The 56,935-nt window shown below is 72.1% G+C and carries 51 protein-coding genes and 4 pseudogenes (2 of these 55 cut by a window edge); 29 read left to right on the forward strand and 26 right to left on the reverse strand.

Features of this window, described 5'->3' with window-relative positions:
* The 7 genes from ppsA to OG514_RS28020 all read left to right on the forward strand — a co-directional run.
* On the forward strand, positions 1–1,977 hold the 3' portion of the coding sequence (ppsA, locus tag OG514_RS27990) for a phosphoenolpyruvate synthase (RefSeq protein ID WP_266899490.1). Its footprint begins 162 nt before the window's first position; the window shows 1,977 of its 2,139 coding nt (coding positions 163–2,139); its start codon lies beyond the left edge, outside the window; it ends in the stop codon at positions 1,975–1,977.
* Between the two features lie 243 nt (positions 1,978–2,220).
* Positions 2,221–2,634, forward strand: coding sequence for a CBS domain-containing protein (locus OG514_RS27995; RefSeq protein ID WP_266899492.1), 414 nt, complete (start codon positions 2,221–2,223; stop codon positions 2,632–2,634).
* 219 nt (positions 2,635–2,853) lie between these two features.
* Entirely contained in the window at positions 2,854–3,312 is a 459-nt protein-coding gene (locus OG514_RS28000; protein ID WP_266899494.1) for an Hsp20/alpha crystallin family protein, read from the forward strand.
* Positions 3,309–3,812: a flavodoxin domain-containing protein gene (locus tag OG514_RS28005; protein WP_266899496.1), complete on the forward strand. Its 504-nt coding sequence runs from the start codon at positions 3,309–3,311 to the stop codon at positions 3,810–3,812. Before OG514_RS28000 ends, OG514_RS28005 begins: the two co-directional genes overlap by 4 nt.
* A gap of 48 nt (positions 3,813–3,860) precedes the next feature.
* Positions 3,861–4,448, forward strand: a complete 588-nt coding sequence (locus OG514_RS28010) for a hypothetical protein (RefSeq protein WP_266899498.1) — start codon at positions 3,861–3,863, stop codon at positions 4,446–4,448.
* Entirely contained in the window at positions 4,441–5,184 is a 744-nt protein-coding gene (locus tag OG514_RS28015) for an HAD-IC family P-type ATPase (RefSeq protein ID WP_266899500.1), read from the forward strand. The genes OG514_RS28010 and OG514_RS28015 overlap by 8 nt, the downstream gene beginning before the upstream one ends.
* A complete protein-coding gene (locus tag OG514_RS28020; protein WP_323181623.1) occupies positions 5,090–7,153 on the forward strand; it encodes a cation-transporting P-type ATPase in 2,064 nt (687 codons plus the stop codon). The genes OG514_RS28015 and OG514_RS28020 overlap by 95 nt, the downstream gene beginning before the upstream one ends.
* Here OG514_RS28020 and OG514_RS28025 read toward each other — a convergent pair.
* The 6 genes from OG514_RS28025 to OG514_RS28050 all read right to left on the reverse strand — a co-directional run bounded on the left by OG514_RS28025 (position 7,123) and on the right by OG514_RS28050 (position 12,693).
* The gene (locus OG514_RS28025) at positions 7,123–7,374 is read right to left on the reverse strand and encodes a DUF4389 domain-containing protein (protein ID WP_323181624.1); all 252 of its coding nucleotides are present in this window, start codon (positions 7,372–7,374) and stop codon (positions 7,123–7,125) included. The genes OG514_RS28020 and OG514_RS28025 overlap by 31 nt on opposite strands.
* Before the next feature lie 97 nt (positions 7,375–7,471).
* Positions 7,472–8,077 carry a CBS domain-containing protein gene (locus OG514_RS28030; RefSeq protein WP_266899504.1) on the reverse strand — a complete coding sequence of 202 codons (606 nt, stop codon included), beginning with the start codon at positions 8,075–8,077 and terminating at the stop codon, positions 7,472–7,474.
* Positions 8,078–8,124: 47 nt separating this feature from the next.
* On the reverse strand, positions 8,125–9,036 hold the full coding sequence (locus OG514_RS28035) for a potassium channel family protein (protein ID WP_266899506.1): 912 nt from the start codon (positions 9,034–9,036) through the stop codon (positions 8,125–8,127).
* 114 nt (positions 9,037–9,150) lie between these two features.
* Positions 9,151–10,485 carry a nicotinate phosphoribosyltransferase gene (locus tag OG514_RS28040; protein WP_266899508.1) on the reverse strand — a complete coding sequence of 445 codons (1,335 nt, stop codon included), beginning with the start codon at positions 10,483–10,485 and terminating at the stop codon, positions 9,151–9,153.
* Positions 10,486–10,538: 53 nt separating this feature from the next.
* On the reverse strand, positions 10,539–11,192 hold the full coding sequence (locus tag OG514_RS28045) for a CBS domain-containing protein (protein WP_266899510.1): 654 nt from the start codon (positions 11,190–11,192) through the stop codon (positions 10,539–10,541).
* Positions 11,193–11,265: 73 nt separating this feature from the next.
* Positions 11,266–12,693: an MBL fold metallo-hydrolase RNA specificity domain-containing protein gene (locus OG514_RS28050; RefSeq protein WP_266899512.1), complete on the reverse strand. Its 1,428-nt coding sequence runs from the start codon at positions 12,691–12,693 to the stop codon at positions 11,266–11,268.
* A 175-nt stretch (positions 12,694–12,868) separates the two neighbouring features.
* Here OG514_RS28050 and OG514_RS28055 point away from each other — a divergent pair, with 175 nt between their 5' ends.
* The 3 genes and pseudogenes from OG514_RS28055 to OG514_RS28065 all read left to right on the forward strand — a co-directional run bounded on the left by OG514_RS28055 (position 12,869) and on the right by OG514_RS28065 (position 16,915).
* Entirely contained in the window at positions 12,869–13,948 is a 1,080-nt protein-coding gene (locus tag OG514_RS28055) for a zinc-dependent alcohol dehydrogenase family protein (protein WP_266899514.1), read from the forward strand.
* A 482-nt stretch (positions 13,949–14,430) separates the two neighbouring features.
* A pseudogene (locus tag OG514_RS28060) lies at positions 14,431–14,673 on the forward strand (HAD-IA family hydrolase); the annotation flags it as partial.
* Positions 14,670–16,915 (forward strand): annotated as a pseudogene (locus tag OG514_RS28065) (glycoside hydrolase family 65 protein). The pseudogenes OG514_RS28060 and OG514_RS28065, both read left to right, overlap by 4 nt.
* Positions 16,916–16,923: 8 nt before the next feature.
* Here OG514_RS28065 and OG514_RS28070 read toward each other — a convergent pair.
* Together OG514_RS28070 and OG514_RS28075 are read right to left on the reverse strand one after the other, a co-directional pair.
* Positions 16,924–17,913, reverse strand: coding sequence for a nitroreductase (locus tag OG514_RS28070; protein ID WP_266899516.1), 990 nt, complete (start codon positions 17,911–17,913; stop codon positions 16,924–16,926).
* A 22-nt stretch (positions 17,914–17,935) separates the two neighbouring features.
* Complete coding sequence (locus tag OG514_RS28075; RefSeq protein WP_266899518.1) at positions 17,936–18,559, reverse strand: CBS domain-containing protein; 624 nt, start codon at positions 18,557–18,559, stop codon at positions 17,936–17,938.
* A gap of 248 nt (positions 18,560–18,807) precedes the next feature.
* Here OG514_RS28075 and OG514_RS28080 point away from each other — a divergent pair, with 248 nt between their 5' ends.
* From OG514_RS28080 to OG514_RS28090, 3 genes are read left to right on the forward strand one after another with little or no spacing between them, the layout of a single operon-like run.
* The gene (locus OG514_RS28080; protein ID WP_266899520.1) at positions 18,808–19,770 is read left to right on the forward strand and encodes a universal stress protein; all 963 of its coding nucleotides are present in this window, start codon (positions 18,808–18,810) and stop codon (positions 19,768–19,770) included.
* Complete coding sequence (locus OG514_RS28085; protein ID WP_266899521.1) at positions 19,728–20,321, forward strand: universal stress protein; 594 nt, start codon at positions 19,728–19,730, stop codon at positions 20,319–20,321. The genes OG514_RS28080 and OG514_RS28085 overlap by 43 nt, the downstream gene beginning before the upstream one ends.
* Positions 20,227–21,900: a GAF domain-containing sensor histidine kinase gene (locus OG514_RS28090; protein ID WP_266900988.1), complete on the forward strand. Its 1,674-nt coding sequence runs from the start codon at positions 20,227–20,229 to the stop codon at positions 21,898–21,900. The genes OG514_RS28085 and OG514_RS28090 overlap by 95 nt, the downstream gene beginning before the upstream one ends.
* A gap of 6 nt (positions 21,901–21,906) precedes the next feature.
* Here OG514_RS28090 and OG514_RS28095 read toward each other — a convergent pair whose 3' ends face one another.
* The 7 genes and pseudogenes from OG514_RS28095 to OG514_RS28125 form a co-directional block, all read right to left on the reverse strand.
* Complete coding sequence (locus tag OG514_RS28095; RefSeq protein ID WP_266899523.1) at positions 21,907–22,593, reverse strand: response regulator transcription factor; 687 nt, start codon at positions 22,591–22,593, stop codon at positions 21,907–21,909.
* Between the two features lie 51 nt (positions 22,594–22,644).
* Positions 22,645–23,283, reverse strand: coding sequence for a CBS domain-containing protein (locus OG514_RS28100; protein WP_266899525.1), 639 nt, complete (start codon positions 23,281–23,283; stop codon positions 22,645–22,647).
* A 27-nt stretch (positions 23,284–23,310) separates the two neighbouring features.
* Positions 23,311–23,769 (reverse strand): Crp/Fnr family transcriptional regulator, encoded by a 459-nt coding sequence (locus OG514_RS28105; RefSeq protein ID WP_266899527.1) that lies wholly within the window; start codon positions 23,767–23,769, stop codon positions 23,311–23,313.
* Positions 23,770–24,186: 417 nt separating this feature from the next.
* Positions 24,187–24,627, reverse strand: coding sequence for a cyclic nucleotide-binding/CBS domain-containing protein (locus OG514_RS28110; protein WP_266899529.1), 441 nt, complete (start codon positions 24,625–24,627; stop codon positions 24,187–24,189).
* A gap of 121 nt (positions 24,628–24,748) precedes the next feature.
* The gene (locus OG514_RS28115) at positions 24,749–26,335 is read right to left on the reverse strand and encodes a bifunctional aminoglycoside phosphotransferase/ATP-binding protein (protein ID WP_266899531.1); all 1,587 of its coding nucleotides are present in this window, start codon (positions 26,333–26,335) and stop codon (positions 24,749–24,751) included.
* A gap of 37 nt (positions 26,336–26,372) precedes the next feature.
* Positions 26,373–26,528, reverse strand: a pseudogene (locus OG514_RS28120) (universal stress protein); the annotation flags it as partial.
* A 469-nt stretch (positions 26,529–26,997) separates the two neighbouring features.
* Entirely contained in the window at positions 26,998–27,831 is an 834-nt protein-coding gene (locus OG514_RS28125) for a slipin family protein (RefSeq protein WP_266899533.1), read from the reverse strand.
* Between the two features lie 994 nt (positions 27,832–28,825).
* On the opposite strand from OG514_RS28125, the gene panD reads away from it, so the two are divergent.
* The 3 genes and pseudogenes from panD (at position 28,826) to OG514_RS28140 (ending at position 31,597) form a co-directional block, all read left to right on the forward strand.
* Positions 28,826–29,269, forward strand: coding sequence for an aspartate 1-decarboxylase (gene panD / locus OG514_RS28130; RefSeq protein ID WP_266899535.1), 444 nt, complete (start codon positions 28,826–28,828; stop codon positions 29,267–29,269).
* Between the two features lie 25 nt (positions 29,270–29,294).
* Positions 29,295–29,642 (forward strand): annotated as a pseudogene (locus tag OG514_RS28135) (GNAT family N-acetyltransferase); the annotation flags it as partial.
* A 464-nt stretch (positions 29,643–30,106) separates the two neighbouring features.
* Positions 30,107–31,597, forward strand: coding sequence for a transglycosylase family protein (locus OG514_RS28140; protein WP_266899539.1), 1,491 nt, complete (start codon positions 30,107–30,109; stop codon positions 31,595–31,597).
* Here OG514_RS28140 and OG514_RS28145 read toward each other — a convergent pair.
* Positions 31,478–32,485, reverse strand: coding sequence for a DMT family transporter (locus tag OG514_RS28145; protein WP_266899541.1), 1,008 nt, complete (start codon positions 32,483–32,485; stop codon positions 31,478–31,480). The genes OG514_RS28140 and OG514_RS28145 overlap by 120 nt on opposite strands.
* Positions 32,486–32,729: 244 nt before the next feature.
* Here OG514_RS28145 and OG514_RS28150 point away from each other — a divergent pair, with 244 nt between their 5' ends.
* From OG514_RS28150 to OG514_RS28160, 3 genes are all read left to right on the forward strand, one after another.
* Complete coding sequence (locus OG514_RS28150) at positions 32,730–33,443, forward strand: (2Fe-2S)-binding protein (protein ID WP_266899543.1); 714 nt, start codon at positions 32,730–32,732, stop codon at positions 33,441–33,443.
* Positions 33,444–33,529: 86 nt separating this feature from the next.
* Positions 33,530–35,014, forward strand: a complete 1,485-nt coding sequence (locus OG514_RS28155) for an SDR family NAD(P)-dependent oxidoreductase (protein ID WP_266899545.1) — start codon at positions 33,530–33,532, stop codon at positions 35,012–35,014.
* A gap of 300 nt (positions 35,015–35,314) precedes the next feature.
* The gene (locus tag OG514_RS28160) at positions 35,315–35,485 is read left to right on the forward strand and encodes a hypothetical protein (RefSeq protein WP_266899547.1); all 171 of its coding nucleotides are present in this window, start codon (positions 35,315–35,317) and stop codon (positions 35,483–35,485) included.
* A 73-nt stretch (positions 35,486–35,558) separates the two neighbouring features.
* On the opposite strand, the gene OG514_RS28165 is transcribed toward OG514_RS28160, so the two are convergent.
* Genes OG514_RS28165 through OG514_RS28175 form a run of 3 tightly spaced genes read right to left on the reverse strand, consistent with a single transcriptional unit; the run spans position 35,559 to position 38,525 of the window.
* Entirely contained in the window at positions 35,559–36,986 is a 1,428-nt protein-coding gene (locus OG514_RS28165) for a lipase maturation factor family protein (RefSeq protein WP_266899549.1), read from the reverse strand.
* Between the two features lie 22 nt (positions 36,987–37,008).
* Positions 37,009–37,560, reverse strand: coding sequence for a DUF1990 family protein (locus OG514_RS28170; protein WP_266899551.1), 552 nt, complete (start codon positions 37,558–37,560; stop codon positions 37,009–37,011).
* Positions 37,557–38,525 carry a YndJ family protein gene (locus OG514_RS28175; RefSeq protein WP_266900989.1) on the reverse strand — a complete coding sequence of 323 codons (969 nt, stop codon included), beginning with the start codon at positions 38,523–38,525 and terminating at the stop codon, positions 37,557–37,559. The genes OG514_RS28170 and OG514_RS28175 overlap by 4 nt, the downstream gene beginning before the upstream one ends.
* 201 nt (positions 38,526–38,726) lie before the next feature.
* Between OG514_RS28175 and OG514_RS28180 the strand changes: the two genes are divergently transcribed.
* The 3 genes from OG514_RS28180 (at position 38,727) to OG514_RS28190 (ending at position 43,653) form a co-directional block, all read left to right on the forward strand.
* The gene (locus OG514_RS28180) at positions 38,727–39,962 is read left to right on the forward strand and encodes a DUF6777 domain-containing protein (protein WP_266899553.1); all 1,236 of its coding nucleotides are present in this window, start codon (positions 38,727–38,729) and stop codon (positions 39,960–39,962) included.
* 157 nt (positions 39,963–40,119) lie between these two features.
* A complete protein-coding gene (locus OG514_RS28185) occupies positions 40,120–42,099 on the forward strand; it encodes a SpoIIE family protein phosphatase (protein WP_266900990.1) in 1,980 nt (659 codons plus the stop codon).
* 180 nt (positions 42,100–42,279) lie between these two features.
* Positions 42,280–43,653, forward strand: a complete 1,374-nt coding sequence (locus tag OG514_RS28190) for a wax ester/triacylglycerol synthase family O-acyltransferase (RefSeq protein ID WP_266899555.1) — start codon at positions 42,280–42,282, stop codon at positions 43,651–43,653.
* 10 nt (positions 43,654–43,663) lie between these two features.
* Here OG514_RS28190 and OG514_RS28195 read toward each other — a convergent pair whose 3' ends face one another.
* The 3 genes from OG514_RS28195 to OG514_RS28205 form a co-directional block, all read right to left on the reverse strand.
* Positions 43,664–45,436, reverse strand: coding sequence for an alpha/beta hydrolase (locus OG514_RS28195; RefSeq protein ID WP_266899557.1), 1,773 nt, complete (start codon positions 45,434–45,436; stop codon positions 43,664–43,666).
* Positions 45,437–45,556: 120 nt separating this feature from the next.
* The gene (locus tag OG514_RS28200) at positions 45,557–46,918 is read right to left on the reverse strand and encodes a sensor histidine kinase KdpD (RefSeq protein WP_266899559.1); all 1,362 of its coding nucleotides are present in this window, start codon (positions 46,916–46,918) and stop codon (positions 45,557–45,559) included.
* A complete protein-coding gene (locus tag OG514_RS28205) occupies positions 46,915–47,586 on the reverse strand; it encodes a response regulator transcription factor (RefSeq protein ID WP_266899561.1) in 672 nt (223 codons plus the stop codon). The genes OG514_RS28200 and OG514_RS28205 overlap by 4 nt, the downstream gene beginning before the upstream one ends.
* Before the next feature lie 210 nt (positions 47,587–47,796).
* On the opposite strand from OG514_RS28205, the gene OG514_RS28210 reads away from it, so the two are divergent.
* The 5 genes from OG514_RS28210 to OG514_RS28230 all read left to right on the forward strand — a co-directional run bounded on the left by OG514_RS28210 (position 47,797) and on the right by OG514_RS28230 (position 53,083).
* Entirely contained in the window at positions 47,797–48,669 is an 873-nt protein-coding gene (locus tag OG514_RS28210; RefSeq protein ID WP_266899563.1) for an Fpg/Nei family DNA glycosylase, read from the forward strand.
* Positions 48,670–48,720: 51 nt separating this feature from the next.
* Positions 48,721–49,488 carry a LytTR family DNA-binding domain-containing protein gene (locus tag OG514_RS28215; protein ID WP_266899565.1) on the forward strand — a complete coding sequence of 256 codons (768 nt, stop codon included), beginning with the start codon at positions 48,721–48,723 and terminating at the stop codon, positions 49,486–49,488.
* Between the two features lie 101 nt (positions 49,489–49,589).
* Positions 49,590–50,003: a hypothetical protein gene (locus OG514_RS28220; RefSeq protein ID WP_266899567.1), complete on the forward strand. Its 414-nt coding sequence runs from the start codon at positions 49,590–49,592 to the stop codon at positions 50,001–50,003.
* A 96-nt stretch (positions 50,004–50,099) separates the two neighbouring features.
* Positions 50,100–51,878 (forward strand): cation acetate symporter, encoded by a 1,779-nt coding sequence (locus OG514_RS28225; protein WP_266899569.1) that lies wholly within the window; start codon positions 50,100–50,102, stop codon positions 51,876–51,878.
* Entirely contained in the window at positions 51,875–53,083 is a 1,209-nt protein-coding gene (locus tag OG514_RS28230) for a histidine kinase (RefSeq protein ID WP_266899571.1), read from the forward strand. The genes OG514_RS28225 and OG514_RS28230 overlap by 4 nt, the downstream gene beginning before the upstream one ends.
* 28 nt (positions 53,084–53,111) lie before the next feature.
* On the opposite strand, the gene OG514_RS28235 is transcribed toward OG514_RS28230, so the two are convergent.
* From OG514_RS28235 to OG514_RS28245, 3 genes are all read right to left on the reverse strand, one after another.
* Positions 53,112–53,615 (reverse strand): hypothetical protein, encoded by a 504-nt coding sequence (locus OG514_RS28235; RefSeq protein ID WP_266899573.1) that lies wholly within the window; start codon positions 53,613–53,615, stop codon positions 53,112–53,114.
* Positions 53,616–53,835: 220 nt separating this feature from the next.
* Entirely contained in the window at positions 53,836–54,249 is a 414-nt protein-coding gene (locus OG514_RS28240) for a PaaI family thioesterase (RefSeq protein ID WP_266899575.1), read from the reverse strand.
* Between the two features lie 4 nt (positions 54,250–54,253).
* Complete coding sequence (locus OG514_RS28245) at positions 54,254–54,826, reverse strand: sigma-70 family RNA polymerase sigma factor (protein WP_266899577.1); 573 nt, start codon at positions 54,824–54,826, stop codon at positions 54,254–54,256.
* Between the two features lie 270 nt (positions 54,827–55,096).
* Here OG514_RS28245 and OG514_RS28250 point away from each other — a divergent pair, with 270 nt between their 5' ends.
* Positions 55,097–56,314, forward strand: coding sequence for a CapA family protein (locus OG514_RS28250; protein WP_266899579.1), 1,218 nt, complete (start codon positions 55,097–55,099; stop codon positions 56,312–56,314).
* 24 nt (positions 56,315–56,338) lie between these two features.
* On the opposite strand, the gene OG514_RS28255 is transcribed toward OG514_RS28250, so the two are convergent.
* On the reverse strand, positions 56,339–56,800 hold the full coding sequence (locus tag OG514_RS28255) for a universal stress protein (RefSeq protein WP_266899581.1): 462 nt from the start codon (positions 56,798–56,800) through the stop codon (positions 56,339–56,341).
* Between the two features lie 105 nt (positions 56,801–56,905).
* Here OG514_RS28255 and OG514_RS28260 point away from each other — a divergent pair, with 105 nt between their 5' ends.
* Positions 56,906–56,935: the start of a polysaccharide deacetylase family protein gene (locus tag OG514_RS28260; protein WP_266899583.1), read on the forward strand. Its footprint extends 837 nt past the window's final position; only the first 30 of its 867 coding nucleotides appear in the window; the start codon lies at positions 56,906–56,908; its stop codon lies beyond the right edge, outside the window.

Here is a 56,935-nt window from a genome sequence, read left to right on the forward strand (position 1 = left end):
GAACTGCTCGGTTCCCGAGACCTCCGCCGTCGCGTGGAGGCGCAGATCGACAGACTGCATGAGGGTGCCCCCCTCGATGAGGTCGGCGCGGCCATCCGGTCCCTCTTCCTGGTGGAGCCGTTGCCCGTGCCTCTGCGGGATGCCGTGCTCGCGGCGTACGAGCAGCTGGCCGAGGAGATCGGCCGGGAGTCGCCCGAGATGGCGGTGCGCAGCAGCGCGACGGCGGAGGACCTGCCCGAAGCGAGGGGGGAGACCGTCGTCAGCGGCCAGGTCGATCCGGACGAGTACACGGTGTTCAAGCCGAGCATGAAGGACCCGGCGCTGGACCCCGTCATCGACGTGCGGATCGGAGCCAAGCGGCTGAAGGCCGTGTACGCGGACACCGGGCTGACCCGCACGGTCGACACGCCCGACGGTGAGCGGAACCAGCGGGTCCTCGACGACGCGGAGATCCGCACGCTCGCCGGCTGGGCGGCGGCCGTGGAGGAGCACTACGGCTGCCCCATGGACATCGAATGGGCCAAGGACGGCCTCACCGGCGAGCTCTGGATCGTCCAGGCCCGCCCCGAGACGGTGCAGTCGCGTCGGCGCACCACCACCCTGACCCGCCGCCGGCTCACCGCCAGTCCCGGCGAACCGCTCGTCGAAGGCATCGCCGTCGGCGAGGCCATCGGCCAGGGCCGTGTCGTGGCGCTCGACGCACCCGTCGACCTCGACCGCTTCCCCCAGGGCGGCGTCCTCGTCACCGGCGTCACCGACCCTGACTGGGAACCCGTGATGAAGAGGGCCTCGGCCATCGTCACCGACCACGGGGGGCGCACCTCACACGCCGCCATCGTCAGCCGCGAACTCGGCGTCCCGGCCGTCGTCGGAACCGGAAACGGGACACGGATCCTGCGTGACGGGGGTTCCGTCACGGTCTCCTGCGCCGAGGGAGGGAGCGGACGTGTCTACCAAGGGCTGCTCCCGTACGAGGAGACCCAGACCGACCTCGCGGAACTGCCCGCCACCCGAACCCGGGTGATGCTGAACCTGGCCGATCCATCAGCCGCGTTCCGCTGGTGGCGGCTCCCTGCGGACGGAGTGGGACTGGCGCGCCTGGAGTTCATCGTCGCCCTCCAGGTGAAGGTCCACCCCATGGCCCTGCTGCGTCCGGAGCGGCTCGACGCCCACGACCGGCATGTCATCGAGCGGCTCACCGAGGGCTACCTCGACCGAGGTGACTACTTCGTCGACCGAGTGGCCCACGGCATCGCCCGGATAGCAGCCTCGCGCTGGCCGGCGCCCGTCGTCGTGCGCACCAGCGACTTCAAGACCAACGAGTACGCCAAGCTCCTTGGCGGCCGACCCTTCGAACCGAACGAGGCCAACCCCATGATCGGCTGGCGCGGTGCGAGCCGGTACTACAGCGACGGCTACCGCGAGGGCTTCGCCCTCGAATGCCGCGCGCTGCGCCGCGTGCGCGAGGGGATGGGGCTGACGAACGTGGTCGTCATGATCCCCTTCTGCCGCACCCTCGGCGAGGCCGATCAGGTGCTCGCGGTGATGGCGGACGAGGGACTGGTACGGGGCGAGAACGGGCTGCAGGTGTACGTCATGGCGGAGATACCGGCCAACATCATCCTGGCCAGGGAGTTCGCGGAACGCTTCGACGGATTCTCGATCGGCAGCAACGACCTCACTCAGCTCACCCTCGGCGTCGACCGCGACTCCGAGGCCCTCGCCCATGTCTTCGACGAGCGGGACGCCGCCGTCGTCCGCAGCATTCAGACCCTTGCCGCCCGCGCCCACGCGGCAGGCCGCCCTGTCGGACTGTGCGGGCAGCGGCCCAGCGACGATCCGGGTTTCACCGCGATCCTGGTCGACGCGGGCCTCGACTCGATATCCGTGGCGCCGGACAGCTTCGCGGCGGTCAAACAGCACGTGGCCCACGCGGAGACGACGCTCAAGAACGGCACCGGGCGAAGGGAGGAGTGACCATGCCAAGGAAGGCACGACATCGAGTCGCTGCGGACACCGGGCTGCCGGCCCGGCGCGGTCTACGGGCGGCCACGGGAGACGCGCTGCCCGGTCGGCCCAGGAACCACCAGCTGCCCACGGAGGGAGCGATGGGACGTCCCTGGCGCCCGATTCACACGATCAAGGTGTCGACGTTCTTCCTCTGAACCGAGGGTTGATCGGCCGGACCGTGAGCAGGGGACCAGAAAGGAGGACGCGGCCATGACGACCGCAAGGGAAATCATGCACGCCGGTGCAAGCTGCGTGCAGGAGAACGAGAACCTCATGCACGCCGCACGCCGCATGAGCGAACTGGATGTCGGCGCGCTGCCCATCTGCGGGCCGGACGACCGGCTGCACGGCATCATCACCGACCGGGACATCGTGGTGAAGTGCCTCGCCAAAGGCAAGGACCCCCACCGGATGACGGCCGGAGACCTCGCCCAAGGCAAGCCGGTCACCGTGGACGCGGGCGCCGACAGCGAAGTGGTGCTCCGCACGATGCAGCACCACCGTGTCCGCCGCGTGCCAGTGATCGACGACCATCGCCTGGTCGGCATGATCAGTGAGGCGGACCTGGCGCGGCACCTGCCGGAGGAACGGGTGGGCCATTTCGTCGAGGAGATCTGCCGCTGACAGCACCAGCGCTGTGGCGCCATGGGCCGGTCGGTCCCCTCCTGGTGCGGCCCGTTCGGCCCCGTCGGACAGCCCCCTTGGACACTGCGCCACGCGACCTCGTGGGTGGAAGAGTGGGTTACGGAGTCGGACCGGGCTCCGCAACCCGATCCGCCGCCTGTCCGCACCTACTCGGGTCCACGGCGACCGTCCTGGGCCCCGTACATGAGGAGCAGAGCAATGGCCGGAAGCAAGGTGGAACGCAGGCACAGCCTCTTCCCCGACTTCAACGACTGGTTCAACCGGGAGTTCCCAGGGCTGCCCGGGTGGCGCCCCGCGACGGCTGCTCACTCCATTCCCGTGGAGGTGACCAGCGGTGACGGCGTGTACGTGCTGCGGGCCGAGCTGCCGGGGATGGACCCGGACGACGACATCGGCATCACCGTCGACGACAACCTCATCACGGTGAGTGCGGAGCACAGCGAGAGCACGGAGGACAAGGAGCATTCAGAGTTCCGCTACGGATCGTTCCGCAGGACCGTGCGCCTCCCGGCCACGATCCGCGCCGACGACGTCGAGGCGTCGTACGCGGACGGCATTCTCACCATTCGTGTCCCGATGCCCGACGAGGAGACCACGTCCGTTCGGACCGTTCCGGTGAAGCGGACCGACAAGCCGGCCGATGGCGCGGAGTCATGAACGCCAAACGCGTCCTGGTCGCATACGGCAGCAAGGCCGGCGCGACCGCCGGGATCGCCGAAGAGATCGGCAAGACGCTCCGGGACGACGGCTTCGACGCCGTCGTCCTGCCGGCCGACACCGTCACCGACGTCAGCGGCTACGCCGGAGTCGTTCTCGGCGGAGCCCTCTACGCCGGGCACTGGACCGGCAAGGCACGACGGTGCGCCCGGCGCAACGCCGAACAGCTCAGCCACCAACCTCTCTGGCTGTTCAGCAGCGGTCCCGTCGACAGTTCCGCGGAACAGCACGACATCCCGCCCGTACGAGGAGTCGCCCGGCGCATGAAGAAGCTCGGTGCGCGCGAGCACATGACCTTCGGTGGCGCCGTGACCGCCGAGACGTCGGACCCGGTCGCCCGGGCCATGGTGAAACGGGGCAAGGGCGGCGACTTCCGCAATCCGGAACGGATCCGGGCATGGGCCCACCACATCGGAACGGAACTCGGCGCCACCCCCTGAACCGGGCCGCCGACAGGTTGGCGAGGCCACCCCAACGGGAGGTGTGGCATGCTCCACCACGAGCCGGGGGGCGAGGCCACCTCGTCCAGGAGACCCGCACGGCGCGCCGCCCTGGTCTTCGTGCTGTTGATCGCTGTGATCTGCGGTGCTGTGGCGGCCGGGAGTCTGTGGTCGGCGGGAGCCAGGGCCGACCGTGAACTTGCCGCTCACCGGCATCAGGTGACCGCGACCACCACCGGGCCGGCGAAGGACCCGAACGTCGCCACCCGGTACGGCACGAAGCCGCAGGCCGTCGCACCGGCGGTGTGGGAACAGCCCGAGCACGTCCGCCGGTCCGGGAACATTCACGTCCCGACCCGGACGCCGGAGGGACGCGCCGTGACGATCTGGGTGGACGACGCAGGGTCCCCCGCCCGGCCTCCCGGCAGTGCTGCCGACCGCGCCCTGACCTCGATGTCGGGCGGAGTGGCGGCGGCAGGCGTCACAGGGGTGACGGGCGCCGCCTTGGTCCTCCTCGTACGACGGCGGACCGAAGGTCACCGGCTCGCGGCCTGGGAACGCGAGTGGGAGCAGGTGGAACCCGTATGGTCCGGCCGACTCCACCGGGACAGCGGTGCGGGGGACGACGATGACTGACCGTGCCGGCAGCCGTGCCGGCCCGGATCGGACCTCTTCCTCCACCCAGGCGCTGCCCTTCGACCCCAGTGAACCGCTGCCCCGGCTGCGTCGTGAACTCGCCACGGGCCCGGACGGTCTCTCGGCCCGCGAGGCCGCCCGGCGCCTCGCCGTCCACGGACCGAACGAGGTACGGCGAAGGGTGCGCTCCTCCTTCGTGCGCGAGCTGGTCGGACAGCTGGTCCATCCCCTGGCCCTGTTGTTGTGGGCTGCCGCCGTCCTCGCCTTCGTCGCGGACCTGGCGGTCCTCGGGTGGGCGATCCTCGCGGTCATCGCCGTCAACGCGGCTTTCGCCCTGCTCCAGGAACGTCAGGCGGAGCGGGCCGTGGAGACGCTCGCCCGCTATCTGCCCGAGCACGCCCTCGCCGTACGCGACGGGCAGCCGCGCGTCGTGGAGGCCCGTGACCTCGTACCGGGCGATCTGATCCTCCTGGAGGAGGGCGACAAGGTCCCCGCCGACGCGCACGTCACCGAGGGCGGGGTCGAGGTCGATCTGTCGATGCTCACGGGCGAGTCCGTGCCGGTGGAACGGATCGCCTCGGCCGGGATCCTCGGTGCCCCGCTGCTGGAGGAGCCGAACCTCGTCTTCAGCGGGACGACCTGTGCCGGGGGGGCAGGCGCGTGCCATCGTGTTCGCCACCGGAAACCACACCGAACTCGGTCGGATCGCCGCGCTCAGCCAGCGGACGCGGCGTGAGGCGAGCCCTCTGGAACGGCAGGTCAAGCGGGTCGCGTGGCTCATCGCCGGCGTCGCGACCGGCATGGGCGTGGTGTTTCTCGTCCTCGGGGTGGCGGTCGGACTTCCGGTCACCGACTCCCTGACGTTCGCCATCGGGCTCCTCGTCGCCAATGTCCCCGAGGGACTTCTTCCGACCATCACGCTGGCCCTAGCCGTCGGCGTCCGTGCCCTTGCCCGCCGGGGTGCCCTGGTCAAACGGCTCAGCGCCGTGGAGACCCTCGGTTCCACGAGCGTCATCTGCACGGACAAGACGGGCACGCTCACCCGCAACAGCATGCGTCTCAGGGCGCTGTGGACGGTCGACCACGGGTCGGAGCCGGGCCCCTGGGCAGAGGAGTTGGCGAGGGCGGGCGCCCTGTGCACCACCGTCACGCGAGAAGCCGACGGCGAACTGCACGGCGACCCCACCGAGGCCGCCCTTGTCGCAGGGGCCGCCGACCACGGGGCTCCGGTGGATCTGCGTCGGCGCGACGCGGGACGGCGGGCGCTGTTCCGCTTCGATCCGCGGCTGCGCCTGATGTCGGTCGTGCAGGACGGGGAGGCGAAGGGCTCCATGCGGATCGTGGTCAAGGGTGCGCCCGAGGCGGTGCTGGACCGCCTCCTGCCCGGAACCGCGGCGGACTCGGCCCGCGCCGCGGCCGAGGACCTGGCCCGGGGCGGCATGCGGGTCCTGGCCGTCGCCGTACGCGACGTGCCGAGTGGCGCGGAGCTGCCGTCACGCCGCCAGGACGTCGAGTCGGGGTTGGCCCTGCTCGGGCTCCTCGGGTTGTACGACCCGCCGCGCTCCGAGGTGGCGGAGGCCGTCCGCCGCTGCCACGAGGCTGGGATCCGGGTACACGTCGTCACGGGCGACAACGGCGCCACCGCCGCGGCCGTCGCCCGGGAGGTCGGCATCGGAGTACCTCGTCTGCACGTGGTCGCGGCGTCGGAGGCGCTGGGCGACGACGAGCTGGACCGCCTTCTCGTGGAAGGCGACGACGAGATCGTCTTCGCCCGCTCCTCGCCCGAGACGAAGCTCAAGGTGGCGGACACCCTGCGGGAGCACGGCCGGATCGTCGCCATGACGGGTGACGGCGTCAACGACGCCCCTGCACTGCACCGCGCGCACATCGGGGTGGCCATGGGGCTCTCGGGCACTGACGTGGCCCGGGAGGCCGCCACGATGGTGCTCACGGACGACGACTTCGCCACCATCGTGACCGCGGTCGAAGCCGGGCGCCGGGTCTACGACAACGTACGCAAGTTCATCGTCTACATCTTCGCCCACGCGACGCCGGAGATCGTGCCCTTCCTCGTCTTCGCGCTCTCCGCCGGCGCGATACCGCTTCCCCTGACCGTGCTGCAGATCCTCGCCATCGACCTCGGCACCGAGACCCTGCCGGCCCTCGCGCTCGGCAGGGAACGCTCCGAGCCCGGCATCATGCAGCGGCCTCCGCGGCCGCGGCACCAGGGCGTGATCTCCCGAGACATGCTCATACGGAGCTGGGGATACCTGGGGCTCACGTCTGCGATCCTCGTCATGGCGGGCTACTTCTACGTGCTGTGGCGCGCGGGCTGGCAGCCGGGCGACCCCACGGGGACCGGCAGCCCCATGCACCACGCCTACGTGACGGCCACCACGGCCACCTTCGCCGGCATCGTCACCTGCCAGGTCGGCACGGCGTTCGCGGCCCGCACCGACCACGCGGCGCTGCGCGACATCGGAGTGTTCACCAACCCGCTGCTGCTCGCCGGCATCGCCTTCGAGCTCGCGTTCACGGCCGCCCTCGTCTACGCGCCCCCGCTCCAGCATCTCTTCGGCACGGCCGCCCTTCCTCTGGACGTCGTCCTGCTCGTCGCGACGTTCCCGGTGCTGGTGTGGGGCACCGACGAGCTGCGGCGTGCCAGGCGGCGCCGTCAGCGGACGTCGGCCTTCCCCGGTTCGTGACCGCCCTGGTCGAGTCGGAAGGGCGGGTAGGCGTCCGTCATGAGGCTCGCGTAGGCGACGACGCGCAGGACCCAGCGGTTCAGTCCGACGGTCAGGGCGAACAGGTCACGCGGATACCGGTCGGTGAAGGCCACGGCGAAGCCCGCGATGAGCGCCAGCAGGGTGATCAGGCCGCTGCTCCACCATCCCGCGTGCACGCCGCTGGTGAAGAAGGCGATCACGAGGTACTGGGGGATGGCGAGCAGCCACCAGGCCGGCTGTCGAGTTCGGCGGATACCGCCACGGGACCATACGGGGCGCCAGGGGTGTCCACGATCGTCACTTCCTCGACAGGTCGTCGTCTTCGTAGGTGAGCCGGTCGACGACCCCCACGACGCCGTCGACGCTGTTGCAGAGCCTGAGGAGCACCGGCACGAGGCTGCGGCGGCGGACCGTGCCACTGAGGGTGACCTTGCCGTCCTCGACCTCCACCGAGAGGGCCGACGGGCTCAGCCCCAGGGTGTGGGTGACCACGTCTTCGACGATCTCCTCCTGGATCGCCCGGTCGCGGCGCAGGAAGAGCTGGACGAGGTCGCTGCGGCTGAGTACGCCTACGAGGCGCCCGCCGTCGTCGACCACGGGCAGGCGCTTGACCCTGGCCCGGTCCATCACACGGGCGGCCCGCACCACGCTCCACTCGGGTCGGGCGACGACGGCGGGGCTCGACATGAGCGCGCCCGCGGAGTCGAGCCCGGCCCCGGCGGCACGGCGGCGTATCAGGTCCGCTTCCGAGACCACGCCCAGTGGCCGGTTCGCCTCGTCCACCACGCACACCGCGGTGATGTCGAACTCGTTCAGGAGCCGTGCGATCTCCTTGAACGTCGTGCCCGGAACGACGCTGACGGCCGTGGGGGTCATCAGATCCGCGACGCTGCGGTGCCTCATCGCTCGTCACCTTCTCGCGCGTTCGACCGGTGGCCCCCTCCCATCTCTCAGGATCGCCCGCTTCCGCCGTCCTGGGGAGGGCCGTCCGGTCCCTGGGGTTGCCCGTGGGCGTCGTCGTAGGCCGCGAAGACCCGCTCGGGTCCCTCGCCTGTGCGCAGGAAGCGCTCGTCGAGCACGACGGCCAGGTCTTCCAGTGCCCTGCGCAGTACCGACGCGGAGAGCCGGACGTCCGGGTGATGCGCCCCGGTGGCTCGGTCCGCGAGGCCGACGGCGTAGCGGAGCTGCCGGGGCAGGGACGTGTTCTCGTCCCCGTCGTGGAAGTAGTACGACTCGGCGTACTGCAGGAAGTCGACCGTGATGGTGCAGAGGGCGGAGGCGAGTCCGTCGAGGAGCGCCGCGCCCCCGTCGGAGTCGAGCGCCTGGGCGGTGGCGCGGCTGCGGCGCACGTGCGACAGCCGCAGGGCCAGCGCTCTGCGGCGGGCCAGCGCCGGGTAGATACCGAGGATCCAGGCGACGGTCGCCGACAGCAGGACGAAGCCCACGAGGGCCTCCATGGGGGCGAGTACGCGCAGCCATCCGGAAGTCGGCGCGATGTCGCCGAGGCCGAGCGTAGCCAGGGTGACCAGGGAGATGTAGAGGGCGTCGAGCGGGCCCGCGTGTTCGGAGGGGACGAGCCCTGCCGCGTAGGAGAACTCTTCCGGCATGTGGGGCCAGTAGATGAGCCCCCATCCCACGGCCACGGTCAGTGCCCACGTGGCGACGACCGTCACCATGCCGAGCGGGCCCGAGAGCCCCGCCGACCGCCGGCGCTTGCCGAGGCGCGGGGACAGCCACCACAGCGACACCATCACGAGCCTGCTCAGACCTCCGTGGCGGGTCGGGTGCCAAAGGGTGTGGAACACGTCCCGGAGGATGAACAGCACCAGGACAGCGCCCGCGGGCGTCGCAAGCCAGGTCATCCAGGCAGCCTTCCCACGAGCGGCGATGGAGTCCCGCCCTCCGCCTTCGATCTCAGCCCCCTGGCGGCGCCCGCTCGCCCCATCGGGCGCAGCCTCCGCCGCGTGCCCCCGGTGCTACCGCCCGGCTCGCGTCCGCGCCTCGATCCGGTGTCGTACGACGGTCTTCAGAGCCGACAGCCGGGTCGACACGACGGGTACCGGTGGCACAGGGCCCTCGATGCGGCCCGCGGCCTCCGGCAGTGCGGCGACGTCGGCCTCGAAGCGGGCGCGGGCGGCGGCCAGAGTGTCGGGCCGTTCCGTGCGGAGCCCGCCGCTCATCACGGTCCGCAGCAGCGGCTCCGTGCCCTCGGGCGGCTCCTCGTTCGCCAGGCCGATGACGTCGCGGAGGCCGGGTCCGCGGAACACCTGCTTCGGGGCCGGAGCCGTCACCTTCGCCGACGAGAGCTTCATGACGGGCCGGCCGTCGTACTCGACCAGTTTGTACGCCGCGTCCAGATACGGGGCGTCGGCGGCCGTGCCGACCTTCGTCCCCACGGCGAAGACGTCGACGGGTGCCCCGTCCCGTACCAGCGTGGCGACGGCGTACTCGTCGAGGCCGCCGCTCGCGATGATCTGCACGTCTCTCAGCCCCGCCGCGTCGAGTGCGGTGCGGGCGCGTCGGGCGAGCGCTCCGAGGTCGCCGCTGTCGAGGCGGATTCCGCAGCCCGGGCCGAGTCCCAAGTCGCCGAGGACGCGCGCGGCCGTCGCGACCCCGCGGTCGGTGTCGTACGTGTCGACCAGGAAGGTCACAGGTCCCGGATGGGTTCGGGCGAAGGCGCGGAAGGCGTCCTCCTCCGAGGCGAAGGCCTCGATGTAGGAGTGGGCCATGGTGCCGGAGGCGGGAATGCCGTACCGGGTCGCGGCGGCGACGTTGCTGGTGCCCGCGAACCCGACCAGGGCGCAGAGCCGCGCCGCCTGCATGCCGGCCTCGGGTCCGTGGTTCCGGCGCAGGGAGAAGTCCACCAGGGGCCGCCCGGCGGCGGCGAGCACACACCGCGCCGCCTTGGAGGCGACCGCCGTCTGGTGGCAGACGAGGGACAGCAGGTACGTCTCCACGAGCTGTGCCTGCGGCAGGGGCGCGGTGACTTCCAGGAGCGGCTCACCTGCGAGGACGAGCCGCCCTTCGGGCACGGCGCGGACCTGGCCGTCGAACGACAGGCCGTGCAGCGGTTCCAGGTCCTCGATCGGCCGACGCAGCGCCTCGGCGAATTCCAGGACGTCGGAGCGGCCCACCCGGAACCGGGAAAGGTAGTCGAGGGCCGGCTCAAGCCCCGCCGCGACGAGGAATCCGCGGCCCGGGGGGAGGTCGCGGACGAAGAGGCTGAAGGTGGCAGGGGCCCGCATGTCCTCCCGCAGGTACGAGAGCACCATCGTGACCTCGTACAGGTCGGTGCTGGTCACCTGGGACATGCTTCGAGCATGTCGGGTGGCCTCGTGACCCGCACCGGAACGGCCGGACATGGCTACGTCCGGCCCTGGGCGGTGAGCTCGCACTGTACGTCCACCACGCCTTCGACAGCGCGGGTCAGGCGGGCTGCGAGCGGGATGAGCGCGCTGTCGCGGACCTCGCCCGACAGCGTCACCACGCCGGCGTCGACACGCACGTCGACCCGGCTCTGAGAGAGCGGGAAAAGGTGCTCGACCACGTCGCGGCGCACTTCGGCGGCGAGATCCTCGTCCGGGCGGAGGAAGACCTTGAGGAGGTCGGACCGGCTCACGATTCCCTGGATCGTTCCGTTCGTGCCGACGACCGGCAGCCGTTTGACGTGATGGGAGGCCATGAGGCGGGCGGCCCGGGGCAGGGACGCCTCGGGAGCAACGGAGACCGCGGGCGAGGTCATCAGGTCCTCGGCCCGGCGAGAACCGGCCTTGGCCGTGGCGTCCAGCCGTCGCATCTGTTCGACTAGACCGAGGCGGTGGTCGTGGAACTCCTCCTTGAGGAGCAGATCGGCCTCGGAAACCACCCCGACCACGCGGCCCTCGCCCTCGACGACCGGTACGGCCGTCACCTTCCACCGCTCCATGGCGGCGACGATCTCCTTGAACTCCGCGCCTGGCTGGACGGCGACGACCTTCTTGGTCATCACGTCGGCGACGGTGAACGGCTGAGGTGTCATCGCTCTTTCCTTACCTGAGGGATCGGCGCACCAGTGCTGCCGCAGGGCACAGCCGGGGACCGGTGGGACCGGGTCAGCGGACCAGGACGGCCTCCCCGGAGCGGGGCACGACGGCCGTCCAGCCCAGTTCGCGGTCGATGCGATCGCGCAGCGCCTCGGACGAGGCCGGTTCGCCGTGGACGAGGTAGGTGGTGTGCGGGGGAGGAGCGCCGCGGAGCCAGTCGATGATCTGGCCGGCGTCGGCATGGGCCGAGAAGTGGGGCACGTCGGCGATCTCGGCCCGTACGGGCACGTACTCGCCGAACATCTTGAGCGTCCGGGCTCCGTCCACCAGGTCCCGCGCCCGGGTGCCGGCCGCGGCGAAGCCGACCACGACCACGGCGTTGCGCGGGTCGGGCAGGAGCCGGTGGAGGTGGTGCAGGACCCGGCCTCCGGTGGCCATGCCGGCCGAGGAGACGATCACGGAGGGCCCGTGCGTCGTGTTGATGTCGATGGACTCCTGCACGGTGCGCGCCGCGAGGAACGGTTCCGGGCTCAGCGCGCCCTCGCCCCGTGCGAGGATCTCGGGTCGCAGCTCGGCGGAGTGCTCGCGTACGGCGTCCTGGTAGACGTCCAGCGCGGCGAGGGCCATGGGGCTGTCCACGTACACGGGGACCGAGCGGGGCAGGACGCCCGTGTCGCGCAGGCGGCCCAGTTCGTGCAGGACGACCTCGGTCCGGTCGATCGCGAAGGCTGGGATGACGACGGTGCCGTTCCGCGCGAGGGCGCGTGCGATGACGGCGGCGAACTCCGACCGGGCGGACTCCTGGTCGTGGTGGCGGTCGCCGTAGGTGGACTCCATGAGGAGTACGTCTGCACCCGTGAACGGCTCCGGCGGCAGCAGCAGCGGGTGCCCTGGGCGGCCCAGGTCCCCGGAGGTGGCCAGGGTGTGGCCGTCCTCCAGCGTGAGGTGGGCCCATGCAGAGCCGAGGATGTGTCCGCCGTGGTGGAGCGTGAGCCGGGTGCCTGCCGTGATCTCCACGTCCTCGCCGACGGTCACGGGGTCGAAGAACGCGAGGGTCTTCTCGACGTCCGAGTCGTCGTAGAGCGGCTTGGCCGGGCGGTGTTTGGACCAGCCGTGTTCGTTGGCGTGCCGGGCCGCCTCCATCTGGAGCCGGGCGCTGTCGCGCAGCACGATCCCGGCGAGCCGGGCGGTGTGGGCGCTGGTCAGGATCGGTCCCCGGAATCCCTGCCGTACCAGGCGGGGCAGATAGCCGCAGTGGTCCAGGTGGGCATGGGTGACGACCACGGCGTCCACATCCGCGGCGTCGCGGGCGAACCGCTCCCAGTTGCGGTGCCGCAGCTTCGCGAAACCCTGGAAGAGACCGCAGTCGAGGAGGATCCGAGCGTGGTCGCTCTCGACCAGGAACTTGCTGCCGGTGACCGTCCCCACTCCACCGAGGAAACTGAGCAGGGACGGCCGCAGGGGCGTGGGAGCGGGATTCGGGTCTGCCTCGGACATGGCCGTCCCTCCTTCGGAACGTGTACCGGCCTCCACCCTCGCATCCGGACCTGGACGCCCCGAGAGTCCGTACGGGCACATCGAGGGCCCGACCGGCCCATGCGCCGCCCGAGTCCCGGACGGAGCCTGATGGACGAGGACCGCGGCGAAGCACGACAGGAAGTGGGTGGGCGCCATGAAGGCACTCGTTTTCCAGGGCCCGGGACGAATCGCCTGGCAGGACGTACCCGACCCGGTCATCGAGGAGCCAGCCGACGCGATCGTGCGGGTCGATGCCGTCACCATCTGCGGTACAGACCTGCACATCCTGAAGGGCGACGTCCCCGAGGTGACGCCCGGCCGGGTCCTCGGACACGAGGCGGTCGGCACGGTGGTGGAGACCGGGGGCGACGTCCGCACGGTTCGGCCGGGGGACCGCGTCCTGGTCTCCTGCATCACGGCCTGCGGAAGGTGTCGCTTCTGCCGTGAGAGCCGTTACGGACAGTGCCGGGGCGGAGGCGGCTGGATTCTCGGCCACACCGTCGACGGCACACAGGCCGAATACGTCCGCGTGCCCTTCGCTGACCTGTCCGTCCACCCGCTGCCGGACTCGATCGACAGCGCCGATGCCGTCCTGCTCGCCGACATCTTCCCCACCTCCTACGAGGTGGGTGTCCTGAACGGCGCCGTGCGTCCCGCCGACACGGTGGTCGTGGTCGGCGCAGGCCCCATCGGCCTCGCCACCGTCATCACGGCGGGCCTGTACAGTCCCGGCCGTATCGTCGTCGTCGACCTCGCCGAGTCCCGGCTGGCTGCCGCCCGTGCCCTGGGCGCGGACGCCACAGTGAACGCAGGGGAAGGCCCCGAACAGCTCGTCGCGGATCTGACCGACGGCCTCGGCGCCGACGTCGTCATGGAGGCCGTCGGTGTCCCGGAGGCGTTCGAGATGTGCACGCGCATGGTCCGGCCAGGCGGCAGGGTCGCCAACATCGGAGTCCACGGCAAGCCGGCGACCCTTCACCTCGAAGACCTGTGGATCAAGGACGTCACGATCACCACCGGGCTGGTGGACACCTCGTCCACGCCCATGTTGCTGCGCATGATGGCCGCGGGGCGGCTGCCGTCGGCAGAACTGCTCACCCACCGGTTCGAGCTGGGGGAGATGGAGGAGGCCTACGACGTTTTCGGCCGCGCGGCCCAGACCGGCGCCATCAAAGTCGCGCTGGGCGGCCCGCAGCACACGGTCGTGAGCCTCCCCGACACGTCGGTGGCCTGATGAACGGCCGAGGCCCGGGCTCTCGGCCGCCGGAGAGCGTTGTCCTCGACACCGACGGTGTTCTGCTCGACTCCGCCGTTGTGCACGCGGCGGCATGGAAGATCGCCTTCGACGCCTGCCTCGACCGACTCGCGCCCGACAGCGGGACACAGCCACCTTCGACGCGGACGCCGAGTACCGCCGACTCGTCGACGGAAGGTCTCGGTACGACGGCGCCGTGGCCTTCCTCGCCGCCCGCGGCCTTCACCTCCCACCGGGAGAGCCCCACGACGCCCCCGGCTGCGGCACGATGTGGGGCGTCGCAGCACACGAGGAACAGGCGTTCGTCGATCTGCTTCGTACGGAAGGCGTCACGGCCTTCGCCGACGTAGGGCCCGCCCTCACGGCCCTGCGCACGGCGGAAGTGCCGTGCGCTGCCGTCTCCGCCTCCCGGCACGCCCGGACACTGATCCGCGCCGCCGGGCTCGCCGGTCGCCGGCAAGCCGGACCCCGCGCTCTTCCTGCGGGCGGCCGCCCTCCTGGGCAGCCGCCCCCAGGAGACCGCGGTCGCCGAGGACGCCCTCGCCGGAGTCGAGGCCGCGCGAAGCGGCGGCTTCGGTCTTGTCGTCGGTGTTGACCGCACACCGCTGGGGCGCGCAGCGGCCCTCCTGCGGGAGCAGGGTGCCGACCTGGTGGTTCCCGACCTGACAACGCTGGTCCGGAGCGTATGGGGTGAGCGCGGATGACCACCGGCTGGACGTGGCACTACGACCGGTACGACACGGAACGCGAGCCGCTGGTCGAAGCGCTCTGCACCCTGGGTAACGGCCGGTTCGCCACTCGGGGCTCTGCTCCCGAGTGCACTGCCGGGGGTGCGCACTACCCGGGCACTTATATGGCCGGCTGTTACGACCGGCTCACCTCGACTGTCGCAGGGCAGCAGGTCGAGAACGAGGATCTCGTCAACCTTCCGAACTGGACGCTGCTGCGCTACCGCTGCCTGCCGGACGACGGTCCGCCGGGCGACTGGCTCACCCCCGACGCCGGCGAACTGCGCCACTACGACGTGCAGCTCGACCTACGCGCGGGGGTTCTTACGCGACGTCTGTTCTTCGAGGACGCCCACAGGCGCGGCCTGCGCGTCAGCCACATCCGCCTCGTTCACATGGGGGAACCCGGACTGGCGGCCCAGTGCACGCTGTTCCGCGCCTACGGCTGGAGCGGTTCCGTCGAGGTGCAATCGGTTCTCGACGGCGCCGTCACCAACGCCGGAATCGAGCGCTATCGGCACCTGGACGGGCGCCATCTCACCGATCACCGGACCGGATTCGCGCCCGACGGCGTCGCCTGGATCTCTTGCCGTACCGTCGACCCAGGCATCCGGATCGCCATGGCCGTGCGTACGGTGACCCGCCCCGCGCGGTCCGCGCGGGAAGCGGCCACCTCCGCCGACACCGTGCAGACGTACCGCCTGCCAGTCGTTCCCCGCCGCTCGGCGATGGTTCTGAAGACTCTGGCGCTGCACACCTCGATGGACTGGCCCGCCGCCGACCCGCTCACGGCAGCCACCGCTGTGAGCGCTCGTGCTCCGGCCTTCCCCCAGCTGCTCGCCACACACAAGGCGGCTTGGCAGCGCGAATGGGAGCAGGGGGAGCTTCATGCGCCCGGGGAGGCGGGCCGCATCCTGAGGCTGCACGTGTTCCATCTGCTGCAGACGCTGTCCCCGCACACGGCGGACCTCGACGTGGGCGTGCCCGCTCGCGGACTGCACGGTGAGGCGTACCGGGGGCACGTCTTCTGGGACGAGCTCTTCGTCCTGCCCTACCTCGACCTCCACTTCCCCGAGGCGGCCCGGGCGCTGCTCATGTACCGGCACCGTCGGCTGCCGACCGCTCGCGAGGCCGCCCGCCTCGCCGGTCAGCAAGGAGCCATGTATCCCTGGCAGAGCGCGAGTTCGGGCCGGGAGGAGACACAGGCCCTGCACCTCAACCCGCGCTCAGGACTGTGGTTGGCCGACCACTCCCGTCTCCGGCGTCATGTGGGGTCAGCTGTCGCGTACAACGTCTGGAAGTACGCCCAGGCCACCGGCGACCGAGGATTCCTCCATTCCGCCGGCGCGGAGATCCTCCTTGAGGTGGCCCGCTTCTGGGCCGGGGCCGCCACGTTCGACCCGGCGCTCGGCCGCTACCGCATCCGTGGCGTCGTGGGACCGGACGAGTACCACGACGCCTATCCCGATGCCACGGCGCCCGGGATCGACGACAACGCCTACACCAACGCAACCGCCGCCTGGGTGCTCGCCCGTGGCCTCGACCTGCTTGGCTGGCGGAACTCGACTGGGATCTCTATCGGGCTCGTTACGGCGACATCCGCAGACTAGACCGGATCCTCGAGTACGAGGGCGACACGGTCAACCGCTACCAGGCGTCGAAGCAGGCCGACACCCTCATGCTCGGCTACCTCTTCCGGCCCGAGGAGCTGTACGGGCTGTTCGGCCGGCTCGGCTACGCGCTGGACGACGAGACGTGGCGTGCGACCGTCTCGTACCACCTGCGGCGCACCAGCCACGGCTCGACGCTGAGCAGTCTCGTCCACGGGTGGGTGCTGGCCCGGCAGAAGGGAGCCGACGCGTGGCGGTACTGCGAGGAGGCCCTGCTCGCCGATGTGGCCGACGTCCAGGGCGGAACGACCGGTGAGGGTATTCATCTCGGCGCGATGGCCGGCACGATCGACCTCGTCGAACGCGGGATCACCGGCCTGGAAACAGGACCGGAAGGGCTTCGAGTGGCTCCGGTGACGCTCGCGGAGATCCCACGGTTCACCTTCACTCTGTGCTGTGGCCGTCATCGAGGGGTGCGCCTGCGGATCCTCCCCGGACGGTTGGCCATCCGGGTTCCCGCCTCGCCCGAGGGCCCGCTCGCCGTCGTGCTCCCTGGCGGACGGCGGGTGACCGTCGTACCCGGCCAGGAGCGTTGGTTCCGTCTGTGAGGGGCGGTTCAGTCGAAGGTGAGCATCTCGGCGACGGGCCGGCGAGGCGTGGCCCGCCCCTGGGGGCCGTAGCCCAGGCGGATGATCATGTGGACGAAGCCCGTCGTGGAAGCCGGATCCCGCACGACGGACCGGAGTTCGGACCACTCCAGGGGCTGAGACATGAGGGAGGTCGACAGACCGTCGAGGGTGGCCCGGAGCAGGACCCGGTGCAGCGCCTGGCCTGCCATCAGCCACTGCTGCGGATTGTCCTCGACCGTGCCGAGGAGGGCGATCTGCGGCCGCTTCTCGAAGCGTGCCGAAGCACGGTCCGGGACGTGCCGGGGTGAGTCGAAGTCCCGGACCGGAGAGGTGACGTCGTACTGCCGAGGGCCGAAGGCGTACGAAGGGATGCCCTCGGTCTCGGAGCCCTCGCCGGACGCACCCGTGCGCGTCCATGCAGCGATCTCCGCGCGAACCGCCGCGTCAGCGGCCTCGAACCTTTCGGAGTCGTGGACGATCTCGAGGACGGCGTCGGTGTGCCAGTCGCCCGGCACGACCAGCCGGCAGCCCTCCAGGAGGGCCGCGGATCGCAGACCGTCGATGACCTCGGAGGGGATTCGCTCCTCGGTGAAGGGGAATCGGCTGGTGTGGCGCCGCGACAGGGCGGCGTGGAGCGCGACGAGACCGCGGTCGACGTCGTCCGCACCATGGAGTTCCACGTCGGCGAAGTGCCAGCGGTCCTCGGGGCGGGGCAGCAGCCGGACCGCGGCATGCGGGCCTCTGTACGCGGCGGCGACCCGCAGACCGAACAGGGCGGCGCCGCAGCCGAGGTGGAGGGCACGGTGGTCCGGGTCCTCCACCGGCATGCCGCGCAACGGATCGCCGTGCAGCTCGATGACGCCGGTACCCGTCCTGCAGACGAACTTCCACGGCTGTGCGTTGTGCATCGAGGGAGCCGTGACGGCGTCTTCGATCAGCGACGTCACGAGTGATCGGGTCAGAGCGGTGGTAGACACGGTTCGTCCTGTCTGCGCTGAGTCACAAAGAGATGTCGTACGGAGTCCGGGTGGAGGACGTGAGACGCATGTCGTCCTCGTGGAAGGACAGTCGGTCCACGACGGCGACGACGCCGTCGACGCTCTCGGCGAGTCCGACGAGCATGAGGGCCTGACTCCGCCGTCGGACGCGGCCCCCCAGCGTCACCACGCCGTCCAAGACGTGCACGTCCACCACGTCCGCGGGAAGATCCATGGCATCCGTGAGGACGTCCTCATGGATGCGGCGCCGTATCTCCGAGTCCGGGCGGAGGTAGACACAGAGCAGATCGCGGCGGGTCACGATGCCGACCAGTCGTTCCTCCTCGTCGACCACGGGCAGGCGCTCGACTCCGCGGCGCACCATCAGCCGTGCCGCGTCCGCCACCGTCTCCTCGGCGTGGATCGTGACGGCCGGGGTGTTCATGAGCTCCCGCGCGGTCAGTTCGTGGCGGGCCAGGAGATCGCTCTCGGAGACGACTCCGACGACATGGTCGTCCTCGTCCACGACGGGAACCCCGCTGATGTCGTGTTCGGCGAGCATCTTCGCCACCTCCCTGAACGACGCCGCAGGGACGGTGGAGACCACCTCGTCGGTCATCAGGCCCCCGACCTTCATGTGCTTCATCACCGCGCCTCCTGTTCGAGGGTCCGGCCGGTGTGCTGTCCCGTGACACCACCCTCCACCGCACGCTCGGGGCCGGCGAGGGCCGAATGGTCCACCCTCGGGCCCGAACGGGCTCGTCGCTGCCAGTCCGCGCTCTGCCCCGCCCGGGTAGGACCTTTGGTCCCGTCATTGGCCCCAGCGGCCCTCCGGCTGCCCGGGACCGGCTGCCAGGGTGGAAGGAAGTGCCCCGGACCGCGTGAGGAGGAGCAATGGACGGAGCCACAACCCGCCCCGGCCCCAGCAGGGTCGTCGTCGGCGTCGACGGATCACTGTCCGCACGCTCGGCGGTGATGTGGGCGGCAGCGGAGGCGGCGCTGCGGGGCAGCACTCTCTTCCTCGTCCATGCAGCTGACACGGACAGACAGGCCCAGTCTCTGTCCCAGGTGGAGATCGTCAGGAGTCGGCAGGCGGGAAGGGAACTACTCGACCGGACCGCCGAGGCGATCACGGCGCGCCACCCCGAGCTGACGGTCGTCACGGAACTCACCGATGGTGGGGCCCCCGACGGTCTGCGTCGCGCCGCCGCCCAGACCGGCACGATCGTCGTCGGACACCGGGGCCTCGGCGGGTTCACCTCACTGTTGCTCGGATCGGTCGGTCTTGAGGTCGCGGCCGGCGCCACCACGCCCGTGGTCGTGGTGCGCGGTACCGCGGAGCCCGTCGAGGCCGGCGTGGTTCTCGCGGCGGTGCGGGACGAGGCCGACGTGGGATGTGCCCGCGTGGGGGCACGCGAAGCCCTGCTGCGCAAGGTACCCCGGCGGCTCCTGCACATCCGGAGTGCCGGGCTGTCCGCCCGCTCACGGGCCGCGCTGCCCCACGGTGACGACGAGATAGCCCGCGATCACGTACGCGTACTGTCCTCGCTCTCGGAACGGGTCCGGGAGGAGTTCCCGGGACTCACCGTGCACGCCGACGGACAGAAGGGCCGCGGTGTGCCCGGGGCCCTCGTGGACGCGTCGCACCACGCAGACCTTCTGGTCGTCGGTGGCCGGCGTTCGCCCGGATACCTCGGACCGACCATCGGCCGGACCACGCTGAGCCTGCTGCAGCACGCCCACTGCCCCGTGGAGCTCATCCCCCGGCAAGGGCCCGGACACGGGAGCACGTCACGCAGGAGACGCCCTACCTCGTGGTCGGCGTCGACGGCAGCGAGTCCTCACGGGCCGCCCTGACCTGGTCCTTCGAGGAGGCGGACCTCCGGCGTTGCGCCCTGCGGGCCGTCGCCGTCTGGCAGCCCCCCGTCTTCACCCTGCACAGCGGTGACACGCTGTTCTCCGCCGAACGCCGCCTGCTCTCGGAGACCACCGCTGGCTGGGCGGAGAAACACCCCGACGTCCGGCTCACCCACGAGGTGCGCGTCGGTTCGCCCGTCGAGACGCTCGCGGACGCCGCCGAACACGCACTGGGCGGGCGCTGGGATCGCTCTCGCGTGCGCGACCGCCGGATTCGTCGCGGCCCGCGTCGTGCGGACCGTCTTCCACCCAGGCGGCCCGACAGGAACGGGTGGTTCATCCGGACTACGGTGAAAGTGCGCGCTTCGGGTGCAGCCCGTGCGCTCGATGCAGCCGGAGGTCTCGATGGGCCGGGAGGACACCAAGTCCGCAGGTGCACGGCTGCGACTGGACGAGCTGCTCGACGAGGTCCAGGTGCGTATCGACGAGGTGCGTGGCACCAGGGACCGGCTCAACGGGCTCCTCGAAGCCGTCATGTCCGTGGGCCGTGAACTGGAGCTGCCGCAGGTGCTGCGCGGCATCGTGGAGTCCGCCGTGACTCTGGTGGATGCCGAGTACGGAGCCCTGGGCGTCATCGGTGACGACCGGAAGCTCTCCGAATTCCTCCCCATCGGCATCGACGACGAACTCCGTGAGCGGATCGGCGCGCTACCGTCCGGACACGGCATCCTCGGCGAGCTGATCCGCAACCCGAAGGCGCTGCGCCTCGCCGCGCTGTCCGAGCACCCGGCCTCGTACGGCTTCCCGGCCCATCATCCGCCGATGCACACGTTCCTGGGCGTCCCCATCCGGGTCCGCGACGAAGTGTTCGGCAACCTCTACCTCACGGAGAAGCGCGGAGGAGCCGACTTCGACGCCGAGGACGAGGCCGTCGTGACGACCCTGGCCGTGGCGGCCGGCATCGCCATCGAGAACGCCCGCCTCTACGAGGAGGGCCGCCTGCGCCAGCGCTGGCTGGCCGCCAGCTCCGACTTCACCAGTGCCCTCCTGTCCGGTGCGGAGGAGAGCGAGGTCCTCGGCGGGATGCTGGAGCAGGCGGTGGACATCGCGGGGGCCGACATGGGGGTCTTCTACCTGGTCGGACCGGGCGGCGAGCTGCGGGGCTCGCTGGCCAGCGGCGAGGGCGCCGAAACGCACCGGGGTGTCGTCCTCCCGAACACCGAAGGAACCCTGGTCGAGGCCGCCCTCGCGCAGGACGGTCTGGTCACGGTCGCCGACGTCGAGAACGAACCGACCATCACGATGCAGACCGAACGGTGGAAGGGGTACGGACCGGCAGTGGCCGTCGCGGTCGGCACCAAGGAGCAACTTAGAGGGGTGCTGATCCTCGCGCGGTGTCACGGGCGGCCCGCCTTCACGACGGCCGAGGTCACCGCGCTTCCCGGATTCGCGGGCCAGGCGGCCCTGGCGCTCGAACTGGCCGACGGCCGTCGTGACGCCGAACAGGTGAGCCTTCTGGAGGACCGCGACCGGATCGCCCGAGACCTCCACGATCTGGCGATCCAGCGCTTGTTCGCCACGGGGATGACGCTGCAGAGCGCCCGGCGCTTCGTCGAGCACCCGGAGGCCGTGGACCGATTGACCCGGGCCATCGACGACCTCGACGCCACCATCAAGATCATCCGATCGACCATCTTCGGCCTCCGGGAACACGACACTCCGGGAAGTGCCCCGAGACTGCGAAACCGCGTGGTCAAGGCCGTGGACTCGGCTGCGTCGATGCTCGGATTCGCTCCGGCGCTGCGTATGGAGGGCCTGATCGACACCGACGTACCGACGGAAGCGGCCGAGGAGGTGCTCGCAGTCCTCGGGGAAGCGCTCACCAATGTGGCACGGCACGCCCGGGCCCGAAGGGCGGAGGTGTCGGTCGTGGCCGACGAGGGCGTGCTGGCGGTGACGGTGAGAGACGACGGCGTCGGCATACCGCACGGTGGCAGCCGCAGCGGACTGCAGAACCTGTCCGAACGGGCCGAGCGGCTGGGCGGCACGCTTTCGGTCCACGCGCGAGCGGCGCCGGGCAGCGGCACGGTCCTCGAGTGGAGGATCCCACTCCCGACCGAGCGGGAATGAGGGCTTCTACGTCCCCTCGCGGTCGTGCTCGTGGACCTGCGCGGCGATGACGGCCGCTTGTACGCGGCGCTCCACGCCGAGCTTGCCGAGCAGCCGGGAGATGTGGTTCTTGACGGTCTTCTCGGACAGATAGAGCCGCTTTGCGATCTGCCGGTTGGTGAGCCCCTCGCCGATGAGGTCGAGTACGGACCGCTCCCGCTCGGACAGCACCGCAAGCCGCGCGTCCTCCGGCGGCTTCGCCGTCTCGGGGTCCCTGAGCGAGTGCATCAGCCGGGCGGTGGTGGCCGGGTCGAGCATCGACTGACCGGTGGCCACGGTCCGTACCGCCGACACCAGATCCGACCCCTTGATCTGCTTGAGGACGTACCCCGAGGCCCCCGCCATGATCGCGTCCAGAAGAGCGTCCTCGTCGTCGAACGACGTCAGCATCAGGCAGGCCACCTCAGGCATCCGTGAGCGCAGCTCCCGGCACACCGAGATGCCGTCTCCGTCGGGCAGGCGCACGTCGAGGACCGCCACGTCCGGCCGAAGGGCGGGGCCCCTGGCCAGCGCCTGCTCCGCCGTCGCCGCCTCGCCGACCACTTCCATGTCGGGCTCGTCGTCGATCAGGTCGCGAAGGCCCCGGCGGACGACCTCGTGGTCGTCGACGAGGAAGACCCGCGTGGGTGCGGTGGCTGTCGGCAGATCGGACATGGCGATCCCTGCGGTCGGTGGGCTCGTATCCGCCCCCACAAGGATTGTCCGTCATGCAGCGTCTTCGTGGGCGCCGAGATCCATCCGTACGTCGACGACACCCTCCACCGTTCGCACGGCGCGGGCGAGCAGCGGAACCAGCGACCGGTCGGCGAGCGCACCGTGAAGGGTGGCCACGCCCTCCCGTACGGAGACGTCCAGCCCTGCCGGGGCAGGGCGCTCACCCAGGACGGAACGGCGGATCTCCTCCTCGATCTCGCCGTCCGTACGGAGGAACACCTTGAGCAGGTCGCTCCGGCTGACGACCCCCTCCAGCATCCCGATGTCGTTCACCACCGGCAGCCGCTTCACCTTCCGCGTGGCCATGATCCGTGCCGCCTCAGCGAGCGTGGCGTCCGCGTGAACGGTCACGGCCGGGCTCGACATGAGCTCCCCAGCCCGCAGGGCTCCGGCCTTGGCCGCCTCGCCGAATTCGCCCGGGCGAGGCTCGTCGAGCCGGAACTCCTCCTTCGGCAGAAGATCCGCCTCCGACACGACTCCGACGACACGGCCCTCTCCCTCGAGGACAGGAAGGGCACTCACCTTCCACTGGTCCAAGAGCGCGACGATCTCTTTGTAGGGCGCGTCACGGCCGATCGCGATGGCGGTGTGGGTCATGACGTCGCTGACGGTGTAGCGCGAGGCAGGCATGACGTTCTCCGGGATGTGGACGAGGGCCTACAGGCCGCTGCCGTGCGGGGCATACAGATCGAGCAGCCGCACTCGGGCGGAGACGAGGCGACGAGCGAGGGTCTGCCCGACGAGGTGCCCGAGGGCGGAGCCAAGGCCCGGATCGGCGTCCATCATCATGCGCACGGCCACCGCGTCGAACTCGTACGCCCGCACTCGTGTCATGGCCTCCGCCCCGGAGTGCCAGCGATAGGGGGCGAACAGCCATGACCATCCGAGCAGCTCACCCGCGTTCACGGTGTCGATCACCGCCGGCTGTGTGCCAGGCACCGAGACGTCCAAGGTGACCGTGCCCGTCCGCAGGATCCAGAAGCGCTGGGCGGGATCGCCCTCCTCGAACAGCCGGGTGCTTTCAGGGAGGTCCACCGGGCGGGCGCATGCCATCAGGCGGTCATGTGGGTCGGCGGACAGAGCCGTCGCGAGCCGAGGGGAAGGAACAGAGTTCATCGGGGACCTCCTCGTCGGTGTCCGCATCCAGTTTCCGCTCCACTTCACGGGGAGAGGGAGGGCCGGATGGCCCCCTCTTCGTACCTCGTGGCGTGGGAGCTTCTGCGGCTGTCGATCTGATGCCGTACACCGAGGCCGACGCACTCGGGTGGCGCGGTCGTCGAGGCCGGCGCCGATGCCCGGGCGCTTGTCGATCAGTCGGGTGGTGGCGTGGCCGATAACGTTGACGTGTGGGGGAGTGCTCCAAGGTCACGCAGCGGTCGAAGGCGTCGATGAACATGCTGGGTCAGTCTCAGATCGCGGCCGGTGCTCAATTCGGTGCCGCGCAGCAGCCGCATCGGGTGGTGCATGCCGTCCTGCACGGGCCGGCCGGTGCATGGTCGACGGCCGCTTGGTCCGGCCGCTGGGCGCCCGCTGTCATGCCCCGCGTGAACGGCTGCCCGCGGAGGGCGGCCCGGGGGGTTCCTCGAGGATGCTCCAGGCGACCGGCCCCAACAGGTCGGCCAGCCGCTGGAACACGTCGATGAGCATGTCGTCGACGGTCAGCATGCCCACGACCCGCTGACCGTCGAGTACGGGCAGACGCCGGAACCCGGATCCACGGAAGGTCCGGTAGGCCGCGTGGATGTCGTCCGTGACGCTTACGGTGACGACGGGCGAGGTCATCAGCGAATCCACCGCGTCGTTCGCGTCCAGGCCCCCGGCGAGGGCACCCAGCGCGAGGTCGCGGTCGGTGACGATGCCGCGGAGGGTCCCGCCCTCGGTCACCAGTACGGAGCCGACTCCGTACTCGGCCATCTCACGGGCCACATGGCGCAGCGGTGTTCCTGTCGTTACGGACACCGCCGGATGGCTCATCGCCTCGGATACTCACGAACTCCTGCTGTCCCAGGGATTGTAGGCGCCGGCCGATGACGGGCCCGGGCGATGGGTGAGTCGTGGCGTGGGCCTGGTCGTGGACGGCCGCATCCGCGTCGTCCTAGTCCGCCGTCATGTAAGGCCGCCGGAAGACCAAGGGGCTGGAGCCGAAAGGGCGTACCGCCGACAGCGCTTGGGCGACAGCGGCCTCCAGGGGACCGCTCGTGTCGATCGCGACAGCCTCTGCCCAGGGCGGCTCCCGCTCGGCCATGGCGGTGGCTACGCCGAGGTCGGCGTCTGACGGTCCGGCGGCCCGTGTGCCGAGGCGGGCTGCCGTCGTGTCGTACGGGACCTGGCAGTGCAGGGCTACGAGGTCGGCGCTCGTTCGTTCGGCCACGAGCCGGGCGGCTTCGCGCTGCCTCCCGTCCGACCAGCTGGCGTCCAGGACGACGGATTCGCCACGGGACAGCAGGGTGGATGCGCGCTCGAGCAGGGCCGCGTAGGTGTGGTCGCTCCATTCGGGTGTGTAGAGGCCCTCGCCGTACGGAGCGGGAGCGGGCCGGTCGACAGGGATGCCCGCGAGTTCCTTGCGGAGACGGTCGCTGCTGAGCAGGGTGACGCCCAAGCGGTCGGCCAGCGCGCCGGAGAGCGTGGATTTGCCGCTGCCGGGGAGCCCTCCCACGAGCGTGAGGCTGATGACGGAGGCCCGCAGGTGACGCAGAGTCGTCGTGATGAGGTGCTGTGCGGCTGGGGCGGCACCGGGCGCGCCTTGGCCTGCTTGGATCAAGGCCACCTTGGCGCGGACGAAGGCGCGGTAGGCGACGTAGTGGTGGTGCAGTGAGGGGGGTGAGGGGTCCCCGGAGTACTCGCTGTAGCGGGCGAGGAAGAATGCCGCGGCTTCTGGTGCGTCGAGCTGTTCGAGGTCCATGGCGAGGAAGGCGGCGTCGTCGAGGGCGTCGACGTAGCGGAGGTGGTCGTCGAACTCCAGGCAGTCCAGCACCCGGGGGCCGTCGTCGAGGCAGAAGATGTCGTCGGCGAGTAGGTCGCCGTGTCCGTCGACGATCCGGCCCTCTTCGATGCGCATGTCGAACAACGACTCGCGGCCGGCGAGGTAGCGGCGGACCAGTTCCTCGATCTCCTCCACGCCCTCGGGCGCGTGGCCATCCGCATCGAGCGCACGGACCTGTGCGAAGCTCGCCTCCCAGCGGGAGGACAATGCGTCCCGCGTGCCCTGCGCGTCCACGTCCGGAGTGCGGACCGCCTTCGCGTGGTGCGTGGCGAGCAGCCGGGCGACGGCCCGCAGCGCATCCTCGACAACAGCACCCTCCCGTACGAGCCGGGCCAGGCGGCGCTCCGCCGGCATGCGGCGCATCACCACGAGAGGTTCGGGTGATGCCGAGTGCGGGACACTCAACTCGCCCACGCCCAGGTAGACGTCGGGGGCGAAGCGACGGTTGAGAGCGACCTCCCGCTCGCACGCCACCCGCCGCGCCTCAACGGTGGTGTAGTCCAGGAACGTCAGGTCCACCGGCTTCTTGAGCTTGTAGGCCCGCTCGCCGACGAAGAACACCACTGCGGTGTGGGTCTCGCATACCTCCGCCCGCGGAAGCGAGCCGGCGCCGGTGCCGGAGGCGGCGGTCCGTAGCACGGACGCGTCGTCCTGACGCGCTGACGTGATCGCCTCCCCGAGGCGGTTCGACTCAGCCATGGGGACGGCTGAATGAACCGAACACTGTCGGCGCGAACTCCGAGGCCGCCCTGAGCAGGGCGTGCCGGGCGTCGTCGGCAATCGGGTTGCCGGCGATCACGAGGCCCGGGTGGAGCTCCTGGTCGGCGGCCCAGCGAGCGGCGGCCATGCTTTCGGGTGAGCCGTCGAGGCCGACCGTGACGAATGGATCCATGGCGACTGTCTCCGTCTCGTACGACTCCGGGATGGACGGACGGGTGGACATCGGCAGCCCACGGCCGACGCTCACGTCCCTCACCCCCGAGGAGTACCGCACATCGTCGTGCCGCGCATGCGGGCGGCGTGGAGACCCGGCTCGGAAGCGGGGTGGGCCTGGTCCCGGGCGCTGCCGTGCGAGCCCTTGTCCGGGGCAGGCGAGGCCGGGCACTCCACGGTCGGCATCGTCCTCGCAGCCGTCGCCCTGGCCCTGATGCCGTTCCTGTCCGCCGCCCCGCGCCGCCCCGCGCCGCGCCGGACGCGAACGGCCCGGCGCCTGGTCCTCTGGGCGCTGCCCGGCGTCATTGCCGGTACCCGCCTTCCGGGTCCTCGCCCTCCCCGGCCCTGTTCGCCGCGCGGGGCGACGGTGAACAGGGCGGGGGACGGGTGCGCTGATGGCGCCCCTGTGGGCCGTTGGCTGCCTGTTCCTACTCGCGGGAAGGGAGCTGCGCCGGGACGTCGCCGGGCGCAACGCGCTCCTCGGGTGCGTCCTCCTTGTCGAACTGGCGGGCGGCGCGGTCGAAGTAGCGGAGAAGTTCCACCGGGAAGGGCATGACGAGCGTGGAGTTCTTCTCCGCGGCGACCTCGACGACTGTCTGCAGCAGGCGCAACTGCATGGCCTCCGGGGTGTCGGCCATGATCCGCGACGCGTTCGCCAGCTGCTGAGCGGCCTGGAACTCGCCGTCCGCGGTGATCACTCGGGCCCGCCGCTCTCGCTCCGCCTCGGCCTGCCGGGACATCGATCGCTTGAGCGACTCCGGCAGCTGTACGTCCTTGATCTCGACCCGGTCGATGTGGACGCCCCAGCCGGCCGCCGGGCTGTCGATCATCAACGCGAGGCCCTCGTGAAGCCGTTCCCGGTCGGAGAGAAGGTCGTCCAGGTCGCTCTTGCCGATGATCGAGCGGAGGGAGGACTGCGCGACCTGGCCGACGGCGAAGACGTAGTCCTGTACCTCGATCGTGGCCTGTGCCGGATCGACGACCCGGAAGTAGACGACCGCGTCGACCTTGACCGAGACGTTGTCCCGGGTGATGCCCTCCTGCGTCGGGATCGGCAGGGTCACGATCTGGACGTTCACCTTCCGCATCCGGTCGGCGAAGGGGACCAGGAAGGTGATGCCGGGCTTTCGATGGCCAGGCAGTGCCTTGCCGAAGCGGAACACGACGCCCCGCTCGACCTGATTGACCACGCGCAACCCACTGCGCATCAACAGCAGGATGAAGACGACGGTGATCACGGCTCCGACGACTGCGCCATCCATGACGGCTCACTCCCTCTTGATTCGTTCTCGACGTTCGGCAGGACGTCCGTGGGGGAGCGCCGGATGCATGCGAGACGTCAGGAACGCGTCAAAGTCTGCGTGCTCGTCGATCCGTTCCTCGCATGTCCAGAAGGAGACGCTGCCGGTTCCGCCTTCATGGCCCGGGCCGGCCCGGCCCGTACCGGCCGTGCGAGCGAGGAGGCCACGCTGTGCTGATCCGGCTTCGCAGAGCGTGGCGGAGGTCGGCGCGCATGATGGAAGGAGAGTGCGTGGGTGCGACAGACCGGCAGGAGCCCGCCGATGCCGCGTGGACGGTTGCGGATCTACCTAGGGGGTGTCTTGTCGATCAGGCCGGGCTCGCGACGCCTGGCACCGCGCCTCGCCGCGTTGTCGTCGGTCGGCATGGCTCCGCCATGCCTCCCTCCTCCGCCTTGCGATGCGTCCCCTCGGCCCCTGCGGGCCTGGGGAGACCCCATGCACCAGCCGCCGCTCCCTGATCCGGCCTGATCGACAAGACACCCCCTAGGCGCAGTGATGGGCTGCGTTCTGCTCTGGCCGGATTTCGAAGATTTTGGACACTCGCCTTGCGCTGCTCCAGGGAGGCGCCGGACGAGCCATGGGCATGGTCGCGAGAGTCGTCGGCTTTGCTGAACCGGGATTCACTGCTAGGTAGCCGTGCTGCTTCGAGGGTTCTTGCGGTGACAGGGCCCTCGTGCACATCGGGGCCGTCGTCGCGCTCTCGGGGTGACGACGATCACGAGGGCTCTTGGAGGGGAGCTGCGTAGGCTTGCGGGGTCGTCTCGGTGGGGTCAGGGAGAGCGGGCTAAGCCTTCCAGCGTTGCCTGATGATGTGTCAGGAAAGTTAGCAAGTGGTCAGCATGAGTCCTGAAGAACCTGGGGAATGCTGCCCGAACTTGCGACTCGTTGTAGGGTGTGCAAACAGCCCTTGACCTGCAAAAACGCAGGCAGGGAGCCTATGTCCAGGAGTACCTCGATGATGCGTACGATGTTCAAGTCCAAGATCCACCGGGCGACCGTGACCCAGGCGGACCTGCACTACGTCGGTTCGGTCACCGTCGACGCCGATCTGATGGAGGCGGCCGACCTGCTGCCCGGCGAACTCGTGCACATCGTCGACATCGACAACGGGGCCCGCCTGGAGACCTACGTCATCGAGGGTGAGCGCGGTTCCGGTGTCATCGGGATCAACGGCGCCGCCGCCCATCTGGTGCACCCCGGCGATCTGGTGATCCTCATCAGCTACGCGCAGATCGAGGACGCGGAGGCCCGGACGTTCGCCCCCCGCGTCGTGCACGTCGACGGCGGCAACCGCATCGTGGAGCTGGGGACCGACGCGTCCGCGCCGGTCCCCGGGAGCGACACGGTGCGCGCCCCGCACGCCGTGCCCGAGTCCGTACCCGCGCCGGTGCGGGGCTGACCGGTCCGAGTCGAGGGAGCGCCGCCGCATGGCCGAACTGAAGACGCGTGACGACCGGGCGAACGGACGCCTTGAGGCGTTCGAGGGCGACACCCATGTAGGCGTGATCGTCTACTTCGTCCTGGACGCCGAGCCGCACGCGCTGGTCGCGGTGCACACCGTCGTCGAGGACGGCCACGAGGGGAAGGGCATCGCCGGAGCGCTCGTGCGCGAGTTCTACACGATCGCCGCCGGTACGGGTGTACCCGTCGTGCCGCTCTGCCCGTACGCCGCCAAGTGGGCCGAGCGTCACCCGGACGAGGCCCCGGCCGCCCCGTCCGAGGTGGTCCGCGCGGCGAAGCTCCAGCTGAAGGCCACGCCCGGCCTGTGGTGACCGCCGCCCGCCGGCCGCGGAGGGGACCGGCCCTGTGCGCGCGGCGGATCATGGTCCGGGCCGCATCGTCGGGGGACTGACCCGAACGACGGGGTCCGGCGGGCGCCGCAGGGCCCGCCGGGCCACCCTGGAGGGGGACGAACCCGTCGACCGAGAGGTCCGTGATGACCCACCCGTACCCCGATCCGCTGCCCCCTTCGCCCATTCCGCCGCCGGTGCCGTCACCGCCGCCCGTACCCCCGCCCAATCCGGTACCCGTGCCTCCGGACCCCGATCCGAGTCCGGCACCGGGGCCCGGCGGACCCGTACCGGAACCCGAGCCTCAGCCTCAGCCGGGTCCCGCCGGCCGCCGCGCGGCGTCAACGGGAAGGTGACAGACGGGCCTTGAGCTTTCGCGTATCCCTTGTCACGGAGCGTGCGCCACCCCTAACTTGGACGGCTGCTGCTGTGTTCAAGGGGGGCCCATGGCCGTACGCGGACGTCACCGCCGCCACCAGCCGAGCCGGATCAACCGTGCCTCGCTCACCGTCACCGCGGGAGGCGCCGGAATGGCGCTGCCGCTGATCGGCGCGGGCGCCGTGCAAGCCGCCTCGCTCGACGTCTGGGAGAAGGTCGCGGCCTGCGAGTCGACCTCCAACTGGCACATCAACACCGGCAACGGCTACTTCGGCGGACTGCAGTTCAGCCAGTCCACCTGGGAGGCCTACGGCGGCCGGCACTACGCACCGCGTGCCGACCTCGCCTCCAAGGACCAGCAGATCGTGATCGCCGAGCGGGTCCTGAAGGGCCAGGGGCCCGGCGCGTGGCCCGGCTGCGGCCCCCGTGCGGGCCTCGCGCGGGGCGGGGAGGCGCCGGACGTCACCCCCGGCGGTACGGCGACGACGAAGGCGTCCGGCGGCGGGAACGCGGCCAGGACCGCCTCCCTGCCCGGGCAGCGCGTCTTACCCGAGCAGCCGGCCAGGAACGTGGGCCCGACCGCCGTCCCCACCGTCCGCGAGATGTACACGGTGACGCCTGGCGACTCCCTGTCGAAGATCGCCCGCGAGGAACGGGTCCAGGGTGGCTGGAAGCGCCTGTACGACACGAACCGCCCCGTCGTCGGCGACGACCCCGACCTCATCCACCCCGGCCAGCGCCTGACCCTGCGCATCGCCGCCCCGCAGAAGCCTCCGACGAAGGCCCCGACGGCCCCGACGAAGGCCCCTTCGGCCACGGTGCCCCCGGCGAAGCCCTCCGCACAGGCCGCCGTGCCCCGCACCCGGCCCGGCGCGCAGCCGCCGACGAAGGCGGCCGCGAAGCCCGTGACACGGCCTGTCGCCACGTCCGTGCCCAAGCCCGTGACCAAGCCGGGGTCGAAACCGTCCGCCCGGCCCGAGTCGCGTCCGACGACCACGCCCAGCACAAAGCCCAGCACAAAGCCCAGCACCAAGCCGAGCGGCAAACCCGCGGCGAAGCCCACGCCCAGGCCCGCCGCGAAGGAGACGTCCAAGCCCCGGACGAAGCCCGCTCCCCGGCCCGCCTCCAAGCCCCGGCCGCCCGCCGCGGAGGAGAAGCGCTACGCCGCCCCGGTCTCCGCGGACATCGGCACCCGCTACGGCAAGCCCGGCTCCTCCTGGTCCAGCGGCTACCACACCGGCGTCGACTTCCCCGTGCCCACGGGCACCTCCGTCCGGGCCGTGGCCGGGGGCCGGATCGTCTCCGCCGGGTGGGGCGGAGCGTACGGCTACCAGATCGTCCTCCGCCACGACGACGGCCGCTACAGCCAGTACGCCCACCTGTCCGCGCTCGCCGTCCGCGACGGCCAGCGGGTCACCGCCGGCCAGCGCATCGGCCGCTCAGGATCGACCGGCAACAGCTCGGGACCGCACCTCCACTTCGAGGTACGGACGGGTCCCGGGTACGGCTCCGACATCGACCCCCTGGCCTACCTCAGGGCGCGCGGGGTCTCCCTCTGACCCCGCTCCTGGTCCGGACACCGGATCACGCCCCGGATCTGACGCCGAAGGCGACCCGGCCGGGACCGTCATCCGGTCGAGCGTGAGCTGGACCAGGCCGCCCGCGGCCACCGCGCCGCTGATCAGCGCTGCGACGGTGCCCGCCGTGCCGTAGCGGAAGCTTTCGCCGAACAGGGTCAGGCCCACGGCGGCGGCGACCACCGGGTTGACCACCGTGACGGTGGCCAGCGGCGCGGCGAGTCCCGCGCCCCGGTAGGAGGCCTGGGAGAGGAGCAGCCCGGTCACGGCGAGGGCCGAGAGCACCAGCAGCCCGGTCCACTCGGCGAGGGGCGCGCCGGGCGTCCACTCCTCGGCCACCGCCTTGGTGAAGACCGAGGCGATGCCGAAGGAGACGCCCGCCGCGGCGGCCAGGACGACGCTGCGCAGCACCGACCTGCCCACCGCGTGCGCGGCCGTGAACAGCGCGGCCACCACGCCGAACGTGCAGCCCGCGAGCAGCCAGCGGTCGCCGTCGGCCAGGGACCGCGCCTCGGCGCCGGTCGTGAGGCTGAGCAGCCCGGCCAGGCCCACCGTGGCCATCAGGGCGCCGCGCCAGGCCCGCGATCCGGCCCTGCGGCCGACGAAGAGGGCCGCCATGGGCAGCGCGAACACGATCGTGAGGGCACCCAGCGGCTGGACCAGGCTGAGCGGCCCGTACGCGAGGGCCGCGACGTGCAGGGTCGCGCCGACGCCGTTGAGCAGGACGGACCCCCACCAGGCAGGGCTGCGCAGCGGCGCGTAGCGCGGACCGGTGGCGGAGGCCGCGACCCGTTCCTGCACGATCGCCGCGGCCGCGTAGGCGACCGCCGAGACCAGGGCCAGGAGGACGGACAGCAGGAGGGGACTCATACCTTCCACGATCTCTCTTCCCGGCCGATCGCGTCGTCGTACCAGGGGACGTCTTCGCGGGTACACCCCTCGCAGTACGTGAGCCCCACGTACGCCTGTAGATGTACACCCGTGCAGGTCAGAACGGGTACAAAGCGACTTTTTCGAGCCGTTCCGAGGAGTCGCGCACAGCGGTTACGGTGGTCGGAATCCGTGCCCGGAAGACCTCGGCACGCGACCGGTACCGGATCGAGGGGGAGCTCGGGTGGATCTCGTGGAGAGCGGATCGGTGGGCGGGTTCTTCGCCCTGCGCACCACAGCGCCGGAGACCGGCGGGGCACACCGCCCGCTCGCGCGCCTGTACGCGGGCGACGACGGCCCCCTCCACGCGCGCGTGGACCGGGTCGCCACCCGGCTCGGCGCCCCCGAGCGGCGCGTCGGGGCCTCCGTCGCCCACCTCGGACTCGCGGCCCGGCTCTGGTCGACCGCACTCGGGCCCGCCGCCCTGCACGGCCGCTTCCCCGCCCTCGACCCCGCCGAGCTGTACTGGGACGGGGCACTGACCTCCCCCGACGACCTGTGGTGGGCCGGCTCCGAGACCCGCCTCGCGACCGTCGACGAGATCCGCGGGGCCGTCCAGGAGGCCCACCTCGTGCCGCTCCACGCGGCCCTGCGCCGCGACGGGAACATCTCCCCGCGCCTGCTCTGGGGCAACGCGGGCTCCGCCCTCGCCGGCGCGCTGCGCGAGCTGACCCGCTGGGCGCACGCCCATGGCCGCCCGGAGGTGGCCGAACGGGCCGCCGTCCTGGTCTCCGGACTCCTCGACCACCCCGACCTCGCCGGTACGGTCCGCGGCCCCCGGCTGCGCCGCGCCAGCTGCTGTCTCTACTACCGCTGCCCCGGCGCGGGACTGTGCGGCGACTGTGTCTTCGACCACGCCCCCCGAACGGGTTTGGAGGCGCGGCCCCCCGCTCCGTAAAGTTGCTGAGGTTGCCGTCTCTCAAGCCCACGGACGGTGACGGCCCACGAACGGCGACGAACGAGCGAACGAGGAACCCGAAGGCCATGACGGTGACCGAAGAAAACCAGGACTACGGGCCGGGTATCGACCCCGATCGCCTGGCCGTCTGCCTCGGCGTCCTCGACGAGCTCGACAAGCTGGACGTCGACCACCCGGACGCGATCCTCGTCCGGCGTGCCACGGCCGGGATCTACCGGACCGTGAAGCAGCGCCGCCGCCAGGAGCGCCGGGCGTCCAAGACCGCAAACGACAAGGCGGTCACGGAGGCCACGGCCACCGGCTCCGCGCAGCGCATCGACGACGAGACCGAGGGCATCCTGCCCTCCTCCGTCACCGAGGAAGGCCGGATCGCCGGGATACTCCAGCGCCCGCGCTCCTGCTACGTCTGCAAGACGCGGTTCGTCGAGGTCGACTACTTCTACCACCAGCTCTGCCAGGAGTGCGCGGCCGAGAACCGGGCCAAGCGCGAGGCCCGCGCCGACCTCACCGGCAAGCGCGCGCTGCTCACCGGCGGCCGGGCCAAGATCGGCATGTACATCGCGCTGCGACTGCTGCGCGACGGCGCCCACACGACCATCACGACCCGCTTCCCCAAGGACGCCATCCGCCGCTTCAAGGCGATGGAGGACTCCGGTGACTGGATGCACCGCCTTGAGGTCGTCGGCATCGACCTGCGCGACCCGGCGCAGGCCGTGGCCCTCGCCGACCAGATGGCCGAGGCCGGGTCGCTGGACATCCTCATCAACAACGCGACGCAGACCGTGCGCCGGCTGCCGTCCGCGTACGCCGCCCTGGTCGACGGCGAGAGCGCCGCGCTTCCGGCGGGCGAGCTGCCCGCCCACCACGTGATCGGCGCCTTCAACTCCGGCGCGGTCGGCGAGCTCGTCGGATCCTCCGAGCTTCCCGTCGGCGTGCGCGACCTGGAGGCCCAGCAGGTCGCCGACCTCGCGCTCGTCGCCGGCAACGCCACCATCGCCAAGCACCTCGACGGCACCGCCATCGACGCGGGCGGCCTGGTGCCGGACGTCGTCGACTCCAACACCTGGGTGCAGAGCATCGAGCAGATCTCCCCGGTGGAGCTGCTTGAGACCCAGCTGTGCAACTACACGGCGCCGTTCATCCTCATCAGCAAGCTGCGTCCGGTGATGGCCGAGGCGGCGAAGAAGGCGGCCAGCGGCCGCTCCTACGTCGTGAACGTCTCCGCGATGGAAGGCGTCTTCAGCCGTGGCTACAAGGGCGCGGGGCACCCGAACACCAACGCGGCCAAGGCCGCGATGAACATGGTGACCCGGACGAGCGGCGAGGAGATGTTCAAGACCGACGGCATCCTCATGACCTCGGTCGACACCGGCTGGATCACCGACGAGCGTCCGCACTTCGACAAGCTGCGCCTCGCCGAGGCCGGCTTCCACGCCCCGCTCGACCTGGTCGACGGCGCGGCCCGGGTCTACGACCCGATCGTGCGCGGCGAGGACGGAGTGGACCTCTACGGCTGCTTCCTGAAGGACTACGCCCAGGCCAACTGGTAGGAACCGATCCAAAGCGGCGAAAAAGCGGTTCCCGCAGTCCTGACAAGAGCGCCCCACCGGCCCGGTGGGGCGCTTTTCCGGCTCGATTCACCCGATCGCATCACACTTGGGAGCCCGGTAGAGCGCGGACGTGCTCATTTGGTTACTCTGATGCTCACGGTCGGCCACCGAGGAGACACACCGTCCTCACGGCCTTCCAGGGGCAGGCCTGCCACCAAGGCCGCGGTCCCGCCCGACGACCGGCGCCACCGCGACCGACCGGCACTTGTCCTACAGGTACGCGACACAGAGGAGTGCGCGGTGACATCCGAACTGACGAAGCAGGAACCGCGACCGGCCGAACCCAAGGACCGGCCGCGCAGGAACGGCGAGCTGGGGAGCCTCGAAGTGTGGGCCCACGCGGCCCCGATCCGGCTGGCGGGCTACGAGGACGACCTCGCCGAGCCCCACATCCTGCCCGGTATCGACTGATCCCTTGCTTCACCCCGGTGCCCCCGGCCGTCCGCGGCCGGGGGCACCGGTGCGTTCACGGCGCGTCCGGGCGTCACCGGGGGTCCTCCGCCGGTTCCCGCAGCCGGATCGGCGGCAGGTACTCCCGGAGCAGTGTCCGGTGCCACCAGGCCCCGGTCGCGCGGAGCTCGCGCCAGGTCGTGTACCGGTACCGGTAGAGCCGGGCGCGGACGAAGGCCGGCGGAGCCTCCGGGAAGGGGTTGTGGGCGAGTAGCCGCAGGGTGTCCCGGTCGCCGTCGAGAAGCCGCTCGACGAACGGACCGAACCAATCGCGCGCGTACCCGGGACTGAGCGCCGCGAACCACATCAGCCAGTCGAGCCGCAGATGGTACGGGGCGAACTGCCGGGGCAGCCGGCGCGGATCACCGGGCTTGCCCTTGAAGCCGTACTCCTTCCACACCGTGCCCGCGTGCGGCACCGGGTCGTCCGTGCCCTCGACGACGATCTCGTCCCTGATCCGGCCGACCGTGCCGAACGCCCCGTACGTGTTGACCAGGTGGAACGGGTCGTACGAGCGGTTCATCGCCTGGTTCCGGGAGAGCAGGTTGCGCACCGGGCGGTAGCTCCGTACGAGGACGAAGGCGGTCACGGCGACGACCACGACCACGTACCAGAGCGGCGGGTCCGGCCGGGCGTGCTCGCCGGTGACGGGGGAGGCGTCCACGACGGAGAGGGCGAGCACGATGGTGATCCAGTTCAGCCAGGCGAAGTTGCCGGACAGCACCAGCCACAGCTGGGTCGCGATCATCAGCCCGGCCGCGATCGTCGCCACCGGCTGCGGGGTGAACAGCAGGAACGGTACGAAGAGCTGGACCACGTGGTTGGCCGCCGCCTCCACCCGGTGCAGGGGGCGCGGGAGGTGGTGGAAGAACCAGCTCAGCGGGCCGGGCATCGGCTGGGTCTCGTGGTGGTGGTAGAGGCAGGTCAGATCGCGCCAGCAGGGGTCGCCGCGGATCTTGATGAGCCCGGCGCCGAACTCGACCCGGAAGAGCAGCCAGCGCAGCAGGAAGAGCACGAGGACGGGCGGACCGGTGTCGTCGTTGCCGAGGAAGACCGCCAGGAACCCGGTCTCCAGGAGCAGCGACTCCCAGCCGAAGGCGTACCAGGTCTGGCCCACGTTCACGATCGACAGGTACATCGCCCAGAGCAGCAGCCACAGCAGCATCGACACCGGCAGCGGTACGGCGTCCCCCGCGCCCGCCACGAGCGCGAGGGCGAGCGTGGCACCGGACCAGGCGACGGCCGCGAAGAGCCGGTCGGAATAGCGCCAGTGGAAGAGCGACGGGGTGTGCCGGGGCGCGGTCCTGCGCACGTACTCCGGTACGGGGAGCATGCCGCGCTCGCCGATCAGCGCCCGGAACTGGAGGGCTGCCGATAGGAACGCCACGCAGTACAGCCCGGCGAGGCCCCGCTGGAAGACGATCCGGCTCAGCCAGTGGTCGGGTGCGGTGAACCACTCCATCTCTTCCAGTATCGGCCCGCGGTCAGGTCCTGACGAGGCGCCGCAGGGTCCGGCCCAGGTGCTGCGCGTACGCCCGCTGGAAGAGGGGGATCACAGGGCCGCCGAGCCGGGTGTACCAGGCGGAGGGGCGGCTGAACGCGGTGACCGCGAACCGGACCGTGCCGTCGGGCTCCAGGTGGACGATGAAGGACTCCTCGCCGCACTCGGGGTGCCCGGTGAGCGTTCCGTACGCGAAGCCGATGCGGTCGTCCTCGTACGCCGTCCAGATCACCGTGCAGGGGGCGCCGAGCCGGAGCCGGCCGATGCCCGTCGAGATCTCGACGACCACGCCGGACGCGGCGCGGTCGGCGTCGGCGAGGAAGCGCGCCCCGGTGGCGCGGTGCATCCGCCAGGTGGTGACGGCCGCCCCGGCGGCCTCGAAGGCGGCGCGGCCGTGGCCGACGACCGCGCTGTGCCGGAGGTGGTGATAGCCCTCCGGGAGGGTTTCCGGGGTCCGGGTGGCGCCGACCTCGCGGTAGGTGAGGGCGGGGCGGGGGCGGTCGGGCCGGGACAGGCTGTTCATGAGGCGGGTCATGCCGGGAGCTCCGTTCGCGGGCGGGCCGGGAGGTGCGTCGGGGAGGTCGGGGAGGTCGGGAGGTCCGTCGGGGGTCGGTCGTACGGGAAGAGCGTCGTGATCCGGTCGTTCGGGAGCGTCGGCGGAGGAGCGGCCGGAGGCGTGCGGTCCTGCCGGACGCGGCGGTGGGCGAGCAGCGCGCAGACCGCGAAGCCGAGGGCGTTGCCCAGGCCGTGGGTCGCGGCCGTCCAGGTCAGGTCGAGGTGCGGAAGACCGGTCGCCTCGCCGAGCGCCCAGCTCAGGGCGAGCAGCATGGTGACGAAGAGGACCAGGGCCGAGACGGCGAGCAGTCCCCGGGTGAGCCGGTCGGCCGCCAGGATGCGGCGCTCGCGCAGGGTCAGGACCGCGACGGCCGTCATGCCGGCCGTCAGGACGACGGCCCCGGCGAGCTCGGCCCAGTCGTCGACGAAGTAGCCGAGCAGCACGAGCAGGGTGCCGGCCGGGACGCTGAGCGCGGCGAAGCGGGCGGTGGGGCCCTCGGAGACGCGGCAGAGGAGTCCGGCGACCAGGGCGGCGGCGAAGCCCGCGAAGTGGAAGTGCGGCACGGTCAGCGCCAGGATGTCCAGGTCGAAGCCGAAGAGCGGGTACGAGGCCCGTTCGGCGACGAGTGCGAGCCCGGCGACGGAGGGTGCGACCAGGGCGGTGAGCGCGGCGACCTCGCCCGGCCGGAGGGACCGGGTCAGGAACAGCCGGGCCGGGGCCTGGAGTGCGAGCGCGACCGTGGCCAGCGCGTAGACGGCGGCGAGCGCGGTCGAGAGACCCGAGCGGGGCAGCCACAGGGCGAGCGCGCCGGGGACGGCGAACAGGGGCCAGGCGCGCCGGAGCGGGTCCCACCCCGGTGGCCGGGGGCCGTCGAGGAGTGCCAGCCCCGTCGGGACCACCCAGAACATGCCGATCGTCACGACCGAGCCCACGAGGACCGACAGTGCGGTCATGCGCCACCACCCCCACTTGAACGTGTTCAATCAGCGACTCCGAGCGTAGGGCTTCTCTTGAACGTGTTCAAGTGTGGCGTGTCACCCCGGTCGGCCGCCCTTGGCTTGCGGGCCCCCGCCCACTGCGACAGACATGAAGGACTGGCCGGAACCGGGCGCCGTGGCCCGGGGGAGAGAAAGCGGGAGAACCAGGTGCGCTCAGCCCTCTGCCGGACGTGGCGGACCCCCACCGCTCCCACCACGACCCACCCGGTCGCCCCCCGCGTGACTCCGCGCGCCGCGGCCCGCTCCGCGCTCGCGACGCTCACCGTCTCCCTCCTGCTCACGGGGTGCACATCCGTCTGGGAAGGGTCCCGTGGCGGCTCCCAGCCCGCCGCCGCCGGGTCGGTGCAGGACGTCTTCCTCCAGCCCGTCGCCGCACAGGGCCCCGACCCCTTCACCGAGTCCACGGCCCGGACCACCCGGCAAGTCTTTTCCCCGGACCGCGACCAGGACCCCGGCGGCGAACAGGTCCGTGAGGTCACCGGCTCCACCCCCGGTCTCTACGGCGGCACGCGCGCGGAGGGCAGCTGTGACGTCGAGCGGCAGGTCTCCTTCCTCGCCGCCGACCAGGACAGGACACGCGCCTTCGCCGAGGCCTCCGGAATCCCCGAGACCAACGTCGGCGACTGGCTGCGCGGGCTGACCCCGGTCGTCCTGCGCGCCGACACCCGGGTCACCAACCACGGCTACCTCCAGGGCAGGGCCAACGGCTATCAGGCCGTCCTCCAGACCGGTACGGCGGTCCTCGTCGACCAGTACGGCTCCCCGCGCGTCCGCTGCGCCTGCGGCAACCCGCTCCGCACCCCCGCCGCGGTCCGGGACGGCGTCCACCAGGGCGAGCCCTGGGACGGCTTCGACCCCGACCGGGTGATCGTCGTCCGGCCGACCACCACCGTCGTCACCAGCCTGTTCATCGTGAACGCCGCCGACCGCAGCTGGATCGAACGGCGGACCGGCAGCGACGGCGGCGAGGACCGCAAGCCGGCCGTGGAGCCCGCCTGCGACCCGGACGAATGCGCCCTGACCGGCTCCGGCACGCCCGACCCGGCCACACCGGACGGCACCACGCCCGACCCGAGCGCCCCGGACCGCCGTACCTCCCCGGACGCCCCCTCCAGGGTGCCCGCCCCGGTCCCCCCGGCCCCGACGGACCCGCTGCCCGTGAGCCCCGACGCCTCCGGGACCGGCGGCACCGGCACCGACCGGACCCCGGCGGACCCCGACCCGTATCCCGTACCGGACGCGGAGCCGTACCCGGACCCCTACACCGATCCCTACGCGGACCCGTACGCCGAACCCCCGGGCGTGCCGGACGGCGAGCTGCCGCCCGGGGAGCTGTTCCCCGCCGAATCGGTCCCGGAGCAGCCCGAGACATTCGAGGGGTGAAACGGATCTTCATGGTGCGCACGGGCGGGGCTGCGCCTAGCGTGGCCCCATGAACGCGGGCAACGGGGGCGGGGAGGCGGGCGAGCGGTTCCGCCGTGCCCCGGAGGGACAGGGTGACGGGGCGCGGATCCTCGCCGATTTCGGCTCCGTCTTCCGGATGGGCGGCTTCGACTGGGATCTCGCCGCGGGGACGATGATCATGGACGAGGCGGCCCTCGGCGTCTTCGACATGGACCGCGCGGAGTACGACGACCGCCCCGAGTCGCTGGGCTCGCGGGTGTTGCCGGACGAGGGCCGCCGCCTCGACACGCTGGTCGCCCAGGCGCTCAAGGACGGCAGTGAGCAGTACGGCGCGTATTTCCGCATCCGCAGGCGCGACGGCAGCCACCAGTGGACCCATACCCAGGGACTCGTCCACCGCGACGACACCGGCCGCCCGGTGCGCATCGTCGGCGTCGTCCGCGACGCCACCCATGAACTGACCGAGTCCGCCGCCCGGCTCGGCCTCGACGAGGGGCGGCGCCGACGCGCCGGAGTCGTGGAGGGCACCACGGCCGCCCTCGCCTACGCGCGGACCGTGCAGGACGTCATCGACCTGCTCAACGACTCCCACGCGCTCGAACACTTCGGCGCCGCGAGTCTCGTCGTGGGCCTCCTCGACGCCGGCCGCATCCAGCTGGTCGCGGAGGGCCCCGAGGGCGCCTTCGTGCCGGGCACCCGTTTCACCCGGGTGGACGAGCCGTACCCGATGGGCGAGGTGATCCGCACGCTGCAGCCCCGGTTCATCGAGTCGGCCCGGGACTTCGCCGACTCCTTCCCGGTGCTCTGGCCGCACATCAGCGGACTCGGGATCACCGCCGCCGCCTATCTGCCGCTCATCGCCCAGGCCCGGCCCATCGGCGCGCTCGGGCTGCTCTACAGCGACAAGACCGGCTTCAGCGAGGACGAACGGACCCTGCTCGTCGCCCTCGGCAGCAGCATCGCCCAGAGCCTCCAGCGGGCCATGCTCTACGAGCAGGAGCACGACCTCGCCGAGGGGCTCCAGCAGGCGATGCTCCCGCGCCGGATCCCCGAGGTGCCCGGCGCCCAGACCGCCGTCCGCTACCGCTCCGCCCGCCTCGGCCGGGACATCGGCGGCGACTGGTACGACATCATCCCGCTGCCCGGCGGACGGGTCGGCGCCGTCATCGGAGACGTCCAGGGCCACGACACCCACGCGGCCGCCGTCATGGGCCAGCTGCGCATCGTGCTGCGCGCCTACGCCGCCGAGGGGCACACGCCCGCCACGGTGATGGCCCGCGCCTCCGTCTTCCTGCACGAACTCGACACCGAACGCTTCGCCACCTGCACGTACGCGGAGGTCGACCTCGGCACCGGAGTCGTCCAGGTGGTGCGTGCCGGCCATGTCGACCCGCTGATCCGGGAGAAGGACGGTCGCTGCCGCAGGGTCCCGGTGGAGGGCGGGCTGCCGCTCGGGCTCTCCGCCGAGTTCGGTCGGCTCGACTACCCGGTGACCACCCTGGAGCTGGACCCCGGCCAGACCCTGATGCTCTACACGGACGGGCTGGTGGAGAAGCCCGGTTCCGACCTCGACGAGGGTCTGCAATGGCTGTCCGGGCTCGTCCGGCGCGGCCCCGCCGACCTCCAGGAGCTCGCCGACCACCTGTGCGACGTGGTCGCCGACCGGGGTGGCGAGGACGACGTCGCGATCCTGCTCCTGCGCCGCCAGAGCGCGTCCGCCGCCCATGGCGCCGGGCGGTTCCAGCAGCACGTGGCCCAGAGCGACCCCGAGGCGCTGAGCTCGGCCCGGCACATGATCAGGGCCGCCGTCCGGGCCTGGGGAGCCGAGGAGAGCGCGGACGAGATCGAGCTGGTCGCCGACGAACTGATGACCAACGCGCTGATGCACACCGACGGCGGGGCGATCGTGACCCTGCGGATCCTCGGCGGGGCCGAGAAGCGGCTCCGGGTCGAGGTCGAGGACCGGTCCAGCGCCCTGCCCAGGCGCCGCGAGGCGGGCGAGGCGGGCGTGTCCGGGCGGGGGCTGCTGCTCGTCGACCAGATCTCCGACGTGTGGGGCGTGGAGCCGCGGGGGAGCGGCAAGTGCGTGTGGTGTGAGTTCACTGTGGAGAACTGAGCGCGCCACATGGGTGCGGGACCGTTCACCGTGGAGAACTGAGCGCGACACACGGGTGTGGGACCGTTCACCGAAGAGCGCGCTTGTTAACTGAGCGTGAACTGATCATACTTGACCGTAACTGTCGGTACGCGATTGACTGCGTTCACCCGGCTCTTCGTGCAGGACGTGAGGACACCCGTGAGCAGCGAGCTACTGGCACCCCTGGACCTGGCCTTCTGGCACCTCGAATCCCCCGCGCACCCCCTGCACCTCGGGGCACTCGCCCACTTCGGCCCCGTACCCACGGGCGGAGACCACGACGGCGGCCACGAGGTCCCGGACATCCTCGACCTGCTCGCCCGCCGCGCCGCCGCCGTTCCCCGGCTCCGTATGCGCGTCCGCGACGTCCTGCTGCCCGTCGGCGGCGCCGCCTGGAGCGCCGACCCGGACTTCGACGTACGCGACCACGTCCACGAGATCACCCTCCCCGGCGCAGACTTCCCCGCCGAGGCCGCCCGCCTCGCCGCCGAACTCATGGAGCGGCCCGTCGCCCGGGGCCTCCCGCCCTGGGAGATGTACCTGTTCAGCGGCGCCCCCGACGGCTCCTTCGCCGTCCTCGTCAAACTCCACCACGCCCTCGCCGACGGCATGCGGGCGGTCGCCATCGGCGCCGGCATCTTCGACGAGATCGCCGCCGGCCGCCGCCTCGCGGACCGGAGCGCCGCAGGACGTCCCCGGCCGGTGCCCCCGCGCTCCTGGCTCCCCGGCCCCGGACGGCTGCTCGGCATGGCCCGCGACCGGCTCGGCGACCTCGGCCGGGCCGTCGAGGTCGGCGCCTCCGTCGTCCGCGCCAGCCGTCTCGACGGACGCCCCACCGCCGCACTCGCCGCCGAGTCCAGCGGGACCCGCCGGATCGCCACCGCCTCCCTGCCCCTCGACCGCGTCCACCGGATCCGCCGCACCACGGGCGGTACCGCCAACGACGTCCTCCTCGCCGTCGTCGCCGGGGCCCTCCGCCGCTGGTTCGACGGACGAGGGCTGCCCCTCCCCGGAGCCGACCCCCGGGCCCTCGTCCCCGTCTCCCGGCGCCGCCCCGGCGGTCCTGCCGGTCCCGGCAACAGCCTCTCCGGCTACCTCCTCGACCTGCCCGTCACCGAGTCCGACCCGGCCGCCCGGCTCGCCGCCGTCCGGACCGCCATGGACCGCAACAAGGCGGCCGGCCCCCTCAGGGGTGCCGGGGCCGTCGCCCTCCTCGCCGACCAACTGCCCCCGCTCGCGCACCGCTTCGGCGCCCCCTTCGCCGCCGGTGCCGCCAGGCTGCTCTTCGACCTCCTGGTCACCCAGGTGCCGCTTCCCCGCTCCGCGCTCTCGCTCGGCGGCGCCCCGCTGCGCGCACTCTTCCCCATGGCCCCGCTCGCCTGCGGCCAGTCCCTCGCCGTCGCCATGTCCCCGTACGGCGGCCACGTCCACATCGGCCTCGTCGCCGACGGCGAGGCCGTCCCCGACGTCGACGCGCTGGCGGCCGCCCTGACGGCCGAACTCGACCTGCTGGACCCGCCGGACACGCCGTAGGGCGTGTGTCTCAGGCCGTACACGTGGTGCCGGGGCGGACCTTCGCGAGACCGATCAGGTACTCCTCGACCTTCTTGTCGACGCAGGGGTTGCGGCCGTAGCCGGTGTGGCCGGGGGCATCGAACGAGAGCAGCATGCCGCCGGGGAACTGGCGCGCCAGGGCCACCGCCTCCCCGTACGGTGTCGCCGGGTCGCCCGCCGTACCCACGACGAGGACCGGCGGAACGCCCGCGGCCCTCACCCGGTGCGGACGCTGGGGACCGGCGGGCCAGTCCTTGCAGACCAGCTCGTTCGTCACGGCGGTCGTGCCGTGCACGCCCGCGGCCTTCTCGGCGGGGGCGAGCGCGTCCCAGTAGGCCTGGGCGTCGCGCGGGTGGGGGACGTCGAGGCAGTTGATCGCGATGAGGGCGGCCTCGCTGTTGTCCTCGGGCACGGTGACGGAGGGCTCGGTCTCGTCGTCGGGCCCGTTGGCCTCGGTCTTGTCGGTGTCGGCGTCGGCCTCGGCCCCGGTCCTGTCGTCGTCGGCCTCGGCGGGGCCGGTCCCGGTGGGTTCGGACTCTTCGGCTTCGGCGTCGGTGCCCGCCTCACCGTCCCCCGGCTGCTCCTCTCCCGTCGCGAGGGCCGCCAGCTTCGTCCCGTTCCCCGCGTCCGCCGCGCTCAGCGCCTCGGACAGGGCTTCCCACTGGGCTTCCGGCGTGTACATGGACAGGCCGAGCGCGGAGACCACGGCCGCGGCGTCGAGACCGGATTCGGAGTCGTCGACCGGCAGCGGCTCGCGCTGCGTCCGCTCGACGAGGCGGTCGATCAGCGCGCGTATCTCCTCGGGCGTCTCGCCGGGACAGGCGTCACCGACGGCGTCGGCGCAGGTCTCGGCGTAATCCTCCACCGCCTTCCGGAATCCGGTGGCCTGGCCCAGCATCCGCTGCCGCCAGTCGAGCGACGGATCGACCGCCCCGTCCAGGACCATCGCCCGTACACGGCGCGGGAACTGCTCGGCGTACGACGTGCCCAGGCTCGTGCCGTACGACCAGCCGACGTACGTCAGCCGCCGTTCGCCGAGCGCGGACCGCAGCACGTCCAGGTCCCGGGCGGCGTCGTCCGTGCCGACGTGCGCGAGCAGCGGACCGCCGGCCTTCCGGCAGTCGGCGGCCGTCGCCCGTGCCGCGGCGAGGGCGTCGGCGCGCTCGGCGTCGGTGCGGGGGTGGAGGGGTACGGCGGCCGGGGCGTCCGTCGAGTCCTCGGCCGGGGTCTCCGAGGGTCCCGACGGGGTGCAGGTCAGGGCCGGCCTGCTCTCCCCGACGCCGCGCGGGTCGAAGGACACGACGTCGAACCGCTCGCGCACGTCCCGGCCGATGGCGTCGGCACCGCCGTCCTTGATGAGCCGCACACCGCGCTCGCCCGGGCCCCCCGGGTTGAGGACGACCGACCCGACGCGCTTGCCCGGGACCGCGGTGACCGCCTTCGCGACCGGCAGCACGAAGGTCTTGCCGTCGGCCGGGCGGGAGTAGTCCATCGGAACGGTGAGCGAGGCGCACCTGTGGTCGCCGCAGGGCTTCCAGGCGAGCTTCTGGGCGTAGAAGCGCCGCAGGTCGGGGCGGTCGGCGGGGTCGGCCGGCCCGGCCGACGACCCCGGTCGACCGCCGTCCGGGCCGGACCCGACGCTGCAGGCGGCGAGGGACGTGGCGCCGAGCACGGCGAGAGCGAGAGCCAGGGCCCGACGGCGTCGGGTGGGGGCGGTGATCACGAGGTACTCCCATGGATGGACGGTCCAGGGAAGGATCACGCGCGGATGCTGAGGATTTCCTGAGGACCGGCTCGGCCCGGCTGCTCGGTCGGCCCGGCTACTGGCTCGCTTCGGCTGCTCGGTCGGCCCGCGCCAATCGGTTCAGCTCGCCTGCCCGGTTCAGTCCGGTGTCGGCAACGTCAGTACGAACCTGGCGCCGCCCGCTTCCCCCGGCCCCGCCGTGAGCGTGCCCCCGTGCGCGTGCGCCACCCAGGACGCGATCGACAGACCCAGGCCGGTCGATCCGGATCCGCTGCGGAAGCGTTCGAACAGGGCGTTCGCGACCTCCGGTGGCAGTCCCGGACCCGCGTCCTCGACCGTCAGCGTGCCGTCCCGGGTCACCGTGATCCGTACGTCCGCCGGAACACCCGGCGCGTGGCCGTGCGTGAGCGCGTTGCCCAGCAGGTTCCCGACGGCCCGGCGTACGAGATCGGGGTCGGCGACCACGACCGTGTCCTCGGCCTCCACCCGGACGCGATGTCCCTCCGCGGGCGCCTCGTCGACGACCGCCTCCACCAACTGGTCCAGACGCAGCGGCTGACGCGTCACCGTGGCCGTACCGGACATGAGGCGGGCCCGGGTGAGCAGCCCGTCGACCAGTCGGCCCATGCCTTCCGCCAGGCGCAGCGTGCGCCGGTGCACGTCCGTGCTGTCCGTCTCGCCGCGCAGCGCCGTCTCCGCGAGGGTCCGGAGCGAGGCCGCCGGGGTCCGCAGATCGTGCGCCGCGTCCGCGAGGAACGCCTCCTGCTGACCGAGCACCGTGAGCGCCGGCCGGACCGCCCGCCCCGACAGGACGTGCCCGACCGCCGCCGAGAGCAGGACGAGGACCGCGCAGCCGCCGGTCACCACCCACACCAACCGTCGGTGGTCGTCCCGCTGTGCCCTCGCGTCGGTGAGGGTCACCAGGACGCCCTGCGGTCCCTCACCCTCCGCGGCTTCCGGCGGATAGAAGGGCAGCGCGAACACGCGCACCGGTTCACCGTTCGTCGTGCGCCGGTCGAAGCCCCGCGCCTCCCCGTCCCGCGCCGCCGCCCGCCCGGCCTCCAGGACCACGTCGGGACTCACCGTCAGGCACGGCGCGGCGGGCGCGTGCTGGACGGTCAGGCCGCCGGTGTCGCCGGGGCCGGTGGGGCTAGTGGGGTCGGTGGGATCGCTCCCGCCCTCCGCGGTCACGAGGAGCACGGTCAGCGGCGGGCAGTCGGTGTTCATCGTGTCCGCCAGGACGTCCGTGGCCAGCAGACCGTTCTCGTCGGTCTCCAGGAGACCGAGGGCCCAGCTGGTGTCCACGTCCATCGAGTGGTCGAGCTGCTCACGCCAGCGGGCGCTGTCGCTGCGCACCGCGAGCGCGGCCATCGCGATCAGCCCCACGGCGCTGGTCAGCGCGAACAACAGGCTGATCCGGCGGCGCAGCCGCAGTACCCGCGCCGTCGGCGTGAGCGAGGACGAGGCGGAGGACGACCGGCGGAGGAACGCGGGCCTCACCGCGTGCCGTCGGGCGCGAGCCGGTAGCCGACCCCGCGCACGGTGTGGATCAGCGGCGGATCCCCGAGCTTGCGGCGGAGCTGGGAGACCAGCACCTCCAGGACGTTGGACTGCGGCTCGGCCATCTCGTCCCAGCAGCTCTCGATCAGCTCGGCGCGCGGGACCGCCTGGTCGACGCGGGCCGCGAGGACCTCAAGGACCGCGAACTCCCTGGTGGTGAGCGTGAGAAGCACCCCGGCCCGGCGGACGAGCCGGCGGGCGGTGTCGATCTCCAGGTCGCCGACGCGGTGCACGGGGGGACGGACGACGGCCGAGCGCCGGCACAGGCTCCGCACCCGGGCGACCAGCTCGGGCACGGCGAACGGCTTCACCAGATAGTCGTCACCGCCGCTCGCGAAGCCCTCCACCCGGTCCGCCACCGTGTCCCGCGCGGTCAGGAAGAGAACGGGCACGTCGCGGCCGTCGCGCCGCAGCCCCTCGACGTAGGCGGCGGCGTCCCCGGACGGCAGCATCCGGTCGAAGACCGCGCAGTCGTACGCGGTCACGAACAGGGCCTCGTCGGCCCGGGGCAGGTCGGCCGCCTCGTCGACGGCGAGCCCCGCGGCCCGCAGAGCGGCGGCCACCCCGAACCGGAGGTCTTCGTCGTCCTCGACGAGCAGTACGCGCACGTCACCCACCCTAGGGGGTGCCTTGCCGGTCATGCCGTGCTCGCGACGCCTGGCACCGCGCCTCGCCGCGTTGTCGTCGGTCGGCACGTAGGTCGTGTCAGGAAGGTCCCGCCCGGCCCGCGCCACCCGGCACGATCCGGGCGTCGCCGATCGGGCGGCGATCGCGACGTCCCGCGCGCGGCCCCGACACCCGTGCGGCAGGGTGGAACCATGCCCGAACTCCCCGAGGTGGAAGCGCTCCGCGCCTTCCTGGACACACACCTGGTGGGCAAGGAGATCGCCCGCGTGCTGCCCGTCGCGATCAGCGTCCTCAAGACGTACGACCCGCCCTTGAACGCCGTCGAGGGCGCCGAGGTCACCGCGGTCGGGCGGCACGGGAAGTTCCTCGACCTCACCGTCACGGGACCGGCCGGCGAGCTCCACCTCCTGTTCCATCTCGCCCGCGCGGGCTGGCTGCGCTGGCAGGACCCGCTGCCCTCCGGACCGCCCAAGCCCGGCAAGGGCCCGCTGGCGCTGCGGACCGCGCTCACCGGCGGCGACGGCTTCGACCTCACCGAAGCGGGCACCACCAAGCGCCTCGCCGTGTACGTGGTGCACGACCCGCAGGAGGTGCCGGGCGTCGCGCGCCTCGGACCCGACCCGCTCGGAGAGGACTTCGGCCCCGAGGAGTTCGCCGCGCTGCTCTCCGGCGAGCGGCGCCAGATCAAGGGCGCCCTGCGCGACCAGAGCCTCATCGCCGGCATCGGCAACGCGTACAGCGACGAGATCCTCCACGCCGCGAAGATGTCCCCCTTCAAACCCACCCAGAACCTCACCCCGGAGGAGACCGCCGCCCTCTACACGGCGATGCGGACCACCCTCCACGAGGCCGTCGACCGCTCCCACGGCCTCGCCGCCGGCAGACTCAAGGCCGAGAAGAAGAGCGGCCTGCGCGTCCACGGCCGCACCGGCGAACCCTGCCCCGTGTGCGGGGACACCATCCGTGAGGTCTCCTTCAGCGACTCCTCCCTCCAGTACTGCCCCACCTGCCAGACCGGTGGCAAACCGCTCGCCGACCGCCGCCTGTCGAAGCTCCTCAAGTAGGCCCCGGGGCTTCTCGACCAGGCCCTGGGGCCGCCCGTTACACTCCGCCGCATGCTGCGCGTACTGGCCGTCGACGACGAGGAACCCGCCCTCGGGGAGCTGCTCTACCTGCTGCGCGCCGACCCCCGCGTCCGCTCCGCCGAGGGCGCCGGCGACGCCAACGCCGCCCTCCGCAGGATCGGGCGCGCCCTGGAGACCGGGCCGGACGGCGACGACGCGATCGACGTCGTCTTCCTCGACATCCACATGCCCGGTCTCACCGGACTCGACGTGGCCCGGCTGCTCGCCGGCTTCGCCCGCCCGCCGCTCGTCGTCTTCGTCACCGCCCACGAGGGCTTCGCACTCCAGGCCTTCGACCTGAAGGCGGTCGACTACGTCCTGAAGCCGGTCCGCCGCGAGCGCCTCGCCGAGGCCGTCCGACGCGTCCACGACCTGGTGCACGCGACCGCCGCCCCCGCCCCGGCCGCGCCCACCGCGCCCGCCGTGCCCGAGCAGGTCCCCGTCGAGCTGGGCGGGATCACGCGGTTCGTCTCCGTCGACGACATCGCGTACGTGGAGGCGCACGGCGACTACGCCCGTCTGCACACCGACCACGGCAGCCATCTCGTCCGCATCCCGCTCTCCACCCTTGAAGAGCGGTGGGCCGCGCGCGGCTTCGTCCGCATCCACCGCAGCCATCTCGTCGCCCTCGCCCGGATCGCCGAGCTCCGCCTCGACGGCGGCGCCATGTCGGTACGGGTCGGCGACACCGACCTGGCGGTCAGCCGGCGCCACGCCCGCCACCTGCGGGACCTGCTGATGCGGCGGGCCGGGGGCTGACCGAACCCGTTCCGTCCACCCCTACCGCAGGTGCTCCCACCTGCGTAGACTCCACGCGTCCCGGGCCCGAGGGCCGCCACTTCCGACGGAGGCGGACGCCGATGTCCGAGCAGCACCCTCTCCCGCCCTCCGGTCGAGGGGACCCTCAGCGCAGACCACGCCGCGAGACCGTCACGTACGCCTCCGCCCACGGCGACGGGACCGTGCCGGGCCCCGCGCGGCGGCGCCCCGTGCACCCGCCGGCCCGCTCGGAGATCGACGAGCAGACCACCCTCGGCCACACCTACGTCCGCTCCCTGATGCGCAGCCAGCTGCGGGCCGCCCTCACCGCCCTCGGTGCGCTCGCCCTGCTCGTCGGCTCGCTGCCGCTGCTCCTCGCCCTGCCCGCCCCCGAGATCTACGTCTGGGTCGTCCTCGGCGTCGGCGTGTACCCCGTCGTCTGGGGCATCGCCCACTGGTATGTGCGGCGCGCCGAACGCAACGAGCGCGACTTCACCGGCCTCGTCGAACGGTGAACCGCCCCGCATGAACGACCGCCGCACGAACGGCCACCGCACGAGCGTCGTCCGTCCGCCCGCCCGCCGCACCGACGCGCCCCACCCGGCCGTCGCGTGAACCAGACCTACGCCGTCGCGGCCGTCACCGCCGTCGTCCTCGCCACCGTCCTCATCGGCGCCCTCGGCCTGCGCATCTCCCGTACGACCTCCGACTTCTACGTCGCCTCGCGCACCGTCCGGCCCGGCCTCAACGCGGCCGCGATCAGCGGCGAGTACCTCTCCGCCGCCTCCTTCCTCGGTATCGCCGGACTCGTCCTCGTCCAGGGCCCCGCCATGCTCTGGTACCCGGTCGGCTACACCGCCGGCTACCTCGTCCTGCTCGTCCTCGTCGCCGCCCCGCTGCGCCGCTCGGGGGCGTACACCCTCTCCGACTTCGCCGAGGCCCGCCTCGAATCCCCGGGGGCCCGCCGACTCGCCAGCCTCTTCGTCGTCGGCATCGGCTGGCTCTATCTGCTGCCGCAGCTCCAGGGCGCCGGGCTCACCCTGGAGATCCTCACCGGCGCCCCCGACTGGGTCGGCGGGCTGCTCGTCGCCCTCGTCGTCACGGGGACGGTCGCCGCGGGAGGGATGCGCAGCATCACCTTCGTGCAGGCCTTCCAGTACTGGCTGAAACTCACGGCCCTGCTCGTCCCCGTCCTCTTCCTGCTCGCCGCCTGGTACGGGGACGGGGCGCCCAGGGCCCGTTTCGACGCCCCCGCCGTCCTGCGCGGGCACACCGTCGTCAAGGTCGCCGACACGGTACGGATCGGGCTCGACGATCCGCTCACCCTCACCGTCACCGGCAGCGTCGACTCGGTCCCGTACGAGCAGCGGACCGTGACCCTCGCACCCGGCACCCATCACGTCCTCGGCGGCACCACGCTCGCCTTCGCTCCGGGAGCGGAACTGCCCGGGAGGGTCGCCAGCGGCACGGACCCTCCCCCAGCCTCCGGCTGGGGGGACCCCCATCTCGCTCCGCTCGGCTGGTCCCAGCCGCTCGCCGGGGGCCGCGACGGGCACCAGCTGTACGCCACGTACGGACTGATCCTCGCCACCTTCCTCGGCACCATGGGCCTGCCGCACGTCGCCGTCCGCTTCTACACCAGCCCGCACGGCCGCGCCGCCCGCCGCACCACCCTCGTCGTCCTCGGACTGGTCGGTTCCTTCTACCTGTTGCCGCCGTTGTACGGCGCCCTCGGCCGGATCTACGCCCCCGAGCTCGCCCTCACCGGCTCCGCCGACGCCGCCGTGCTCGTACTGCCCGACCGGATCCTGGGCGGACTGCTCGGCGAGCTCCTCGGGGCGGTTCTCGCGGGCGGAGCCTTCGCCGCCTTCCTCTCCACCGCCTCGGGGCTCACCATGTCCGTCGCCGGAGTCCTCACCCAGGACGTGCTGCCCTCCCGGGGCGTACGGCACTTCCGTCTGGCGACCCTGCTCGCCACCGCCGTACCGCTCGCGGTGGGGGTGTTCGCCTCGAAGGTCCCGGTCGCCGACGCCGTCGGCCTCGCCTTCGCCGTCTCCGCCTCCTCCTTCTGCCCGCTGCTCGTCCTCGGCATCTGGTGGCGTCGGCTCACCCCGCCCGGTGCCATGGCCGGGCTGCTGCTCGGCGGCGGCTCCGCCCTCGCGGCCGTGATGGCGACCCGGGCCGGGCTCGCCCCCGAGGGGTGGCCGCACACCCTGATGGCCTGGCCGGCGGTCTGGTCGGTCCCGCTCGGCTTCCTCACCATGGTCCTCGTCTCGCTGGCCACACCCCGCCGGGTCCCGCCCGGCACCCCTGCCCTCCTCGCCCGCCTCCATCTGCCCGAGGAGATCACCGGCACCGTCTCCGCTCCCGCCCAGGAGGTCCGCCGATGAGCGGCATCGCGCTCGCCGCCGCGGCCGCCGCCGGGGCCGTGCTGCTCGCCGCGGGCTTCGTCCTGGGGCGGTTCGCCGCCCGGCGCGGGGGCCGCACCGCCGATCCCGACCTCGGCACGCCCGTCGAGCGGGCCACCTTCCACACCCTGCACACCGCCTCCCTGGCGGCCCCGCCGCTGCGTGCCGGACTCACCGAGGAGACCGCCCGCAGGGCGGCCGGCACCCTTCGCTCGTTGCTCGGCACGGAGGCGCTCTGCCTCACCGACCGGGGTGCCGTCCTCGCCTGGGACGGACCGGGCGAGGACCATCACCGCGCGCACGCCCCGGAGCAGGTCGCCGAGACCCTGGAGACCGGCCGCAGCCGGTCCGCGCACACCGGCTGCGCCGACCCCGTGTGCCCGCTGCGCTGGGCGGTGATCGCCCCGCTGACCGGTGAGGACGGGGTCCTCGGCGCGCTCGTCGCCTACGGTTCGCGGGAGTCGGCCGTCCTGGTGCGGGCCGCGACCGAGGTGGCCCGCTGGGCCTCCGTGCAGCTGGAGCTCGCCGAGCTCGACCGCTCGCGCACACGGATCGTGGAGGCCGAGATCCGCGCCCTGCGGGCCCAGATCTCCCCGCACTTCATCTTCAACTCGCTCGCCGCCATCGCCTCGTTCGTCCGCACCGACCCGGAGCAGGCGCGTGAACTCCTCCTGGAATTCGCCGATTTCACCCGCTACTCGTTCCGCAAGCACGGTGAGTTCGCCCAGCTCGCCGACGAACTGCGCTCCATCGAGCAGTACTTGGCGCTCGCGGGCGCGCGCTTCGGGGACAGGCTGAAGGTGAGGCTGCAGATCGCCCCCGAGGTGCTGCCGGTCACCCTGCCCTTCCTCTGTCTCCAACCCCTCGTGGAGAACGCCGTGAAGCACGGTCTGGAGGACCGGGAGCGGGGCTGCCGCGTCACGATCGCGGCCCGCGACGCGGGCGCGGAGGCCGTGGTGACCGTCGAGGACGACGGCATCGGCATGGACCCGGAGCTGCTGCGCGCGGTCCTGCGCGGCGAGCACCCCGCCGGCTCCGGCATCGGTCTCTCCAACGTGGACGAGCGGCTGCGTCAGGTGTACGGGGCGGAGTACGGGCTCGTCATCGAGACCGGGGTCGGTGCGGGGATGAAGGTGACGGTACGCATCCCCAAGTACCGGCAGGGAGTGCACCGTTCGCCGCCGTGAACCGGTGACGCCGCCGTCCTGACCCCGCTCAGCGCAGATGCAGCGAGAGATGGGCGAGCGGCAGGCCCAGCTTCCAGGCCGGCAGCCAGATCCGCTCCTCCTCGTCGACCGGGCAGCCGGGGTCGTCGCCCGTCCGGCCGTCGAGGTCGGCGGCGAGCACCCAGGTGTCCCGCAGGTGCCGCCAGGCGGTCTCCGCGAGCGCCAGGTCGGGGCTGTCGCCGCCGTCCGTGCGCCGCGCGGCGAGCCGCTCCTCGACCCAGGGCGGCCAGGGCCGGTCGTACGCCGTGTGGTGCAGCCAGTCGTCGATCCGGCCGACCGGCCGGCCGGCCGCCGCTCCGTCCGGCTCCTCCGAGAGGTGGACGGTGAGGGCGAGCGCCTGGAGGCCCGCCCGGTACTCCAGTGAGCCGGGCGCCACGAGTGCGGCGGCCCGCAGCACCTCGTCGGCCAGGTACTCGGCGCACAGCCAGGCCATCGGGACGGCGAGTCCGCCGCCACTCGTGCCGCCGGCGCCGTTCGTGCTCTCGGGGCGCAACGCTCCCACCTTCTCCCGGACATCGGGGACCCGGACGTGTGGGACCCGGGGAGAGCCTCCTCCGTGAAGGGCGCCCGCGTGTCCCGCTTTGCTCAACTCGCCCATGTGGTTTCGGATACGTTTCCCGGCCGGATCGGTGCCGGTGGGATTCCTGATGACACGGGAGGCGTACGAGGTGGGGGAGGCGTCTCGGGCAGGGGCGACCGGTCGTCGCGGCGGCTCACCCGAGGAGCGCGTACACCGCGGTCGCGTGGGCCGCGGTCTCCTCCGTGCCCTCGGCCGTCATGGTGATGTCGGCGAAGGCCATCCGCTTTCCCGCCTTGGTGAGCCGGGCACGCACGAGGACGTCGGCGCCGACGACCGCCCGCTGGAAGCTGATCGACTGCTGGACGGTGGTCATCGGCACGAAGCCGCCCCGGGCCGCGGCGACCGCGATCACCGTCGCCGTGTCGGCGGCGGCCATCAGGGCCTGGCCGGAGAGGCCGCCGCCCTCCCGGGCGAGCCGGTCCGACCACGGGAGCCGGAGCACGGCCTCGTGGCCGTCGACCGAGGCGACGGTGAGTCCCAGATCGAGCACCCAGGGCGCGAAGTTGTCGGAGAGGATCTTTTCGGCGGCGGCGAGTGTCAGCGTCACGGCGTCATTGTGGGGCCGCGACGCGGGACCGGGCAACGGCCGGCCGCCCGGTGGCCGTGCGGTGCGGCCGGTAGCCGGGCAGTGAGCGGCCCAGCTGCCGCAGCGCGTAATGCGAGCGGGACTTGACCGTCCCGGCGGGGATGCCGAGTTCGACGGCGGCCTCGTTGACGGTCAGACCGTGGAAGTAGAGCCGGACGAGCACCGCGCGGTGCTCGGGGCTCAGCTCGCGGACGGCCGCCCGTACGTCGAGCGCGGCCTCGGCCGAGGCGGTGGCGTCGGCCGGGTCGGGCGTCACCGCGAGGACGCCGTCCCCGATTTCGGCGGGCCGGGCGAGGCGCGAGCGGCGGGCGTCGATGGCGAGCCGGCGGGCCACGGTGAAGAGCCAGGGGCGCATCGACTCGTAGGGGCCGTCGAAGGCCTCGGGGTGGAGCCAGGCGCGTACCAGGGTCTCCTGGGCGAGGTCCTCGGCCCGCTGGCGGTCCCCGTAGGTGAGCCCGAGCAGGAAGGAGAGGAGAGCGGGGCCGTGGTCCCGCTGCAGCTCCTCAAGGGTCCGTTCGTCGGTGGTCGCCGTTGTCATGCTCCCCGCCTCTCTGCGGCTCGTCGTCCGGGGCGTATCGGAACGCATCCGGACGGCGAGGGACAGGGAACGGACATCGGTCTGCGACGAACGGTCGCACCGAGCGGCGAATGGTACGGCGAGCGGTCACGGAGCGGTCTACCGGAGGCACTGCGTCCGTTTCAGCGGGGTTCATGAGGCTCTGCGGCCTTGACCCTTGACTGCGGCTTTCCCGCGAGATCAATTCGTGTGAACAGATGTTCATCCCACGAATCGGGCGGAGTGCCGTACATGACCTCACGCACCAGACCCGCGGGAGCGGCGGCGCTCGCCGCCGTCCTGCTCGCGGTGGCGACCGGCTGCACCGACGGGAGCGGCCCGACCGGCGGAGCGCCCACCCCCGAGGCCACGTCCGGTCGGCCGGGGTCCGCACTGCCCGCCGCCCCGTCCGCCGCCCCCGGCGGCGCCTCCGCGCCCGCCGGTTTCACCCTCGTCGCCTCCGGAGACGTCCTCCCGCACGACTCGATCATCCGCCGCGCGGCCCAGGACTCGGGCGGCGACGGCTACGACTTCACGCCCATGTTCTCCGGGGCGAAGTCCGTCGTCTCCACGGCCGACCTGGCCATCTGCCACATGGAGACCGTGTACGGCAGGGACGGCGGGCCCTACACCGGCTATCCCGCCTTCAAGTCGCCGCCCGAGGTCGCCGCGGCGCTCAAGGCCACCGGTTACGACTCCTGCTCCACCGCCTCCAACCACACCCTCGACGACGGCGCCGAGGGCCTCGGCCGCACCCTCGACGCCCTGGACCGGGCCGGTGTCCGCCACGCCGGGTCGGCCCGTACGGCGGAGGAGGCCGCGAAGCCCACCCTGCTCACGGCGGGCGGCGCCACCGTGGCCCAGCTGGCCTACACGTACGACACCAACGGCTATCCGATGCCCGAGGGGCAGCCCTGGGCCGTGCGGACGCTCGACGAGCGGAAGGTGATCGCCGACGCCCGTGCCGCCCGCGCGGCCGGCGCCGACGTCGTGGTGATCAGCGTCCACTGGGGCAGCGAGTGGCAGACCGACCCCGACGAGCGGCAGCTCACGCTCGGCCGGGCGCTCACCGCCTCGCGGAGCGGCGGCCGCCCCGACATCGACCTGATCCTCGGCACCCATGCCCACGTCCCGCAGGCGTACGAGAAGGTCAACGGCACCTGGATCGTCTACGGGATGGGGGACCAGATCGCCGGAGACATGATCAACCACGAAGGTGCCTACGACCCCCGCGGCAACCAGGGCAGCATCGGCCGCTTCACCTTCGGGCCGCCCCGCGCCCCCGGCGGGCGATGGGAGGTCACCAAGGCCGAGTTCATCCCCCAGTGGTTCGACACCGCGCGCGGTCGGGTCGTCAACCTCGGCGCCGCCGACGGCTCCGACCCGCGCCATGCCGACATCCGCGACACGATCCGCCAGGTGGTGCTCAGCCGCGGCGCCGACCGGGACGGTCTGGTGATGGGCAAGTAGTCCGTCCCCCACCGGGAGGGCCGGTCACGGTACGACGGTGACCGGCCAGCGGCCCGCCTTCACGAGCCGGACCGCCACCGAGCCCACGAACCGGTGGCCGGCCGACTCGGAGGCGCCCACCACCACGGCGTCGGCCGTCAGCTCCTCCGCGGCCTGGACCAGACCCGCGTAGGCGTCGCCCCGGAAGGTGTGGAACTCCCACCGAATCCGCCAGAGGTCCTTCACCCGCTCGGCCGACGTGCGGATCTCCTCGACCAGCTCCCGGGCGATCTCCTCGGTGGTCCCCGCCGTCGGCGCGCCCATGGCGGCGCCCGCGGTGATCAGCGGCTGTACGTACACGAGTGCCAGCAGCGCGTTCTGGCGCCGGGCGAGCCCTGCCGCGTACGCCGCCGCGCGCAGCGAGGAGTCGGAGCCGTCGACTCCCGCCATGATCACCTTCGGACCGTCGGTACCGCGTTCGAACCGACCGGGCTGCTGTTCGCTCACCCTTGGAGGCTATCGGCCCATCGGGTGCTTTCGGACAGGGGGCCGGTGTCGATGAGCTGCGCGGGCCCTCATCCGTATGAACCATTGGTCATGAAAAAGGATCAGATGCCCAACGGGCGCCGGACGGTGCTGCGG

Source organism: Streptomyces sp. NBC_00572, assembly GCF_026341815.1.
GTDB lineage: Bacteria > Actinomycetota > Actinomycetes > Streptomycetales > Streptomycetaceae > Streptomyces.

Excerpts from the sequence above, each read along its gene's own strand:
- OG514_RS28210 (WP_266899563.1), top strand. The coding sequence starts at position 47,797 with ATGCCCGAACTCCCCGAGGTGGAAGCGCTCCGCGCCTTCCTGGACACA.
- OG514_RS28110 (WP_266899529.1), bottom strand. The coding sequence starts at position 24,627 with ATGAGCCATCCGGCGGTGTCCGTAACGACAGGAACACCGCTGCGCCAT.
- OG514_RS28035 (WP_266899506.1), bottom strand. The coding sequence starts at position 9,036 with ATGACCTGGCTTGCGACGCCCGCGGGCGCTGTCCTGGTGCTGTTCATC.
- OG514_RS28050 (WP_266899512.1), bottom strand. The coding sequence starts at position 12,693 with ATGTCCGAGGCAGACCCGAATCCCGCTCCCACGCCCCTGCGGCCGTCC.
- OG514_RS28100 (WP_266899525.1), bottom strand. The coding sequence starts at position 23,283 with ATGCCTGCCTCGCGCTACACCGTCAGCGACGTCATGACCCACACCGCC.
- OG514_RS28075 (WP_266899518.1), bottom strand. The coding sequence starts at position 18,559 with ATGAAGCACATGAAGGTCGGGGGCCTGATGACCGACGAGGTGGTCTCC.
- OG514_RS28155 (WP_266899545.1), top strand. The coding sequence starts at position 33,530 with ATGACGGTGACCGAAGAAAACCAGGACTACGGGCCGGGTATCGACCCC.
- OG514_RS28055 (WP_266899514.1), top strand. The coding sequence starts at position 12,869 with ATGAAGGCACTCGTTTTCCAGGGCCCGGGACGAATCGCCTGGCAGGAC.
- OG514_RS28010 (WP_266899498.1), top strand. The coding sequence starts at position 3,861 with ATGCTCCACCACGAGCCGGGGGGCGAGGCCACCTCGTCCAGGAGACCC.
- OG514_RS28170 (WP_266899551.1), bottom strand. The coding sequence starts at position 37,560 with ATGACCCGCCTCATGAACAGCCTGTCCCGGCCCGACCGCCCCCGCCCC.
- OG514_RS28215 (WP_266899565.1), top strand. The coding sequence starts at position 48,721 with ATGCTGCGCGTACTGGCCGTCGACGACGAGGAACCCGCCCTCGGGGAG.
- OG514_RS28230 (WP_266899571.1), top strand. The coding sequence starts at position 51,875 with ATGAGCGGCATCGCGCTCGCCGCCGCGGCCGCCGCCGGGGCCGTGCTG.
- OG514_RS28185 (WP_266900990.1), top strand. The coding sequence starts at position 40,120 with ATGGGCGGCTTCGACTGGGATCTCGCCGCGGGGACGATGATCATGGAC.
- OG514_RS28015 (WP_266899500.1), top strand. The coding sequence starts at position 4,441 with ATGACTGACCGTGCCGGCAGCCGTGCCGGCCCGGATCGGACCTCTTCC.
- OG514_RS28005 (WP_266899496.1), top strand. The coding sequence starts at position 3,309 with ATGAACGCCAAACGCGTCCTGGTCGCATACGGCAGCAAGGCCGGCGCG.
- OG514_RS28125 (WP_266899533.1), bottom strand. The coding sequence starts at position 27,831 with ATGGATGGCGCAGTCGTCGGAGCCGTGATCACCGTCGTCTTCATCCTG.
- OG514_RS27995 (WP_266899492.1), top strand. The coding sequence starts at position 2,221 with ATGACGACCGCAAGGGAAATCATGCACGCCGGTGCAAGCTGCGTGCAG.
- OG514_RS28250 (WP_266899579.1), top strand. The coding sequence starts at position 55,097 with ATGACCTCACGCACCAGACCCGCGGGAGCGGCGGCGCTCGCCGCCGTC.
- OG514_RS28040 (WP_266899508.1), bottom strand. The coding sequence starts at position 10,485 with ATGTCCCAGGTGACCAGCACCGACCTGTACGAGGTCACGATGGTGCTC.
- OG514_RS28030 (WP_266899504.1), bottom strand. The coding sequence starts at position 8,077 with ATGAGGCACCGCAGCGTCGCGGATCTGATGACCCCCACGGCCGTCAGC.
- OG514_RS28045 (WP_266899510.1), bottom strand. The coding sequence starts at position 11,192 with ATGACACCTCAGCCGTTCACCGTCGCCGACGTGATGACCAAGAAGGTC.
- OG514_RS28080 (WP_266899520.1), top strand. The coding sequence starts at position 18,808 with ATGGACGGAGCCACAACCCGCCCCGGCCCCAGCAGGGTCGTCGTCGGC.
- OG514_RS28140 (WP_266899539.1), top strand. The coding sequence starts at position 30,107 with ATGGCCGTACGCGGACGTCACCGCCGCCACCAGCCGAGCCGGATCAAC.
- OG514_RS28220 (WP_266899567.1), top strand. The coding sequence starts at position 49,590 with ATGTCCGAGCAGCACCCTCTCCCGCCCTCCGGTCGAGGGGACCCTCAG.
- OG514_RS28105 (WP_266899527.1), bottom strand. The coding sequence starts at position 23,769 with ATGAACTCTGTTCCTTCCCCTCGGCTCGCGACGGCTCTGTCCGCCGAC.
- OG514_RS28145 (WP_266899541.1), bottom strand. The coding sequence starts at position 32,485 with ATGAGTCCCCTCCTGCTGTCCGTCCTCCTGGCCCTGGTCTCGGCGGTC.
- OG514_RS28000 (WP_266899494.1), top strand. The coding sequence starts at position 2,854 with ATGGCCGGAAGCAAGGTGGAACGCAGGCACAGCCTCTTCCCCGACTTC.
- OG514_RS28115 (WP_266899531.1), bottom strand. The coding sequence starts at position 26,335 with ATGGCTGAGTCGAACCGCCTCGGGGAGGCGATCACGTCAGCGCGTCAG.
- OG514_RS28165 (WP_266899549.1), bottom strand. The coding sequence starts at position 36,986 with ATGGAGTGGTTCACCGCACCCGACCACTGGCTGAGCCGGATCGTCTTC.
- OG514_RS28245 (WP_266899577.1), bottom strand. The coding sequence starts at position 54,826 with ATGACAACGGCGACCACCGACGAACGGACCCTTGAGGAGCTGCAGCGG.
- panD (WP_266899535.1), top strand. The coding sequence starts at position 28,826 with ATGATGCGTACGATGTTCAAGTCCAAGATCCACCGGGCGACCGTGACC.
- OG514_RS28095 (WP_266899523.1), bottom strand. The coding sequence starts at position 22,593 with ATGTCCGATCTGCCGACAGCCACCGCACCCACGCGGGTCTTCCTCGTC.